This is a genomic window from Candidatus Blochmanniella pennsylvanica str. BPEN (genome assembly GCF_000011745.1).
Lineage (GTDB): Bacteria > Pseudomonadota > Gammaproteobacteria > Enterobacterales > Enterobacteriaceae > Blochmanniella > Blochmanniella pennsylvanica.
In genome coordinates, this window is record NC_007292.1 from 115,343 (window position 1) to 173,013 (window position 57,671).

The 57,671-nt window shown below is 30.9% G+C and carries 42 protein-coding genes and 2 tRNA genes (1 of these 44 cut by a window edge); 34 read left to right on the plus strand and 10 right to left on the minus strand.

Annotation, left to right across the window (positions count from 1 at the left end):
- Positions 1–193: 193 nt before the first annotated feature.
- The 22 genes from obgE (at position 194) to dnaJ (ending at position 29,205) form a co-directional block, all read left to right on the plus strand.
- Positions 194–1,216, plus strand: a complete 1,023-nt coding sequence (obgE, locus tag BPEN_RS00475; RefSeq protein WP_011282647.1) for a GTPase ObgE — start codon at positions 194–196, stop codon at positions 1,214–1,216.
- A gap of 330 nt (positions 1,217–1,546) precedes the next feature.
- A complete protein-coding gene (greA, locus tag BPEN_RS00480) occupies positions 1,547–2,023 on the plus strand; it encodes a transcription elongation factor GreA (RefSeq protein WP_011282648.1) in 477 nt (158 codons plus the stop codon).
- A gap of 376 nt (positions 2,024–2,399) precedes the next feature.
- Positions 2,400–3,026: a 23S rRNA (uridine(2552)-2'-O)-methyltransferase RlmE gene (gene rlmE / locus BPEN_RS00485; RefSeq protein WP_011282649.1), complete on the plus strand. Its 627-nt coding sequence runs from the start codon at positions 2,400–2,402 to the stop codon at positions 3,024–3,026.
- 73 nt (positions 3,027–3,099) lie between these two features.
- Entirely contained in the window at positions 3,100–5,028 is a 1,929-nt protein-coding gene (gene ftsH / locus BPEN_RS00490; protein ID WP_011282650.1) for an ATP-dependent zinc metalloprotease FtsH, read from the plus strand.
- A 130-nt stretch (positions 5,029–5,158) separates the two neighbouring features.
- The gene (gene folP / locus BPEN_RS00495; protein WP_011282651.1) at positions 5,159–5,998 is read left to right on the plus strand and encodes a dihydropteroate synthase; all 840 of its coding nucleotides are present in this window, start codon (positions 5,159–5,161) and stop codon (positions 5,996–5,998) included.
- A 13-nt stretch (positions 5,999–6,011) separates the two neighbouring features.
- Positions 6,012–7,373: a phosphoglucosamine mutase gene (glmM, locus tag BPEN_RS00500; protein ID WP_011282652.1), complete on the plus strand. Its 1,362-nt coding sequence runs from the start codon at positions 6,012–6,014 to the stop codon at positions 7,371–7,373.
- A 146-nt stretch (positions 7,374–7,519) separates the two neighbouring features.
- A complete protein-coding gene (gene secG, locus BPEN_RS00505; RefSeq protein WP_011282653.1) occupies positions 7,520–7,801 on the plus strand; it encodes a preprotein translocase subunit SecG in 282 nt (93 codons plus the stop codon).
- Between the two features lie 158 nt (positions 7,802–7,959).
- Positions 7,960–8,045 (plus strand) — tRNA-Leu (locus tag BPEN_RS00510).
- Positions 8,046–8,116: 71 nt separating this feature from the next.
- Positions 8,117–8,190, plus strand: a tRNA-Met gene (locus BPEN_RS00515).
- Between the two features lie 514 nt (positions 8,191–8,704).
- Positions 8,705–10,222, plus strand: coding sequence for a transcription termination factor NusA (nusA, locus tag BPEN_RS00520; protein WP_011282654.1), 1,518 nt, complete (start codon positions 8,705–8,707; stop codon positions 10,220–10,222).
- A gap of 30 nt (positions 10,223–10,252) precedes the next feature.
- Complete coding sequence (infB, locus tag BPEN_RS00525; RefSeq protein WP_011282655.1) at positions 10,253–12,928, plus strand: translation initiation factor IF-2; 2,676 nt, start codon at positions 10,253–10,255, stop codon at positions 12,926–12,928.
- Positions 12,929–13,018: 90 nt separating this feature from the next.
- Complete coding sequence (gene rbfA / locus BPEN_RS00530; RefSeq protein WP_011282656.1) at positions 13,019–13,378, plus strand: 30S ribosome-binding factor RbfA; 360 nt, start codon at positions 13,019–13,021, stop codon at positions 13,376–13,378.
- Positions 13,379–13,414: 36 nt separating this feature from the next.
- Complete coding sequence (gene truB, locus BPEN_RS00535; RefSeq protein WP_011282657.1) at positions 13,415–14,197, plus strand: tRNA pseudouridine(55) synthase TruB; 783 nt, start codon at positions 13,415–13,417, stop codon at positions 14,195–14,197.
- A gap of 329 nt (positions 14,198–14,526) precedes the next feature.
- Positions 14,527–14,796 (plus strand): 30S ribosomal protein S15, encoded by a 270-nt coding sequence (gene rpsO, locus BPEN_RS00540; protein WP_011282658.1) that lies wholly within the window; start codon positions 14,527–14,529, stop codon positions 14,794–14,796.
- A gap of 177 nt (positions 14,797–14,973) precedes the next feature.
- Entirely contained in the window at positions 14,974–17,073 is a 2,100-nt protein-coding gene (gene pnp, locus BPEN_RS00545) for a polyribonucleotide nucleotidyltransferase (RefSeq protein WP_011282659.1), read from the plus strand.
- Positions 17,074–17,698: 625 nt separating this feature from the next.
- Positions 17,699–19,408: a DEAD/DEAH box helicase gene (locus BPEN_RS00550; RefSeq protein ID WP_011282660.1), complete on the plus strand. Its 1,710-nt coding sequence runs from the start codon at positions 17,699–17,701 to the stop codon at positions 19,406–19,408.
- A 155-nt stretch (positions 19,409–19,563) separates the two neighbouring features.
- Positions 19,564–19,992 (plus strand): DNA polymerase III subunit psi, encoded by a 429-nt coding sequence (locus BPEN_RS00555; protein WP_238374065.1) that lies wholly within the window; start codon positions 19,564–19,566, stop codon positions 19,990–19,992.
- 965 nt (positions 19,993–20,957) lie between these two features.
- The gene (gene thrA, locus BPEN_RS00560; RefSeq protein ID WP_011282662.1) at positions 20,958–23,408 is read left to right on the plus strand and encodes a bifunctional aspartate kinase/homoserine dehydrogenase I; all 2,451 of its coding nucleotides are present in this window, start codon (positions 20,958–20,960) and stop codon (positions 23,406–23,408) included.
- A gap of 23 nt (positions 23,409–23,431) precedes the next feature.
- Positions 23,432–24,370: a homoserine kinase gene (thrB, locus tag BPEN_RS00565; protein WP_011282663.1), complete on the plus strand. Its 939-nt coding sequence runs from the start codon at positions 23,432–23,434 to the stop codon at positions 24,368–24,370.
- The gene (gene thrC / locus BPEN_RS00570) at positions 24,370–25,671 is read left to right on the plus strand and encodes a threonine synthase (RefSeq protein ID WP_011282664.1); all 1,302 of its coding nucleotides are present in this window, start codon (positions 24,370–24,372) and stop codon (positions 25,669–25,671) included. Before thrB ends, thrC begins: the two co-directional genes overlap by 1 nt.
- Before the next feature lie 369 nt (positions 25,672–26,040).
- On the plus strand, positions 26,041–27,954 hold the full coding sequence (gene dnaK / locus BPEN_RS00575) for a molecular chaperone DnaK (protein ID WP_011282665.1): 1,914 nt from the start codon (positions 26,041–26,043) through the stop codon (positions 27,952–27,954).
- 123 nt (positions 27,955–28,077) lie between these two features.
- Positions 28,078–29,205 carry a molecular chaperone DnaJ gene (dnaJ, locus tag BPEN_RS00580; RefSeq protein WP_011282666.1) on the plus strand — a complete coding sequence of 376 codons (1,128 nt, stop codon included), beginning with the start codon at positions 28,078–28,080 and terminating at the stop codon, positions 29,203–29,205.
- Between the two features lie 69 nt (positions 29,206–29,274).
- Here the strand turns inward: dnaJ and rpsT are convergent, their stop codons facing one another.
- Positions 29,275–29,541 (minus strand): 30S ribosomal protein S20, encoded by a 267-nt coding sequence (gene rpsT / locus BPEN_RS00585; RefSeq protein WP_011282667.1) that lies wholly within the window; start codon positions 29,539–29,541, stop codon positions 29,275–29,277.
- A gap of 252 nt (positions 29,542–29,793) precedes the next feature.
- Here rpsT and ribF point away from each other — a divergent pair, with 252 nt between their 5' ends.
- From ribF to folA, 8 genes are all read left to right on the plus strand, one after another.
- Positions 29,794–30,768 carry a bifunctional riboflavin kinase/FAD synthetase gene (gene ribF / locus BPEN_RS00590; RefSeq protein ID WP_011282668.1) on the plus strand — a complete coding sequence of 325 codons (975 nt, stop codon included), beginning with the start codon at positions 29,794–29,796 and terminating at the stop codon, positions 30,766–30,768.
- Positions 30,765–33,593: an isoleucine--tRNA ligase gene (ileS, locus tag BPEN_RS00595; protein ID WP_011282669.1), complete on the plus strand. Its 2,829-nt coding sequence runs from the start codon at positions 30,765–30,767 to the stop codon at positions 33,591–33,593. Before ribF ends, ileS begins: the two co-directional genes overlap by 4 nt.
- Positions 33,593–34,090 carry a signal peptidase II gene (gene lspA / locus BPEN_RS00600; protein ID WP_011282670.1) on the plus strand — a complete coding sequence of 166 codons (498 nt, stop codon included), beginning with the start codon at positions 33,593–33,595 and terminating at the stop codon, positions 34,088–34,090. Before ileS ends, lspA begins: the two co-directional genes overlap by 1 nt.
- A 154-nt stretch (positions 34,091–34,244) precedes the next feature.
- Complete coding sequence (gene ispH, locus BPEN_RS00605; RefSeq protein WP_011282671.1) at positions 34,245–35,180, plus strand: 4-hydroxy-3-methylbut-2-enyl diphosphate reductase; 936 nt, start codon at positions 34,245–34,247, stop codon at positions 35,178–35,180.
- Positions 35,181–35,383: 203 nt separating this feature from the next.
- A complete protein-coding gene (gene dapB / locus BPEN_RS00610; protein ID WP_011282672.1) occupies positions 35,384–36,232 on the plus strand; it encodes a 4-hydroxy-tetrahydrodipicolinate reductase in 849 nt (282 codons plus the stop codon).
- 247 nt (positions 36,233–36,479) lie between these two features.
- On the plus strand, positions 36,480–37,619 hold the full coding sequence (gene carA, locus BPEN_RS00615; protein WP_011282673.1) for a glutamine-hydrolyzing carbamoyl-phosphate synthase small subunit: 1,140 nt from the start codon (positions 36,480–36,482) through the stop codon (positions 37,617–37,619).
- Positions 37,620–37,640: 21 nt separating this feature from the next.
- Positions 37,641–40,868 carry a carbamoyl-phosphate synthase large subunit gene (carB, locus tag BPEN_RS00620; protein ID WP_011282674.1) on the plus strand — a complete coding sequence of 1,076 codons (3,228 nt, stop codon included), beginning with the start codon at positions 37,641–37,643 and terminating at the stop codon, positions 40,866–40,868.
- Positions 40,869–40,977: 109 nt separating this feature from the next.
- The gene (folA, locus tag BPEN_RS00625) at positions 40,978–41,472 is read left to right on the plus strand and encodes a type 3 dihydrofolate reductase (RefSeq protein WP_011282675.1); all 495 of its coding nucleotides are present in this window, start codon (positions 40,978–40,980) and stop codon (positions 41,470–41,472) included.
- Positions 41,473–41,631: 159 nt separating this feature from the next.
- Here folA and apaH read toward each other — a convergent pair whose 3' ends face one another.
- The 9 genes from apaH to leuA form a co-directional block, all read right to left on the minus strand.
- Positions 41,632–42,453: a bis(5'-nucleosyl)-tetraphosphatase (symmetrical) ApaH gene (gene apaH / locus BPEN_RS00630; RefSeq protein ID WP_011282676.1), complete on the minus strand. Its 822-nt coding sequence runs from the start codon at positions 42,451–42,453 to the stop codon at positions 41,632–41,634.
- Between the two features lie 392 nt (positions 42,454–42,845).
- A complete protein-coding gene (gene rsmA, locus BPEN_RS00635; RefSeq protein ID WP_011282677.1) occupies positions 42,846–43,649 on the minus strand; it encodes a 16S rRNA (adenine(1518)-N(6)/adenine(1519)-N(6))-dimethyltransferase RsmA in 804 nt (267 codons plus the stop codon).
- The gene (gene pdxA / locus BPEN_RS00640) at positions 43,630–44,649 is read right to left on the minus strand and encodes a 4-hydroxythreonine-4-phosphate dehydrogenase PdxA (protein ID WP_011282678.1); all 1,020 of its coding nucleotides are present in this window, start codon (positions 44,647–44,649) and stop codon (positions 43,630–43,632) included. Before pdxA ends, rsmA begins: the two co-directional genes overlap by 20 nt.
- A 1-nt stretch (position 44,650) precedes the next feature.
- Entirely contained in the window at positions 44,651–45,928 is a 1,278-nt protein-coding gene (locus tag BPEN_RS00645) for a peptidylprolyl isomerase (RefSeq protein WP_011282679.1), read from the minus strand.
- Positions 45,929–45,978: 50 nt separating this feature from the next.
- Entirely contained in the window at positions 45,979–48,252 is a 2,274-nt protein-coding gene (gene lptD, locus BPEN_RS00650) for an LPS assembly protein LptD (protein ID WP_238374066.1), read from the minus strand.
- Positions 48,253–48,916: 664 nt separating this feature from the next.
- Positions 48,917–49,525, minus strand: coding sequence for a 3-isopropylmalate dehydratase small subunit (gene leuD / locus BPEN_RS00655; protein ID WP_011282681.1), 609 nt, complete (start codon positions 49,523–49,525; stop codon positions 48,917–48,919).
- 24 nt (positions 49,526–49,549) lie between these two features.
- Positions 49,550–50,950 (minus strand): 3-isopropylmalate dehydratase large subunit, encoded by a 1,401-nt coding sequence (gene leuC, locus BPEN_RS00660; protein ID WP_011282682.1) that lies wholly within the window; start codon positions 50,948–50,950, stop codon positions 49,550–49,552.
- A gap of 1 nt (position 50,951) precedes the next feature.
- Complete coding sequence (leuB, locus tag BPEN_RS00665) at positions 50,952–52,052, minus strand: 3-isopropylmalate dehydrogenase (protein WP_011282683.1); 1,101 nt, start codon at positions 52,050–52,052, stop codon at positions 50,952–50,954.
- 23 nt (positions 52,053–52,075) lie between these two features.
- Positions 52,076–53,629, minus strand: coding sequence for a 2-isopropylmalate synthase (gene leuA / locus BPEN_RS00670; RefSeq protein WP_011282684.1), 1,554 nt, complete (start codon positions 53,627–53,629; stop codon positions 52,076–52,078).
- A 439-nt stretch (positions 53,630–54,068) separates the two neighbouring features.
- Between leuA and rsmH the strand changes: the two genes are divergently transcribed.
- The 4 genes from rsmH to murE form a co-directional block, all read left to right on the plus strand.
- A complete protein-coding gene (rsmH, locus tag BPEN_RS00675) occupies positions 54,069–55,025 on the plus strand; it encodes a 16S rRNA (cytosine(1402)-N(4))-methyltransferase RsmH (RefSeq protein WP_041567531.1) in 957 nt (318 codons plus the stop codon).
- Positions 55,026–55,027: 2 nt separating this feature from the next.
- Positions 55,028–55,342 (plus strand): cell division protein FtsL, encoded by a 315-nt coding sequence (gene ftsL, locus BPEN_RS00680; RefSeq protein ID WP_011282686.1) that lies wholly within the window; start codon positions 55,028–55,030, stop codon positions 55,340–55,342.
- An 84-nt stretch (positions 55,343–55,426) separates the two neighbouring features.
- Positions 55,427–57,121 (plus strand): peptidoglycan glycosyltransferase FtsI, encoded by a 1,695-nt coding sequence (gene ftsI, locus BPEN_RS00685; protein ID WP_011282687.1) that lies wholly within the window; start codon positions 55,427–55,429, stop codon positions 57,119–57,121.
- Between the two features lie 35 nt (positions 57,122–57,156).
- Positions 57,157–57,671 carry the 5' portion of a UDP-N-acetylmuramoyl-L-alanyl-D-glutamate--2,6-diaminopimelate ligase gene (gene murE, locus BPEN_RS00690; protein ID WP_011282688.1) on the plus strand. It continues 997 nt past the right edge of the window, so only the first 515 of its 1,512 coding nucleotides appear in the window; the start codon lies at positions 57,157–57,159; its stop codon lies off the right edge, out of view.

Sequence of the window (57,671 nt, forward strand, 5' to 3'; positions counted from 1 at the left end):
TAAAAACGTTCATGTGTTCATACGGATTTGAAAGGTAAGTAACTATGTATATTGATAACGATAGAAGGAACAAAAATACTAAAAACATTATTTAACAATATGGAATAAATTTTATTATTACAAAATTTACACTAACTTATTAAGTGACAAGTTATTTATACTATAAATATAGACGATATGTTAGAGATATATTATGAAATTTGTTGATATGACCAACATTACGGTTATTGCTGGTAACGGAGGGAATGGGTGTGTTAGTTTTCAAAAATCGGGAAGAAGAGCTTCTTTTTTGAAGAAACCTAATGGTAGTAATGGAGGAAATGGAGGGGATGTTTGGTTATTAGCAGATCCTAATATTAATACTTTAAATTATTTTCATTCTAATTGTGTTTTTAGAGCCGGTCATGGACAAAGTGGCCGTAGCCGTGGTTGTACTGGTAAAAGAGGCAAAGATGTTATTGTGAAAGTACCGTGGGGAACTAGAGTAAGTTATAAAAAAACAAATAAATTATTGGGAGATATGGGTATTCATCACAAACGGTTGATGGTGGCTAAAGGAGGGCGTCATGGTTTGGGAAATGGACATTTTAAATCTTCTTTGCATTATTGTAAGGTACTTAATACAAATGGGTCAACAGGAGAGTTCCAACATTTGCTATTAGAATTGCTTCTAATAGCAAATGTTGGAATATTTGGATTACCTAATTCTGGAAAATCTAGTTTTATTCGTATAATATCGTCAGCGAAACCAAAAGTAGCAGATTATCCATTTACTACATTAGTACCGTATTTAGGTGTGGTACAAATTAATAACTATGATAGATTTATTATTGCGGATATTCCTGGTATTATTAAAGGCGCTTCTCATGGTTTGGGATTAGGAATGCGATTTTTGAAGCATCTAGAACACTGTCAAATTTTACTGCATTTTATTGATATTGCGCCTGTGGATAATTCCGATCCATTAGAAAATATTATTACTATTCAGCATGAATTAAGTAATTACAATGAAAATTTAGTTAGAAAACCTTGTTGGTTAATATTCAATAAAATAGACTTGTTGGAACAACAAGTGGCGGAAAAAAGGATTAACCATGTTATTAGTTCTTTAAAATGGAAAGGGCGCTATTACTCAATATCTTCTATACATAATACTAATGTATTATCGCTATGTAACAGTATTATGAAGTTTATTATGCATCATACTCACAGTTAAGAACCAACTCTTATGTATACACAAGACAATGAGTAGGAATCAGGATTAGCTAATTCTATTGTTATTTTAAAACAATACACATAATATACCTTTAAGTTTAAAAAATTTTAATATCATGATATCGTAATTGATGATGTTTTATACACATAGATATTTATAAAATAGTTTATACATATTAAGAGAGATGTTTTTTGAAAAAGTTTTTAAAAGTTAGGTAATGACAATTTTTGTTTTTAAGAAGATAAAATTATAATGTTTAATTAAATCATGCTTTTGTATGTAGCGTGATTGTTTATTGTTTACATGTATGCAATATAATAAAGGTATAACATGAAGCGCATACCAATGACTTTACGTGGAGCTGAAAAGTTAAGAGAGGAACTAGATTATTTAAGAAATGTTCTTCGTCCAGAAATTATAAAGAATATTTCCGAAGCGCGGGAGCATGGCGATTTAAAAGAAAATGCTGAGTATCATGCTGCTCGAGAACAACAAGGATTTTGTGAGGGTCGTATTCAAGAAATAGAGTCTAAACTTTTTAATGCACATATTATAGATATTACCAAATTAACTACTGACGATAAAGTAGTTTTTGGCGCTACGGTTGGTGTTGAAAATTTGGATACAACATATAGACAAACGTATAGTATTGTAGGGGATGATGAGGCAAATCTTAAGGAACATATGATTTCTATCAATTCTCCTATTGCTAGAGGTTTGATTGGTCATAAAGAAGGAGATATTGTTCGAATTAATACTCCAAAAGGAAAAGTAAGATATAAAATACTCCAGGTTAAATATTGTTAAACATATTTTTATTTTCGTTTTTATTTTAAATTTTTTACAAAATGATGATTATGAAAGTAAAAAATAAAATTTTATTCGTAATCGTTATATTAATTAATATTAATAATACAAATATATGATGCTATTAACATTATTATTAAATTTATATTTTTTACTTTCATCTATTTTGAAATATTTATTATTTGCAATTAGATATATGTTTATGCGCGCTATTTGTAATAATTAGAAAAATATATAAAAATTGGATATACACAAAAAATTTATTTATTTTTATGGAATTTTTATTTTTTTGTTTAAGTAAGATTGAAAGAAATAGAAATTATCGCCATTTTATCAATGTTGTTTATTCAAGAAAATATTTGAGAAGTAACCCGATATGGTAAATAGCAAATATTCTATGTGTTCTTCAGGATGGTTACAAAAACATTTCAAAGACCAGTATGTGAAAGCAGCACAAAGACAGAAACTGCGGTCACGGTCTTGGTTTAAGCTTGATGCAATAAATCGCATAGATGCATTGTTTTCTACTGGTATGACAGTAATAGATTTGGGATCAGCGCCTGGCGGGTGGGCGCTGTATGTAAAAAGTAAAATAGGAAAGACAGGGCGTATTGTAGCGTGTGACATATTATCTATGCGTAATATTTCTGGGGTGAATTTTTTGAAAGGAGATTGTTCTAATCCTAATATTTCTAAAATATTATATAAATGGGTAGGACAGAAACAGGTTAATGTGGTTTTATCTGATATGGCTCCTAATACAACCGGTATATCAATAATCGATGTAAGTCGATCTATACATCTTGGGAATTTGGCGTTAAATATATGTCGTAACGTATTAATGCATAGAGGTGCTTTTTTAGTGAAAGTTTTTCAGGGAAAGGGTTTGGATAAATACTTGTGTGATGTGCATTCCTTATTTAACATAGTAAGGATCCGTAAGCCAGATGCCTCTAGGTCTCATTCTCGTGAGGTTTATATTGTAGCGAAAGAACGTAAGTAAGCATAATTTATATGTAGATATGTTAAAATTATTTAAAATTTTGTTGTAATGCGAGGTTAATCTTTTGAGTGACATGGCGAAAAATCTGGGTATCTGGTTAGTCATTGCAGTAGTCTTGATGTCTTTATTCCAGAATTTTGGGCCTAGCGACTCGAACAGTCGCAAATTGGATTATTCCACTTTTATGTATGATTTAAACCAAGATCAAGTTAAAGAAGCTCGCATTAACGGTCGTGAAATTGTGGTTATTAAAAAGGATAGTAATCGTTATATTACTTATATTCCAGTAAATGACCCGAAATTACTTGACATTCTTTTAACTAAAAAAGTTAAGGTTGTTGGGGAGCCTCCAGAAGAACCTAGTTTAATTACATCTATTTTTATTTCTTGGTTTCCAATGTTATTATTGATTGGGGTTTGGGTTTTCTTTATGCGTCAAATGCAAGGAGGCGGCAAGGGAGCTATGTCTTTTGGTAAAAGTAAAGCACGTATGCTAACTGAAGATCAAATAAAAACTACTTTTGCAGATGTGGCAGGATGTGATGAAGCAAAAGAAGAAGTGAAAGAATTAGTAGATTATTTACGTGAACCCAGCAGATTTCAAAAACTAGGAGGAAAAATTCCAAAAGGAGTCTTAATGGTAGGACCTCCTGGAACTGGAAAAACACTTTTAGCCAAAGCTATTGCGGGAGAAGCAAAAGTTCCATTTTTTACCATTTCGGGTTCTGACTTTGTAGAGATGTTTGTCGGTGTCGGAGCATCTCGTGTTCGGGATATGTTTGAACAGGCTAAGAAAGCTGCTCCATGTATTATTTTCATTGATGAAATTGATGCGGTTGGTCGTCAGAGAGGCGCAGGTTTAGGAGGGGGGCATGATGAACGTGAACAGACTTTAAATCAGATGTTAGTAGAAATGGATGGATTTGAAGGAAAAGAAGGTATTATTGTCATAGCTGCCACTAATCGTCCAGATGTATTGGATCCAGCTTTATTAAGACCAGGACGATTTGACCGTCAAGTAGTTGTAGGATTACCGGATATTAGGGGGCGAGAACAAATATTAAAAGTACACATTAGTCATGTACCGTTGTCATCAGATGTAGATATATTAGTAATTGCGCGAGGTACACCAGGATTTTCAGGAGCGGATTTAGCTAATCTAGTGAATGAAGCGGCATTATTTGCTGCTCGTGATAGCAAACATATGGTATCGATGGTAGAGTTTGAAAAAGCTAAAGATAAGATTGTAATGGGTGCAGAGCGTCGTTCCATGGTGATGACAGAAGCTCAAAAAGAATCCACAGCCTATCATGAAGCTGGTCATGTTATAATTGGTAGATTAGTCCCGGAGCATGATCCGGTTCATAAAGTAACTATAATCCCTAGGGGACGCGCTTTAGGTGTAACGTTTTTTTTACCAGAAGGTGATGCAATTAGCACTAGTCGACAGAAATTAGAGAGTCAAATTTCTACATTATATGGGGGTAGGCTTGCTGAAGAAATAATTTATGGCCCTAATAAAGTATCTACTGGCGCCTCTAACGATATTAAAGTAGCTACTTCTATTGCTCGAAATATGGTAACCCAATGGGGGTTTTCGGAAAAACTTGGTCCGTTATTATACGCAGAAGAAGAAGGAGAAATATTTCTTGGGCGTTCAGTGGCGAAAGAAAAGCATATGTCTGATGAAACTGCTCGTATTATTGATCAGGAAATTAAATTTCTGATTGAAAAAAACTATATACGTGCTCGTGAGCTTTTGATAAAAAATGTGGATATTCTTCATTCTATGAAAGATGCGTTAATAAAATACGAGACGATTAATGCATCTCAGATAAATGATTTGATGGATCGAAAATCAATTAAGCCTCCATCTGGATGGGAAAATAGCGTGTCTGATACTAATGATAGCAATAAGGAGGCTTGTGTTTCTTCTATAAAAGAATCAAAATCAGTAGACAGCGAATCTTACAATGATAATCCTGATGCTGCATCACAATAATATGTAAATAATTTTGATATAAAAACAAAAATTGAATTATTGTCAGATTTAAATAGTATTTTACGTTTTTAATATGAATTAAATCACCTAAATTAATTTTTAAATACTGTTTGGAGATGTCTTTAAATTTATGACATTGATTACAAATAAACGTATTTTAGATTTTTCTGAAATTCAGATTATGGGGATTTTAAATATTACTCCTGATTCCTTTTTTGATGGAGGTAATTATTGTACTCTTCCTAAAGCAATTGATCATGTGTTTAATATGATTACTTATGGCGCTACTTGCATTGATGTCGGAGGAGAATCAACGCGACCTGGATCCGATGTTGTCAGTGATGAAGAAGAAGCGGATCGGGTTATACCCGTAGTACGTGCTATAGCACAGCGTTTTGATACTTATATTTCAATAAATACATCATCAGCGTTAATCATACGCGAGAGCGCAGCTATCGGTGCTCATATGATTAATGATGTCCGCTCTCTTACTGCTGCAGGAGCACTGAAAGCTGCATTATATTGTAAATTGCCGGTATGTTTAGTACATATGCAAGGAGAACCTAATACAATGCAAAATTCTCCCATATATTCTAATGTTACACATTCAGTAAACGAGTATTTTACTAAACAAATCACTCGTTTTGAATCAGCGGGTATTAGCAGAAATAAATTATTACTTGATCCTGGTTTTGGTTTTGGGAAAAGTTTATCACATAATTATCAGCTATTAGCTAATTTGAAATATTTTCATCATTTTGGTTTACCTTTATTAGTAGGTATATCACGCAAGTCAATGCTTAATCTTAGTTCTAATTCATATAATCCTAAACAAAGATTAATAGGCAGCATTGCTTGCGCAGTGATTGCAGCTATACAAGGCGTACAAATTATTCGCGTGCATGATGTTAAGGAAACAGCAGAAGCATTAAAAGTGGTGCGTATGATGTTGAAACAGCAGACAAAGTAAGGACAAAATTAATATGAAGCGCCGCAAATACTTTGGTACTGATGGAATTAGAGGCAAAGTTGGGAGCATGCCCATTACTCCAGATTTTATTCTGAAGCTTGGTTGGGCTGCAGGAAAAGTATTAAGTCGTTTTAGTGGCGGTAGGTCTAATTACATTATTATTGGAAAAGATACTCGCATTTCTGGGTATATGTTAGAATCGGCATTAGAGTCAGGATTAGCTGCTGCTGGTTTGTCTGCTGCATTAACTGGTCCTATGCCTACTCCGGCTATTGCGTATTTAACTCGTACTTTTAGAGCTGAGGCTGGCATTGTAATTTCTGCTTCACATAATCCTTTTTATGATAATGGTATTAAGTTTTTTTCTATTAAGGGTACTAAATTAGATAATGAAGTAGAGCATTCTATAGAAATAGAATTAGAAAAATGTTTAACGTGTGTTGATCCAAAAGAGTTAGGAAAAGCTAGTCGTATTGTTGATGCAGCTGGTCGTTATATAGAATTTTGCAAAGGAACTTTCCCTGCTCATCTCAGTTTAAGAAAATTAAAAATAATTGTAGATTGTGCTAATGGCGCTACTTATCATATAGCTCCAAGTGTGTTCCGTGAATTGGGCGCTAATGTGACTACTATTGCGTGTCGTCCAAATGGAGTTAATATTAATAAAGAATGTGGTACTACAGATATTCGGCAATTACGTGCCCATGTATTAGCAAAAAAAGCAGATTTAGGTATTGCTTATGACGGGGATGGAGACAGGGTCATTATGGTTGATCATTTTGGAAATAAAGTAGATGGTGATCAAATGCTATATATTATTGCTCGAGAAAAATTACATTGCAAGCAATTAACAGGCGGTATTGTAGGGACTCTTATGAGTAATATGGGGCTTGTATTGGCATTAAAACAGTTGAATATTCCTTTTATACGTTCTAATGTTGGCGATCGCTGTGTACTTGCAATGTTAAAAAAACAGGGTTGGAATATTGGAGGTGAAAATTCCGGGCATATTGTACTTTTAGATAAAACTACCACGGGAGATGGTATTATTGTTGCTCTTCAAGTATTATCCGCAATGGTAAATAATTGCGTAAGTTTACATGAATTATGCAACGATGTGTCTTTATTGCCTCAAATTTTAGTTAATGTATATTGTTCTAGTATTAAAAGCCCTTTAGAGTCTGATTTGGTTAGAAAAGAAACTAAAGCAGTAGAACAGGAGTTATCTGAACAAGGCCGCGTGTTACTGCGTCAGTCTGGTACTGAACCATATATTCGTATTATGGTGGAGGGAAATTGTTGTTATGGTAAAATATTATATTTAGCAAATAGGATCGCTTCTGTAATAAGATCGGAAATAAAATCAATACAATAGTCATTTACTTTAAATATTATGCGTATATTGAATAATTATAATATAAGTGAGTTATGTAGTATTTTTATATAAAAAGAAATATTAGTAGTTTCGGAAATTATTTATTTTTTTAAACATAAAATGTTTGTATAAGGCGATATAATATCATGTATCATTTTTTTTTGGTTATATTTTTAATTATAGCAATAGCTCTAATCACGTTGATTATGTTGCAACAAAACAAAAGTAATGATTCAGGAGGCATGTTTAGTAGTCGTTCTTTAGGAGATATGTTAGGTTCAGGAGGTATCAATAATGGTATAACGTGTTTAATAGTAATTTTAGCTATATTATTTTTTTTATTTAGTTTGTTATTGGGAAATATAAATAGCAAACAAAATCAAAAGTATATTCAAAATAATATACAAAATAGTCAATTGCAAGATTGATAAAATTATATAAATTTTAAGCGTAAGTTTTTCAACAACAAATTAATTAAGATATCTTTTTATATGTAATAAAAAGATATAAAATATGTGTAACCGGAAATGTATATATAAATTAAAGTATTACTATGAGATATCGATATTATCGATGGTTGTTAATAACCGAGGTGGTGGAATTGGTAGACACGCTACTTTGAGGTGGTAGTTCTCTTATTTGAGATTACGGGTTCAAGTCCCGTCCTCGGTATTGTTTTGTAATATAAATAATTTGCTTTTTCGGAGTTATATGGTATACAATTCCTATTGTTTTAGTACAGGCGCGGGGTGGAGCAGTATGGCAGCTCGTCGGGCTCATAACCCGAAGGTCGTTGGTTCAAATCCGACCCCCGCAACCGTATCAAGTAGGTTACTTTGTTTGTACTTATAGGAAATATAATACGTGTTGTGTGTTATACCAAGCCTGATTAAGGCTGGTATTGTAGTTTAAGAATAATGGAAAATATGTTGATATTATTAGGAACTACATAAATAGTATCAATTATATTAAATTAGTTATGGTTAAATGTTTAGTTAATATTCAGAGAATATTAATAGATTTCTTTTCATGTTGATAACATACCTATCAAATAAGTAGATCACTGATTATTTTCTATGGAAATTTCTCAAGGTTTATTAATTTCATAATATCGAATAGAATTCTGTTATATGTTACAAGGTTGTCTGATATGAATAGGACGATTAAATTAATTTGTATCAATTATAATCATAGTTTTTGTAATTGAATCGATAAATTACAAATACATCATGTTTTCAATACGATGTAGGGGTGAATTGTTTTTTAAAATTTAATTACACAATGATATACACATAATAGCTATTAAGGAAATAGCATTTTGAGAAACTGGGATGAATAAAGAGATTTTGGCTGTTATAGAAGCAGTTTCTAATGAAAAAGCTGTACCTCAAGAAAAAATTTTTGAAGCATTAGAAACAGCATTGGCTGCCGCTACAAAAAAGAAATATGAACAAGATGTTGAAGTTCGTGTTGTAATTGATCGTAAATCAGGTCAGATTAATACATTTCGGAGGTGGGTTGTAGTGGAACAAGTAACTCAACCTACTAAAGAAATTACATTAGATGCAGCTCGATTTGAGAATCCAAAAGTACAAATTTGTGATTACGTTGAAGATGTCATTGAATCTATTAGTTTCGATCGTATTACAACTCAAACCGCAAAACAAGTTATTGTTCAAAAGGTGCGTGAAGCTGAACGTGCAATTATTATAGAACAGTTTTTAAATCGACAGGGTGATATTGTTACAGGTATAGTAAAAAAAATTAATAGAGATAGTATAAGTATAGATTTAGGAAATAATGCTGAAGGTATGATTAATAGAGAAGAAATGTTACCGCGTGAAAATTTTAGATTAGGAGATAGAATTCGTGGTATTCTTTATTTGGTGCGACCGGATTTTAAAGGTCCTCAATTACTTATCAGTCGTACTAGGACTGAAATGTTGATTGAATTATTTCGTATTGAGGTACCTGAAATTGGAGAAGAATTAATCACAATTAAAGCCGCAGCGCGAGATCCTGGTTCACGGGCAAAAATTGCCGTCAAAACAAATGATAAGCGTATTGATCCAGTAGGAGCATGTGTAGGAATGAGAGGAGCACGTGTTCAGGCTGTGTCTGGTGAATTAGGAGGAGAACGAGTAGATGTTATATTATGGGATGATAATCCTGTTCAATTTGTTATCAATGCTATGTCTCCTGCTGATGTTGCGTCTATTGTGATAGATGAAGATAAACATACAATGGATATTTCAGTAGAGGAAACTAATTTACCTCAGGCTATTGGAAGGAATGGACAAAACATTCGTTTAGTATCTCAATTAAGCGGCTGGGAACTCAATATTATGACTGTAGATGAGTTGGAAAAGAAACGTCAAGTTGAAATATGTACTATCACAAACATTTTTATTCATTCCTTAAATATCAGTGAGCAATTTGCTAAAATTTTAATTGATTCAGGGTTTTCTTCTCTTGAGGAGTTAGCTTATGTACCTATGACAGAATTATTATCAATAAAAGAATTTGATAGAAAAACAGTAGAAATAATTAGGGATCGCGCAAAAAGTGCTTTAAAGAATTTTTCTGTGATTCATAATGAAAAAAATATTAAGGAAGATAATTATACTGCGGCGGTTATTCATCCCGTTACAGGATTATTGAGATTGCCTAATATTGAATATAAATTAGCACTAACATTAGTTGAACGTGGTATTTCTACATTAGAAGAGTTAGCTGAACAAGATATTTCGGATCTTTCCGATATTGAAGGATTAACTAAAGAAAAAATTGGAGAATTAATTATGGAAGCCCGCAATATTTGTTGGTTTAATAATGATAACAAACATTAATATTATTATTAGTAATAATTAAGGAAAGCCATGACAGATACCACCATACAATCGTTTGCTGCGGAAATGAAAATGTCAGTAGATCAATTAATACAATGGTTTTCATATATTGGCATTTTAAAAACAGAAATAGGTATTGTAACTCAAAGAGAAAAAGAAATTTTATTTAAGTATATGAATGATAATAAAAGCGACATATCTAAAAAATTAATATTACAACGAAAAACACGTAGTATTTTAAGTGTATCTAGTGTCGGTGGTAAAAATAAAAAAGTACAAATAGAGATACGAAAGAAGCTTACATATGTACAATCTACTTTACAAGAGACAGAGTTTATTGATGTAAAAAACAAAATGGTTTTAGATGCTAATCGCGAAGCATCTAGTCTAATTGTAAGGAATAATAGATTGGTCAACAAAAAAATAAGTAATACTCTCGGTCCGTCATCATTAACAAAAATTTCCAAAAAAAATCATCGTTATTCTGAATTAATAGAGCACAAAGAGAAAGTCATAGGAAAAATCTCCCGTAAATTTGAAGATAAGTCTTTACAAGACTCAGATGAAACACAGTTGCTTAAAAAAAAGACTAAAAATTGTTGGGACATTGAATTAAATAATACAAATGCAATTTCTTCTAATTTAGGAGATAGCTCCAGTAATAGTAAATTGTATTGTATGCCTGAATTGTTAGAGAAGAATAATAACCAAAAATTAGAAAATGAAAGAAGAAATCGCTCTCGTGTGCGTACACGATATCGAAATGGCGGGAAATTGACTAAACAACATAAAAGGGGTAATCATCATCGTTTATATGAGGCAACATCTGATGAATTCGGTATGGAAGAAGAGTTATATATTCCGAATCGTGTTAATAAAAGTAAGCGTAAACAAAGTGCATTAGTGCAAGTTTTTAATAAACCTGTTCAAACAATTACTCGTGATATTATTATTGGACAAACTATAAGTGTAGCTGAATTAGCGAATAAGATGTCCATAAAAAGCTCTCGTGTCATTAAAACGATGATGCAATTGGGTATAATCGCAACGATTAATCAAATTATCGATCAAGATACTGCTCAACTGGTGGCAGAAGAAATGGGCCATAATGTTATTTTACGTCGTGAAAACGAACTAGAAGAGTTAATTATGAATGATCGTGATATTGATATAACAAGTTCTGATACTACTCTCGCAAATAGAGCGCCAATAGTTACTATTATGGGTCACGTAGATCACGGAAAAACATCCCTTCTTGACAGAATTCGTTCAACTAAAATAGCTTCTTCTGAGGTAGGAGGTATTACTCAAAGTATAGGCGCATATCATGTGAGTACTGATAATGGTATGATTACTTTTCTTGATACTCCAGGACATGCAGCATTTACTGCTATGCGTGCTCGTGGGGTTCAGATAACGGATATCGTTGTTTTAGTAGTAGCCGCTGATGATGGAGTTATGCCTCAGACTATTGAAGCAATAGAGCATATTAAGGCTGCCAATGTTCCCGTGGTTGTAGCAATAAACAAGATTGACAAATCAGAAGCCAATCCTGAAAGAATAAAAAATGATCTTAATAACCATGGTCTTATTCCAGAAGAATGGGGTGGCGATACACAATTTATACATGTTTCTGCTACTTCAGGAAATGGAATAGACAATTTATTAGATGCTATTTTATTGCAATCAGATATGTTGGAGTTGAAAGTTGTGCATCATGGTATGGCAAGGGCCATAGTCATTGAATCTTTTTTAGATAAAGGACGTGGTCCTGTAGTTGCTGTTCTGGTGCGTGAAGGTACATTAAAATGTGGTGATATAATTTTATGCGGAACAGAATATGGACGTGTTCGCGCCATGCGTAATGAATTCGGACATGAGATTACTTCAGCTGGTCCGTCAATCCCGGTTGAATTATTGGGTTTATCGGGATCACCTGCTTCTGGGGAGAGTGTAATTGTAGTTCGTAACGAAAAAAAAGCTCGGGAGGTAGCTTTGTATCGTCAAGGAAAATCTCGTGAAATAAAATTGGCTCGTCAAAAAGAACCTAACATAGAAAATATATTTTCCAGTATTAAGAATACTAGTGTGGTTTCTGAATTAAATTTAATTGTTAAATCTGACACGAAAGGTTCTTCTGAAGCTATTCGTGAATCCTTAGAAAATTTATCAACTGGTGGTGATGTAACAATAAAAATTTTGTCTTCGTCTATTGGTGGTATTACTGAAACTGATGTTGCATTAGCAGCAGCTTCTAATGCGGTTATTGTAGGATTTAATGTTCGAGCAGACCCCACTGCTCGGCGTATAATTGAAGCGGATCAGTTAGATGTGCGCTATTATTCGGTAATTTATGATTTGATAGATGAAGTAAAACAAGCAGTACATGGTATGCTAGCGCCACGCTATAAACATGAAATTATTGGTTTAGCAAAAGTACGTAATGTATTTCGTTCTCCAAAATATGGAAACGTTGCTGGTTGCATGGTTGTTGAGGGAATGATAAAACGTTATAAAAAAATTAGAGTTATACGAGATAATATAGTAGTGCATGAAGGCGAGTTAGAGTCGCTTCGTCGTTTTAAAGATGATGTTAATGAAGTACGCAGTGGAATAGAATGTGGTATTGGTATAAAAAATTATAAGAATATTCATTCTGGAGATATGATTGAAGTGTTTGATATGGTAAAAATATCTCATGTATAACTGAGATTAGGTATGTTCATTATTAGATTATTCAATTGGGTGTTTATTTGTATGTGATATACATGTTTATTTTTTACGGAAGGTAGACAGATGTACTTTCAACATAGTTATCGTACTCAGCGTATTGCTAATGAAATACATAAAAAAGTTTCTATTATCTTGCAACATAAGATCGATGATATTCGAATAGGTATACCTACTATTTCAGGAGTGCAAGTATCTAAAGATTTAAAAAATGCTAATATTTTTGTGACTTTTATTAATAAAGAAGGTCCCGAGGAAATAGATACTGCTGTTATGATATTACAACGTGCTTCACGGTTTATTCGTTTTTTATTAGCTAATACTATGTGTATACGTGTAGCGCCTATATTATTCTTTAAGTATGATTCTTCATTAATTGAAGGAGCAAAAGTATGTAGTTTAATTTCTACTACAGAGAAATTATGATATAAAAGTTAAATTAATAATGCATTAAGGTTTCTAGTGAAGCGATATAAGAATGTAAGAAATAGAGATATTAATGGCATTTTATTATTAGATAAACCTAAAGGAATATCTTCTGGTTTATTCTTAAATAAGATCAAAAAATTGTTTAATGCTAAAAAAATAGGACATACTGGTACTTTGGATCCTTTAGCCACAGGAATGCTGCCTGTTTGTTTTGGTAAAGCGACTAAGCTTGCTAAATACTTGTTACATTCTGATAAACGATATAAAGTCAGCGCTCAGCTGGGAGTAAGTACTGATACTTTTGATTCAGATGGGACGATTATTAGTGTGTCGCCTGTACAGTCAAATGATTATATATTAGAACAATGTTTGGAATCATTTATAGGAATAAGAAATCAAATTCCTCCTATGTTTTCATCATTAAAATATCGTGGAGTACCTTTATATAAATACGCCAGAAAAGGAATCTATTTTCCTAGAAAACCCAGGTCGATTCATATATACAATCTGAGTCTTATTAAAAAAACAGAAAATATTATCGAGTTAGATGTCCATTGTTCTACGGGTACTTATATTCGTAGTATAGTGAATGATATTGGAGAGTATTTAGGTTGCGGAGCACATGTCATAGAATTACGTCGTTTATCAGTAGGACAGTACATTTCTTCTTCTATGATAAATCCAGCAACTTTAGAAGCTATTTTTTACAATGATTCTTTTGATGATGTACAAGTGTTTTGCAAATTGGATGCATTCTTGACACCAATGAATATGATCATGCTTGAGCTTGCGAATATATCCAATGAAAAATGTTGACATTTTCTATATATGTTATTCTTGCGTCAAGAATATAAAATGGATGCATTTTGATAATTGATACAGTCAAATTACGTGAACGTATGAGTGTTGATTATATGTGTTATTTGTGGTGTTTATAAGGGTTAGACAGTTTTTATTGTATTTTTATGATAGATACAGATAATATATAAAATCAAAGAAGTATATTCTCTATTTTTATCTAATGTATTTTTTAATTAAATAGAGGAATACAATAAAAAATTGAATATTGATTTCAATTTTATTTAATTTATTAAATATCATTTACCTTCAAATTAAATATAGTTTTTACATAAAAGGTGTTGTCCATGTCTTGGAGTGTTGAAAAAAAAAGAGAAATAATTTCTACATTTGGTCGTAACGTTAAAGATACTGGTTCTACTGAGGTACAAGTTGCTCTGTTAACTGAACGCATTGATCATTTGAAGCATCATTTTTTAAAACACAAAAAAGATCATCATAGTCGTCGAGGATTACTTAAGATGGTCGCTCATCGGAGAAGATTATTGAAATATTTAAAAGAAAATAACATGTTACATTATACTAATTTAATACGAAATTTAGGATTACGTCATTAATATAATTTGGTTTGTGAAGAATATACATGTTTTGATGATATTTTTTATTTATTCAGGAGTTTTTAAAATAAATTAGAAAATGAAATTTTTTTAATTTTATATTTAAGATCATGATGTTCTTATGATTGTTTAGACATATTAAAAAATTATATATTAAATTATAAAAAGGATATTATTTTGTTAGATCCGATTATTCATAAATTTAAATATGGACAGCATACTGTAATTTTAGATATTGGAACCATAGCTCGTCAAGCAAATGCTGCAGTCATGGTGAGTATGAGTGATACTACAGTATTAGTTACAGTAGTTAGTTCTAATCAAGTCAGATTAGAACAAGATTTTTTTCCTCTTGTTGTAAATTATCAAGAACGCACTTATGCTGCTGGAAAATTTCCAGGAGGTTTTTTTCGTCGAGAAGGTCGACCAAGTGAAAACGAAACATTAACGTCTCGCTTGATTGATCGCCCTATTCGGCCGTTATTCCCTAAGGGATTTATTAATGATGTACAAGTAGTTGCTACGGTAGTATCAGTAAATCCGCAAGTAAATCCAGATATTGTAGCAATAATAGGAGTATCTGCTGCATTGAGTTTGTCTGATATTCCATTTTTTGGACCCATTGGAGCAGCTAGAGTTGGTTATATTAAAAATCAATATGTATTAAATCCAACAACAACAGAGTTATCTAATAGTAAGTTAGATTTGGTGATTTCAGGGACTGAATCTAATATCTTGATGGTGGAATCAGAATCGTGTTTACTAAGTGAAAAAGAAATTTTAGACGCTATTATATTTGGTCACGAACAACAACAAATAGTGATTCATAATATTAATAAATTAGTTAAAAAAGTTGGAAAAACTAAGTATTCTTGGAACGAAAAGGAAGTGAACATATCTTTAAAAACGTATTTATCTGAATTGTATGAGTCTCGTGCGCAAGATATATATTGTTTTTTTGATAAAAAAGAGCGTCATGCTCAAGTTGATAGTATTAAGAAAGATATAGTAAAAACCGTTCTTAATAGCTACCAGCATGCTGCTGTAGATGAAAAAGAAATAATGTATCTTTTAAATTATTTAGAAGCGCAATCAATTCGTTATCGTATTTTAACGAACAAATTACGTATTGATGGACGTTCACAAGATACAATTCGGAAAATAGATATAAAAACAGGCATATTACCACGTACTCATGGATCAGCATTATTTACTAGAGGAGATACTCAAGCGCTGGTTGCTGTTACGCTTGGCACAGAACGTGATGCACAGAATATTGATGGATTAACTGGTATTCGTGTGGATAGATTTTTATTACATTATAATTTTCCACCATATTGTGTAGGTGAAATAGGTGTCATAGGAGCTCCAAAAAGGAGAGAAATAGGACATGGACGTTTAGCCAAACGGGGTATGTTAGCAGTTATGCCTAATGCTAATGAGTTTCCGTATACAATACGTGTAGTATCAGAAATTACTGAATCTAATGGATCGTCCTCCATGGCATCTATTTGTGGTACATCATTAGCGTTGATGGATGCTGGAGTACCGATTAAAGCAGCAGTTGCTGGTGTTGCTATGGGTCTGATTAAGGAAGGAAACGATTTCGTGGTATTATCTGATATTGTTAGCGATGAAGATCATATTGGAGATATGGATTTTAAAGTATCTGGTAGTCGTCAAGGCATAACAGCATTGCAAATGGATATTAAAACGGACGGGATTACGTATGATATAATAAATATTGCGTTAAAAAAAGCAAAAAATGCTCGACTGCAAATATTAGATGTTATGGAACAAATTATTAAGTTTCCTAATCAGGAAATCTCTAAATTTGCTCCCAGGATATATAGCATTAAAGTTAATCCAGATAAAATTAAAGATGTTATAGGAAAGGGAGGGTCAGTTATTCGCTCATTGACTGAAGAAACTAATACTATTATTGATATTGAAGATAATGGTATCATAAAAATAGTTGCTTTAGATTATGATAAAGCAAAACAAGCTATTCGTAGAATTAATGATATCACTGCAAACGTTGAAATAGGAGCCGTTTATACTGGAAAAGTTAGTCACATTGTGGAATTTGGGGCATTCGTTACTATCCTTTCTGGAAAAGAAGGGTTAGTTCATATTTCCCAGATTTCTGAAAGAAGAATAAATAAAGTAACTGATTATTTGAAATTAGGGCAAAAAGTATTAGTAAAAGTGTTAGAAATAGATCGTCAGGGACGAATTCGTTTGAGTATGAAAGGAGTACATCAAGTGAGTGCATAGCACATAGTATTTTACTGTGATAAAATTTTATATGTTTGCGTATGTGAGATAATTGTAGTTGCACGGAGGATTACATAAAAAAGATTGGTGACAATTCAAGGTAGTTAGGTTGGGCGTTGAAATGTATAACAATAAAAATCATTAATAATATTAAGCATATATTCGGGTAAATATAAGGCAACAATACAATTATGTAAGATAATTCATATTATAATTTTAGAATAAAGCAAATTAAATCATTTGATACTTAATAGAATAAATTATAATACAAGATAAATGTGGGTACTCAGGAAATAAATTAATTGAATTAGTGATACACTATTATTATAACTTATAAAAAGTATATATATGGTTAATATTTCATAGTATTTCAAGAATTAGTTTTTTCTTCTTTATGAAAAGGAATTTATACTCGTATTCATGAAGTTATAATCAATATTGTTAATTTTGTTTTTAATTGTAGTTATTGCAAACGCAGTATATGTATGACGAGAGCGTTGTTATTGAAATAACTTTAATCCCTCTGTATGCATTCATTGTATGCATGTGTATTTTTTGTGTTTTTAAAAGGGTTTTGATATGTATTTTATACAGTTAATTGTTTATTAAAATGAGGTAATCACAAATGTCGAAAACTGTAGACTCTTTTATAGATTTAGGATTAAATCGTTATATTGTCAATGTTTTACATGATGTTGGGTATACAAAACCTCTACCTATTCAAATTCAATGCATTCCATATTTATTAGCTGGATATGATGTGTTAGGAATGGCGCATACAGGTAGCGGAAAAACTGCGGCATTTGTCTTACCATTATTACATAATGTTGATATTAACAATTCTTGTTCTCAAGGTTTAATTATAACGCCTACTCGAGAGTTGGCGATACAAATTGGGAGAGTGTGTTCTAATTTTGCAAAATATATGAAAAAAATAAATGTTGTTACTTTATATGGAGGGCAAAGTTATGGCATTCAATTAAGTGCTTTAAATAAGAGACCTCATATTATAGTAAGTACTCCAGGTAGACTAATAGATCATTTAAACCGTGGAACTGCTAATTTATCTCAATTAAAAACTTTAGTAATAGATGAAGCTGATGAAATGTTGCGCATGGGATTTCTTGAAGATGTAGAGCGTATCATTAAAAATATTCCAGTTAAACGTCAAACAGCATTATTTTCTGCTACTTTACCTATGGGTATTCGTCGTATAAGTTATCGATTTATGAACAATCCAAAAGAAGTATTTATCCATTCTAATACTAGCATGTGTGCTAATATTAGACAAAGTTATTGGTTAGTACATTCAGGAATCGCTAAACATGAGGCTTTAATGCGTTTTTTAGAAACAGAAGATTTTGACGCAGCTATTGTTTTTGTTCGTACTAAATATGCAACGTTGGAGATTTCCGAAATATTAGAGAGATTTGGTTATAATAGTGCAGCTTTGAATGGAGATATGAATCAAACAGTACGACATCAGACATTAGATCGATTAAGGCATGGTAAGTTAGATATTCTTATAGCTACTGATGTTGCTGCACGTGGATTAGATGTTCATCGTATTAGTTTAGTAATAAATTATGATATACCAATAAATTCTGATGCTTATATACATCGTATAGGTAGAACTGGTAGAGCAGGATGCATGGGAAAATCCTTATTATTTGTAGAGCATAAAGAATATCGTTTGTTGCGTCATATTGAACGTAAAATAAAACTAAAAATTCCAGAGGTTCAGTATCCTACCTCTGAAACTTTATTTGATTGTCGATTATCGAGATTTACGAATAAAGTAGAATATCAATTAAGTACCGAGAATGATGATTTGGATGTATATCGATCTCTATTACCTCAAATAAAACCTAGAAGAGATTTGACAACGGAAAATTTAGCAGCTGTTTTGCTGAAAATAGCGCAAGGCAATCGTCCATTGGTATTCCCTCCAGATCCGATTATTAAAAATAAATCAGTTTCTAAAATACGTATAAATAGTAATCGTCAAAATTGTTTTCGTGTTGAAAATAGAGTTATTAAAACTAGGTTGCAATCTAAAATTTCTGATAATATGGATGCTTATCACATATCAGTAGGGCGTAATGATGGAGTTAAAATACGTCATATTATTAGAGTGCTTTCGAATAATATTGCTAATATTCGCTATCACGAAATAGGTAATATTAAATTATTTTCCTTTCATGCTATTATTGAGTTAGACAAAGGGTTATCTAGCAACAAAATATTAACGCAGTTGTCTCATGCACGTATTTTAAATAAACCAATAAATATGAAATTTTTAGGTAATATGTCCTCATGTAATGATGTACATTGACAACAAAACGTTTAATTGGAAATGTATATAATTCAGATGAAGTAACATCATTTTAAATTAATTATTTTTTAGTACATATGTTAAATGTATGAACATTATTATCAGAATAAATTATTTATATTATTTTCTACTAAATAATGATATGTGAAGTATGAATGACTATGCTTACTAATAATAGAAATAAACCACATACGTTTATTTTTCAGGAATTAGGTATTACACTTTGGAAATTACGATATCCTGTAGTTTTAGACAGCATAAACCCGATTAAGTTATGGCCATCTCTTCGTTTAGTATTAATATCACCGGATGTTCCGATATCATTAAATGATCCTTTTATTAAAGATGTTATACGTGCCATGCAGATTAACCCTAGAGAAGTATGCGCGTTGACCACTAACCAAATTAAAATTTTAATTATTCCATCAGAGTTTTCTTATTATTGTTGGTGGATTGGTACTAAAGTATCAAATAATTTGAATAGTATATGTCTAACTACTCCTGCGTTGTCAATATTAAAATGTGATATTCACGCAAAGCGTGATTTATGGCGACAAATTAGTGATATTAGACTGAATATTTAAGTTATTTAATCAATATTTTATCGGTGATAAAAAATATATAAAAAATAATACAGTGATATTATCTCGATTTTTTAATTTTTAAAATTATATGCATACAACTTATTCTACAACATACTGATGATTTGACGTAATGTAAATAAAAATTTATTAGATAAATAGAATTTATATCCTGATTCTATTGAATTATATCAATTTTAAAATTAACAATAGTTATTAACTGTTAGAGTATTTATAATATGAATGTAACTATATGCGTGGTTTTTACTAAAAACGTCGAAAATTATTTCCAATAAAAAAATTAATGTTAAATGTGGTTCAACAAACCACACGATGCTTAAACGTGAATTATAAAATATGTTATTTTAATTAATCTATTTACTCCTACTTTAATTTTTGATTTGATCAATATTAAGTATTTTGATATCAAAAAATATAAGAATATCTTTTTTATAGAATATAAATATCTCATTGAGAATGAGTAATTTTATTTTTTATTGCTATTTTTATTAAAATAAATTGGTGTATTTTATGGGCAAACATAAGAATATTTAAGTATATAAATATATTAATATTACTGAAACCGTTCTATTATGAATAGATGATCTATTTTTAATTAAATGTATATGATATGTATTGTATGTATATATAAAAAAGTATTTGCGTATATGTAGGTATATATATTTTGATAATTTTTTTCAAAACAGATATTACTACATTAGTACAGCTTTTATATACTCAAATAATAATTGATTATTTTTAAAAATTTTTATTGTAGATAGTACTACATTAATTAATATAATGATATAATTAGATATAATGTGTGTTTGTTATAATTTTTAACTATTTATTATAATTATTTATCTAATAAAACATAGTAGTAAGATGGATAAATATTACGTGATCTTTGCTGTTTATTTTTATTAATGAAAATTCAGGATATTAGAGTCATATTTAGGAGATAAAATATGCGAGTATTGAAATTTGGCGGCACTGCACTTTCTAATGCAAATCAGTTTATCCATGTCGCCAATATTCTTGAAAAAAACGCGCAAGAAGAACAAATAGCAGCGGTGTTATCGGCGCCTGCAATGATTACTAATTATCTAGTATCAGTTATTGATTGCACATTAAGTGGTAGTTCTGTATGTGAACATATTCACAATATAGAAACTATTTTTAATACTTTGTTGGAAGATATAGCACAAATTCAACCAGGATTTAATCATATAACTTTGCGTCTTATATTAGAACAAGAGTTTATTCATTTAAAAAATTTACTGCATGGAATTTCATTGTTAAAATTTTGTCCAGATAATATAAATGCTAATATTATTTGTTTGGGGGAAAAGTTGTCCATTATTTTAATGGAAAGGCTTTTAAATGCGAGGAATCTCCAAATAACTGTTATTAATCCAGTAGATAATATTATAGCACAAGGAAGAGAAGAATATCTGACCTCCATGGTAAATATTGAAGAATCTGCTCGGCGTATTAAAAATATACCTATTTCTCATTTAGATATTATATTAATGGCCGGATTTACTGCGGGAAATGAGCAGGGTGAATTAGTTGCTTTAGGTCGAAATGGTTCTGATTATTCAGCTGCGATTTTAGCGGCTTGTTTAGGTGCTAGTCGTTGTGAAATTTGGACAGATGTAGACGGGATTTATACGTGTGATCCGCGTCAAGTACCTAATGCAAAATTATTAAATTCATTATCTTATCAAGAGGCTATGGAGCTGTCTTATTTTGGAGCTAAAATTTTACATCCACGTACTATTGTGCCGATTGCTCAATTTCATATACCTTGTTTAATAAAAAATGTTTTCAAACCTGATGCTCCTGGAACATTAATTGGATCAATTAATAATGATGCTACTAATATAGTTAAAGGAATTACATATTTAAATGATATGGTAATGTTAAATATTTCTGGACCGGGAATGAAAGGCATGATTGGAATGGCCGCTCGTGTGTTTTCTGCAATGTCTCAAGCCATATGTTCAGTAGTGTTAATCACTCAATCATCTTCTGAGTATAGCATAAGTTTTTGCGTGCCTTATCAAGAGTTATCAAAAGCTTGCACTGCATTAAATGAAGAATTTAATTTAGAATTAAAAAATGGACTTTTGGAACCAATAGATGTCATACGAGATCTCGCAATTATTTCAGTTGTGGGCGATGGCATGCGTACGCAACTTGGTTTGTCTAGCAAATTGTTTGAGTCATTAGCTCGTGCTAATATTAATATTATTGCAATTGCTCAAGGATCTTCAGAGCGTTCTATTTCGGTGGTGGTAAAAAACAATGTTACTGCTATTGGAATTAGAGTAGCTCATCAAATGTTATTTAGTACTGATCAATTAATAGAAGTATTTATTATTGGATCTGGCGGCGTTGGTACTGCTTTAATAGAACAAATTCGACGTCAAAGACATTGGTTAAAAAATAAACATGTTGACTTACGAGTATGTGGTATTATTAATTCCCGAATGATGTGTATCGACATAAATGGGATTGATTTAAATAACTGGGAATCTTCTCTAAAGAAAACTCATGAACCTTGTAATTTAAAAAAATTAATGGAAATTATACAAGAAAATCATTTATTAAATCCAGTTATCGCTGATTGCACTAGTAGTATTGACGTAGTTAATTATTATGTAGATTTTTTGTCAAATGGTTGTCATGTGATTACACCAAATAAAAAAGCTAATACCGGATCTATGGAGCAGTATAGAAGACTTAGGGATATCGTGATAAAATCACGAAGGAAATTTTTATATGATACTAATGTCGGAGCTGGATTACCAGTTATAGAAAATTTGCAAAATTTATTAAATGCTGGAGATGAATTAATTAGTTTTTCAGGTATTTTATCTGGATCTTTATCATTTATTTTTGGAAAATTAGATGAAGGATTATCATTATCTGCTGCAACTTTATTAGCTCAGCAGAAAGGCTATACTGAACCGGATCCCCGAGATGATCTTTCTGGTATAGACGTAGCTAGAAAATTATTAATTTTAGCACGAGAAGTTGGGTATGAATTAGAATTGAATGATATTCAAGTCGATCCAGTAATACCACATAATTTTATAAATAAAAATGATACGGATAGTTTTTTTAAAAAATTGTCTTTATTAGATGATATTATTTATGATAAAGCTCAAAGGGCGTATAAATTAGGACATGTATTGCGTTATGTTGGGAATATACAGGAAGGACAGTGTCGCGTGAAAATCGAATCTATAAATAATAATCATCCATTATTTAAAGTAAAAGATGGAGAAAATGCTCTTGCATTTTTTACTCGGTATTATCAACCATTACCATTGGTATTACGTGGCTATGGAGCAGGTAATGATGTTACAGCAGCCGGAGTATTTGCAGATTTATTACGCACTTTATCATAATAAAAGTAAGGATGTGTGTGGATATGGTCAGAGTTTATGCGCCAGCGTCTATCGCTAATATTGGAGTGGGGTTTGATACGTTAGGTATGGCAATTGCTCCAATAAATGGTAGCTTACTTGGAGATTGCATTAGCATCGAGCATGCTAATGCATTTAGTTTAAGAAGTACAGGATTTTTTCATAGTCAATTACCAATACAATTAGAAGAAAATATCGTATTCCAATGTTGGAGAAAGTTTTGTGAAATTTTAGGACAAACATATTTTTTAAGTATTAAATTGGAAAAAAATATTCCTGTTGCTTCTGGTTTGGGTTCTAGCGCTTGTTCCATAGTAGCTGTATTGGTAGCAATGAATTATCATTGTGGATGTCCACTTAATACAGATCAATTGCTCATGTTAATGGGGGAAATGGAAGGTAAAATTTCTGGTTCAATTCATTTTGATAATGTGTCTCCTTGCTTTTTAGGAGGTATGCGTTTAATATTGCAGAATTGTAATATTGTTAACCAGGTAATACCTAGCTTTGATGATTGGTTGTGGATTGTAGCGTATCCAGGTATTAAAATATCTACAGCAGTATCTCGATCAGTATTACCAAATAAATATGATCGTGAAGATTGTATTAATCATAGTCAATATCTATCCGGATTTGTACATGCTTGCCATACTAAACAAGAATATTTAGCAATTAGATGTATGAAGGACATCATTGCAGAACCTTATCGATCACGATTGTTTCCGATTGAATTATCTTGTATACGGCATAATATTATGAAGAGAGGTGCTATATCTTGCGGTATTTCAGGATCTGGTCCAACAGTTTTTGTATTATGTAACAATCACGATGTAATAGGAGATATTTCTGATTGGTTATCACGTTTTTATTTACAAAATAATTCAGGTTTTATTCGAATCTGTTCTTTAGATAATCTTGGAGCGCGTATTATGGTGAATAATTAATGAAACTATATAATATTAAGCAACCTAGTGAACAAGTCACGTTTACTCAAGCTCTCTTACAAGGATTAGGAAAAAATCAGGGGTTATTTTTCCCAAAAGATCTTCCAAAATTCTCTATATTTGAAATAAATTCTCTCTTAGAAATGAGTTTTATAGAACGTAGTACGCATATTTTGTCTACATATATTGGCTCTGAATTATCAAAAAATAGTATATTAACTTGTGTTAAAAATGCTTTTAATTTTCCAGTCCCATTAGTGTGTATAAATAATAATGTTGCAATTTTAGAACTTTTTCATGGCCCAACTTTGGCTTTTAAAGATTTTGGAAGCCGATTAATGGCGCAAATGTTAAATCAGACTAACCATTGTTCTGATAAACCAATGGTTATTCTGACTGCTACTTCTGGAGATACAGGTGCTGCTGTAGCCCATGCTTTTTTTAATTTAAGCAATATACATGTTATAATTCTTTACCCTAGAGGCAAGATTAGTGCATTACAAGAAAAATTATTTTGCACTTTAGGAGGCAATATTTCTACAATATCAGTAAATGGAGATTTTGATTCATGTCAACGTTTAGTTAAGAAAGCTTTTGATGACAGTGTACTGCGACAGAAATTAAATTTAAATTCTGCGAATTCCATTAACATTGGCCGATTATTAGCTCAAATTTGTTACTATTTTGAAGGGGTATCACAATTACCGCATCAAATGCGTAATAAATTAGTTATTGCGGTTCCTAGCGGTAATTTTGGAAATTTAACAGCAGGACTATTAGCTCAATCTTGTGGATTACCAGTAAAGAAGTTTATTGCTGCTACTAATATTAATGATACTGTGCCTAGATTTTTAGAGTTTGGTTATTGGGAACCTCGCCCTACTCTTTCAACGTTTTCTAATGCTATGGATGTAAGCTCTCCAAATAATTGGTCTAGAATAGAAGAATTGTTTCGTCGAGAAAATAAATCTATTAAAGAATTGGAATATGGTTGTGTTAATGATTTTCTCACCGAGAAAACAGTCCAAGAAATTGCAGATTTGGGATATCTTTCCGAACCTCATACCGCTGTAGCATATCGATTACTGTGTGATAAATTACATTCTGATGAATTTGGTATATGTCTTGGTACTGCTCATCCTGTTAAATTTAAAGAGTTAGTAGAGGATTTTTTAAAAAAAAAGATACAATTAATATTACCAATTGTATTAAAAGAACGTATGAAATTACCTGTTTTATCGTTTAAAATACCTAAATGTTTCTCTTCATTACGTAACCTAATTTTAAGCATAATGTCTTAAAATATTATGCATATCATATACTACAAACATATATGTGTTATATTAAAATCTAGTATTTTTTATATTTTGCGTTCGTTAATGCATTTAATAAGATTATAAATAATTATATAAAATATATATAACAAGGTGATGTTTTGTGAAGAGTAGTGATGAATAAAATTAAATAATTATATGAATAATCCGTTTGCTATATATGGGTATTTTATAATTTTATTAGTGATCTTTACAAAATAATTAATTATCTTAAATTCATATAATGTTTTTTGAAAAGTTTTGAAAACAAATTTGTTTTAAGGTTGAAAAGTACAGTTTCGACCGCATATCAGGTGCATGGTGTGGTTAAATTGATTTTTCAGTGGAGATGTATAGATGGGAAAAATTATTGGCATAGATTTGGGGACAACCAATTCTTGTGTTGCAATTATTGAAGGGAATAAACCTCGTGTATTAGAAAATAGTGAAGGTGATCGTACAACTCCTTCCATTATTGCTTATACACAAGATGGAGAAATTTTAGTTGGTCAACCAGCTAAGCGGCAGTCTGTTACTAATCCTAAAAATACTTTATTTGCTATTAAGCGATTGATTGGTCGTCGCTTCCAAGATACAGAAGTGCAGCGTGATGTGAATATCATGCCGTATAAAATAATTTCTGCTGACAACGGAGATGCTTGGTTAGATGTTAAAGGTCAAAAGATGGCGCCGCCTCAGGTTTCCGCTGAAATTTTAAAAAAGATGAAGAAGACCGCAGAAGATTATCTTGGAGAACAAATTTCTGAAGCAGTTATTACAGTTCCGGCTTATTTTAATGATGCTCAACGTCAAGCTACTAAAGATTCTGGGCGTATTGCTGGTTTAGAGGTTAAAAGAATTATAAATGAACCGACTGCTGCAGCATTAGCTTATGGTTTAGATAAAGAAACTAGAGGGAATCGCACAATTGCAGTATATGATTTAGGCGGGGGAACTTTTGATATTTCAATTATTGAAATTGATGATGTTGATGGGGAAAAAACTTTTGAAGTGCTGTCTACTAATGGAGATACTCATTTAGGGGGCGAAGATTTTGATAGCCTTTTAATAAATTATTTAGCAGATGAATTCAAAAAAGATCAACGTATTAATTTGTATAATGATCCGTTAGCAATGCAACGACTGAAAGAAGCAGCAGAGAAAGCAAAAATAGAATTATCTGCTTCACATCAAACTGATGTGAATTTACCGTATATTACAGCAGATAATACTGGACCGAAGCATATGAATATTAGAGTAACCCGTGCTAAATTAGAATCCTTAGTAGAAGATTTAGTTAATCGTACTATGGAGCCTCTAAAAGTAGCGCTCAAAGATGCTAACTTGTCTGTGTCTAATATAAATGATGTTATTTTAGTAGGCGGGCAGACTCGCATGCCTCTTGTTCAAAAAAAAGTATCTGAATTTTTTCGAAAAGAGCCTCGCAGAGATGTCAATCCTGATGAAGCTGTTGCTATCGGAGCGGCAGTGCAAGGAGGGGTATTGTCTGGAGATGTAAAAGACGTGTTGTTGTTGGATGTGACCCCATTATCTTTAGGGATTGAAACGATGGGGGGAGTTATGACTTCATTAATCGCTAAAAATACCACTATTCCTACTAAACATAGTCAGATTTTCTCTACCGCTGAAGATAATCAATCTGCTGTCACTATTCATGTCTTACAAGGAGAAAGAAAGAGAGCAAGTGATAATAAATCGTTGGGACAATTTAATTTAGATGGAATAGCAGCGGCGATGCGTGGTATACCTCAGATTGAAGTGACTTTTGATATTGATGCCGATGGTATTTTACATGTATCTGCTAAAGATAAAAATAGCGGACGTGAACAAAAAATTACTATTAAAGCTTCTTCTGGTTTAAATGAAGAAGAAATTAATAAAATGGTTCAAGAAGCAGAGGCTAATGCTGAATCAGATCGTAAATTTGAAGAGTTAGTACAAATTCGAAATCAAGCTGATCATTTGTTGCATAGCACCAAGAAACAATTAACGGAAGTTGGTGATAATATATCATTAGATGATAAATCTGCTATAGAAGGAGCATTAAAAGAATTGGAATCAGTCATAAAAAAAGAAGATAAAAATGAAATTGAATCCAAAATTCAGTCTTTAATTAAAGTTTCTGGAAAATTATTAGAAGCCAGTCAAAAACATCAAGAACAATCTAAGTCTCAGTCTTCTAATAGTACTTCTGATCCGAATGGAGAAGTAGTAGACGCAGAATTTGAAGAAATAAAGAACAAAAAATAATATTTTTAAAAAAATAAATTTAGAGCAGGAGAAGAGTAATTATTAAAATTATAAACAAGAAAATATTGAATCTATAAATGTATTACTAAATTAATAGGTATACAAAGGGACATAAAGAAAACCATGGCTAAATCAGACTATTATGAGATTTTGGGCATTTCCAAAAATGCGGATGAGCGTGAAATCAAAAAGTCCTATAAACGCCTGGCAATGAAATTTCATCCAGATCGTAATCCAGGGAATACTACAGCTGAAACAAAATTTAAAGAAATTAAAGAAGCATATGAAGTGTTAAGTAATTCAGAAAAACGTGCAGCTTATGATCAGTATGGTCATGCAGCGTTTGAATCAGGAAGTATGGGGGCAACATCAAATTCAGGAGGAGCGGATTTTAGCGATATTTTTGGTGATGTGTTCGGAGATATATTTGGAGGAAATAGAAGGAGTCGTGCAGGTAGAGGATCGGACTTGCGTTATAATATAGAGTTAAGTTTAGAAGATGCAGTGCGTGGGATTATTAAAGAAATATGCATACCAACTTTATCGACATGCGAGAAATGTCGTGGAACTGGCGCGAGATCAAATGCAGCTATAATTACTTGTATGACATGTCATGGTCAAGGGCAAGTTCAAATACGCCAAGGTTTTTTTTCTGTACAACAATCCTGCCCTACATGCCATGGACATGGCAAAATTATTAAAGAGGCTTGTAATAAGTGTCATGGAAATGGACGAGTAGAACGGTCCAAGACTCTTTCTGTTAAAATTCCATCTGGTGTAAACACAGGAGATCGTATACGTTTATCAGGTGAAGGTGAATCTGGGAAAAATGGTGCACCTTCAGGAGATTTATATGTTCAAATTCAAATTAGAAAACATCCAATTTTTGATAGAGAAGAAAAAAATCTTTATTGTGAGGTACCAATTAGTTTTTCTATGGCAGCCTTGGGAGGAGAAATTGAGGTGCCAACCTTAGATGGAAGGGTAAAATTAAAAATTCCTCCTGAAACCCAAACTGGAAAACTATTTCGTATGAGAGGAAAAGGAGTAAAATCAGTTCGAAGCGGTGGTAATGGTGATTTGTTATGTAGAGTAGTGGTAGAAACTCCAGTGAAGTTAAATGATATACAAAAAAGATTACTTCAAGATTTGTCAGATAGTTTTGAGGGACCTCATGGAAACCGAAACAGCCCTAGATCTAAAAGTTTTTTTGATGGTGTAAAAAAATTCTTCGATGATCTTACTCGTTAATTGCTTACAATGATGTTATCAACAACAGTATATGATTTTTAAATGTTGTTATATTTCCTTTTGCTTCAGTCAAAAACCCATGGATCTAATACGCGCAAATGTTCTAGATTTACATCTAGCGGCTTTATTTTTATGAATTAAACCTTTACAAGCCTGATGATCTATTTTTTTCTGCATAAAAACGAACGCAGTCATTGCAGCTGTCTTATCTTTAGTTTCGATTGCTGTATATACCTTTTTTATAAAGGTACGCAACATGGATCTCCGGCTTGCATTACACTTACGTTGCTGTTTTGATTTTATAAGAGACTTTCGAGCTGATTTAGTGTTAGCCAATATGAAGTACCTTTAAAAAATTTAAAATTTTAATTACACATATGTCTTATGTTATATTTTTATATTATAAATTACAATTATTATTTGTTATTTTCAACATGATTACTATCATGTTTGTAAATTTTTTTATAAATCTATTTTAATAATTATATTATTTGTATGATTTTTGAATTAATTTTATAAAATAAGTTAGCACTTTTAAAAATATATGAATAAATATAAATATCTTTTAAGAATTTATTTGAATTTAAGATGGAATTTGTTAGAGGATTACATAACATAAAATCCCGTCATAAAGGTTGCATACTTACTATCGGTAATTTTGATGGGTTTCATCGCGGGCATCAGGCATTACTTGAAAAGTTACAAAAAAAACGAAACATTTTGAAATTACCTGTTGTAGTCATGATCTTTGAGCCACAACCTAAAGAATATCTATCTAATATAATAGCAATACGATTAACTAGATTGAGAGATAAAGTGAATTATTTATGTACAGCAGGAGTAGATGTTATTCTATGTATTACTTTTAATAAAAAATTTGCTGCTATTGAAGCATACAATTTTATTAAAAATATATTAATATCTAAATTAGACGTTCGGTTTGTTTATATCGGAGATGATTTTAAGTTTGGTGCTTTTAGAAAAGGGGATTTTGTTTTATTGAAAAAAATAGGTAAAAATGCAGGTTTTAAAGTAATACGCATCGCCACTTATTTTGATGAAAATAATCGAAGAATAAGTAGTACTGCAATACGTGTTGCTTTAGTAGAAAATAGAATATTGGATGCTGAGTTATTACTTGGGCATTCTTATTGTATTTCTGGTCGTGTAGTGCACGGAGATGAATTAGGTCGTAGGATTGGATTTCCTACGGCAAACGTATCATTACAGGGAAAACGATTACCCATACATGGTGTATACGCGGTGGAAGTGTATGGTATTTCTAATTATCCATTACCGGGCATAGCCAATGTGGGAATTTGCCCGACAGTTACTGGAAAAAATCAACAAAAATTAGAAGTACATTTGTTAAATGTATCTACAAATTTATATACTTATCATATTAAAGTAGTTTTTTTAGCTAAAATACGTGATGAACAATATTTTAGTTCCGTGAAAAAATTACAGCGTCAAATTAAAAGAGATATAATAAAAGTACGTAGTTATTTTAATAAAACTAATAATATCAACAAAATTTATAAAAACGGAATAATTTATAAATGATTAACTATAAAAATACTTTGAATTTACCATACACATTATTTCCAATGCGTGCTAATTTACCTGTATGCGAGCCTACTATCTTAGAGCGTTGGTATAAAGATAATTTATACGAAGCAATTCGTCATAAAAAAAGTAAAAAAAAATTGTTTATACTACATGATGGCCCGCCTTATGTAAACGGCAGTATTCATTTAGGTCATGCAGTAAATAAAGTACTTAAAGATATTATTCTGAAATATAAAACCTTAACGGGGTATAATGCTCCTTATATTCCCGGTTGGGATTGCCATGGGTTGCCTATCGAATTACAAGTGGAACGATTAATAGGGCAACTAGGAGTTAATGTTGATCCAAATGAATTTCGAAGTATTTGTCGTAATTATGTTTTAGATCAAATAGAAATACAAAAAAAAGATTTTGTAAGGTTAGGTGTCTTAGGAGATTGGTCCCGACCTTATTTGACAATGGATTTTAAGACTGAAGCGAATATTATTCGTACCTTAAGCAAAGTTATATCTAATGGTTATTTCTATAAAGGAACGAAACCTGTACATTGGTGTTTTCAATGTTGTTCTGTATTAGCTGAATCAGAAGTGGAATACAATAATCATTGTTCTCCGGCTATTGATGTTGCTTTTTTTGCAGTAGATAATATTCGTATTTCTAAAATATTCAATATTGATTTATGTCAACGTGTTATTGAATTAGTAATTTGGACTACTACTCCTTGGACATTACCTTCTAATCAAGCTATTTCTGTACATCCAGATTATAGTTATCAATTAATTGCGATAAATAATAGTAAATATATAATTATTGCAGCTAATTTAGTGAATACTGTGATGCAACGCATACAATGTTTTTCTTGGAGAATTTTAGGTGAAACTTCAGGTAATTCCTTAGAATCGTTAAAATTTCGTCATCCGTTTATGTCGTTTGATGTCCCTGTTGTCTTAAGCGGTCATGTGGCACTAGATTCTGGAACAGGAGTAGTACATATCGCGCCAAATCATGGCGTTGATGATTATATTATAGCTCGAAAATATAATTTTAAAATAGTTAATATAATAAATGAAACAGGTCATTATGTATCTAATGTGCACCCTATGTTAGATGGCGTACAAGTATTTCAATCCAATGAAATCATAATAAAGTTATTAAATCAATCCGGTTCTTTATTACACGTAAATCATAACTATAAACATAATTATCCATATTGTTGGCGTCATGCAGTTCCAGTCATTTTCAAAGCTACTGCACAGTGGTTTTTAAGTATGGATAAATATAATTTAAGAAATAAATTGTTGCAAACAATACACCAGGTAGATTGGATTCCAAATAAAGGAGAATATAGTATTGAAACAATGATTGTTAATAGACCTGATTGGTGTCTTTCAAGGCAACGTGTTTGGGGTGTACCAATACCTCTTTTCATTCATAAAAAAACTTCAATTTTACATCCGCGTACAATTGCATTAATGGAAGTAATTGCCCAACATGTAGAACAGAACGGAATACAGGCGTGGTGGGATTTAAAAACTGAAGATATCATAGACAATGAAGAAGCAGATCAATATGAAAAAGTGTTAGATACGCTGGATGTATGGTTTGACTCTGGTTCTACTCATTATTCAGTGATACCAGAAAGATTAGAATATAGAAAGCAGTCACCAGATTTATATTTAGAAGGTTCAGATCAATATCGAGGTTGGTTTATGTCGTCTTTAATTATATCAACTGTAATTACAGGTCAAGCGCCTTATAGAGAAGTATTAACTCATGGATTTACTGTAGATGCTCAGGGGCGTAAGATGTCTAAATCTCTTGGTAATGTCATCAGTCCTCAGGAGATAATAAAAGATTTCGGAGCAGATATCTTACGATTATGGATAGCTTCTTCTGATTATTCTAAAGAAATGGCAATTTCAAATGCTATTTTAAAGCATACAATTGATGTGTATCGACGTATTCGGAATACTGCCCGGTTTTGTTTAGCTAATATTAGTGATTTTGATCCAGAAAAAGATTCTGTACATCCAGAAAATATGATTGAATTGGATTGTTGGGCAATAGATCGCGCTTTATCTGTACAGTTAGAAGTAATATCAGATTACAATAAATATAATTTTCATAATGTAATACAACGGATTATGCAGTTTTGTTCAGTAGAAATGGGTTCGTTTTATTTGGATGTTATTAAAGATCGACAATATACTACAAAAAAAAATAGCAAAGAACGTCGTAGCTGTCAGACTGCATTGTATCATATTATTGAATCTATGGTGCGTTGGATTGCTCCAGTTTTATCTTTTACTGCTGATGAAATTTGGAGGCATATTCCAGGAAATAGATCAAAATATGTATTTACTGAAGAATGGTATAATGGCTTATTTAGCATAAGTTCAAAACAAATCATGAATAGTCATGATTGGAATACTTTTTTAAATGTTAGAAGTGAAGTCAATAAAATAGTTGAACAAACTCGTCTTAATGGTATTATTGGCGGATCCTTAGATGCCAGTGTAGTTTTGTACGCTACTCCAGAACTGGCAAATACATTACGTATCTTAGGCAATGAACTTTCTTTTGGATTAATAACATCATCAGCTATAGTTTCCGATTATTGCAATGGATTTAATGTCACCCAATATACACAAGAGGGCATTCCTGGACTGAAAATCTTTTTAGAAAAAGCTAAGGGTAAGAAGTGTTTGCGTTGTTGGCATTATAGATTAGATATTGGTCAATATAAAAATTATTCAAATATTTGTGCACGTTGTGTCAACAACATAGTTGGACCAGGGGAAAAACGTAGGTTTTTTTAATGAATAATAAATATAATTATAAAAATTTAAAATGGTTATGGTTGTCTATATTAATAATGTTATTAGACATAGGAACAAAGTATTGGGTAAAGACTCATTTTTGGATTGGTGAGGTATTATCAGTATTACCTGGAATTAATTGTTATTATGTTTGTAATCCAGGATTAGCTTTTGGGTTATTTACTAATGCTAGTTTATATTATCGTTGGCTATTTGTGTGGATAATAACATTAGTAATTGTAGCGTTTATCATAGCTTTATATAAATTGATTGAACGCCCAAAATGTTATAGTATATCCTACTCTATGGTTATTGGAGGGGCATTAGGAAATTTATTGGATCGAATATTATACGGAGCAGTAGTTGATTTTATTGATGTTCACATTAAAAATTGGCATTGGCCAACTTTTAATGTTGCAGATATAGCAATTTGTATAGGAATTACTATTGTAACAATAAGATTCTATTATGATTTTATTAAAAATAATTTATATTAGAATCGTGATATGTATAATGATTATTATCAATATAATATGCACTATTATGTTTATTAATCTAATTACAAAATTACTAAAAATTAATTGTCACATTTTATGTGAGCAATAAATATAGCAATTTTGTTTACCATGAAAATACAAAAGGGTATAAATAATTAAAGTTGTATTAGCTAGTCCGCGTGGGTTCTGCGCAGGGGTAAATCGAGCGATTAATATTGTAGAGAAAACGATACAAGTATATGGTACTCCAATTTATGTGCGACATGAGTTAGTACATAACGATTATGTGGTAACTCAGTTATCTAAGAAAGGTGTTATTTTTATTGAGCGGCTAAATGAAGTACCAAATGGATCGGTTCTGATTTTTTCTGCTCACGGAGTGTCAAAAAAGATACAGGAGCAATCAAAAATTAAAAATTTAATAATAATTGATGCTACTTGCCCATTGGTAACTAAAGTACATAAGGAAGTCTCCCGAGCTAATCGTAATGACATGGAAGTAATCTTAATAGGTCATTCTGGTCATCCAGAAGTAGAAGGAACTATGGGACAATATATTTCTGTGAATTCTAGACAAAAAATATATTTAGTTGAGTCGCAAGCAGACGCTTGGTCCGTTCAGGTTAATCAGCCAAATCATTTATTTTTTGTAACACAAACAACTTTATCTATAGATGATACTGCAGAGATTATAGCAATTTTAAATAAAAGATTTCCTAACATTATGGGTCCTAGAAAAAATGATATTTGTTACGCAACATTTAATAGACAAAATGCCCTTAAAAATTTAGCTCCAATGGTAGAGATGATATTTGTTGTAGGGTCAATAACATCATCTAATTCGGTAAGATTAATGGAGCTAGGACGTCGTATTGGGAAAATTACGTATTTAATTAGTCATGCTAATGATATTCAAAAAAATTGGTTGCGCGGGGTAAATAACATTGGTATTACTGCCGGTGCGTCAGCCCCAGACATTTTAGTACTTCAAGTTATTGAAAAATTACGTGTATTAAGCACAGATCATGTTGTTGTTGAAGAAATGATCGGAGAGGAAGAAAATATATTTTTTGATACACCTAAAATTTAGCGTATTTATAATAATGGATTTGTTGATTTTATTGTAACAGTAACATTACGTATTAAATACAAAGAAGCTGATTATAAAAAATTAAAAACGATATGTAACATTACTTATTATACTTTATTGTACTTAGTATTATATAGGAACAAATTAGAGTCATAAATTTTTTGTATGTAAAGAATAAACATTATTAATAAGGTTATAAAATTATGAGTGATACACCTCTCCGTATTGCCGTTACGGGAGTAACTGGTCGCATGGGAAAAGAAATAGTAACGTGTATTGTTAAAGAAGAAAAACAATTTAGTCAAGAAATTGTTTTAGGAGCTGCTATAACACGTTTAAATACTAACATTTGTGGAATGGATGCTGGAATATTAATAAACACTGATGCTTTAGGTATAGAAATTACTGATAATTTGGAATCAATTAAAGATAATTTTGATGTTTTGGTTGATTTCACTGCCCCTGATATATCTATAGAATATTTAAAATTTTGTGTTAATAATAATAAAAATATAGTTATTGGTACTACTGGATTTAATCAGATACATAAGAATATTATTCTAAATGCGTCTCATAAAATAGGAATTGTTTTTTCCTCCAATTTTAGTATAGGTGTAGCGTTAATATCTAAATTATTGCATAAGATTACACAAGTTATAGGTAATACTTCAGATATCAGTATTATTGAAACTCATCATAACAGGAAACGTGATATACCGTCTGGAACTTCTTTAACAATGCAAAATATTATTGTAAATGCATTGCGATCTATTCATTCTAATAGAATTATAGATTCTAATCTTGATTCTACAACGTATTCACCAGCGTCTTCTTATAAAGATATATTAATTCATTCGATACGTGCTGGAGATGTCGTTGGAGAACATACTGTTTTATTTGCAGGACCAGGAGAACGTTTAGAAATCACGCATAAAGCATCGGATCGTTTAATATTTGCTCATGGGGCATTACGTGCCGCTTTTTGGGTAGGGCGCGATAAAATAGGATTATTTGATATAAGCGATATTTTAGAAATGGATACATTATTATGATAGCTAAATGCAAGTAAATAATTATATAGTTATATAATCATATATATGATATATAATTTATGTTATTTAAAGAATTTTGAGACTAATAATAAATAAAACATGTATAAATTTTATTTACACATGTTTTATTTTAATCTAAAATAATAGTATTATTAATTTAATATTTGACTTATCAATTTCTTCTAATAAATTAAATGTAAGTTATATACTTAATGATTTATTTATCTATTAAGATAGAGTTATTTTAATGAAATCAGCATTGTTAGTACTAGAAGATGGTAATCAATTTTATGGTTATGCAATAGGCGCAGAAGGAGAAACAGTAGGAGAAGTAGTGTTTAACACATCAATGACTGGATATCAAGAAATAATTACTGACCCTTCTTATGCTTATCAAATAGTCATATTAACTTGTCCTCATATTGGAAATGTGGGTACTAATGAATTTGATAATGAATCTTCTTGTATTCAGGTAAGAGGACTAATTATTCGTGACCTAGCAATGGTTGTTAGTAATTTTCGTTATACATTGAGCCTTTCAGATTATTTAGTGCAACAAAATATTGTTGGAATTGCTGGAGTAGATACTCGTAAGTTAACTCGTTTAATACGAGAAAAAGGAATACAACACGGCTGTATCATTGCTTGTGATATGCCTGATGCTACATTAGCATTGCGTAAGGCTCGTGAATTTACTGGATTGAGTGGACTTAATCTTGTTCATGAAGTAAGTACTTCTCAACGGTATATTTGGAATCAAGGTACTTGGAATATTAAATCTGGAGTATTCTGCACTCCATTGTACTTACCTTATCGTGTTGTAGTATATGATTTTGGTGTTAAACGAAATATAATGCGTATATTAGTAGATTATGGTTGTTTATTAACTGTGGTTCCGGCACATACTACAGCGCAAGAAATAATTGATATGCAACCAGATGGTATCTTTCTGGCCAATGGGCCCGGAGATCCAAATGCATATGAATACGCCATTAATTCTATACAAACTTTTTTAAATACAACTACAATCCCATTGTTTGGAATTTGTTTAGGACATCAGTTACTTGCGTTAGCTAGCGGAGCTAAAACGGTAAAAATGAAATTTGGACATCATGGTTCCAATCATCCAGTTAAAGATATAGAAACAAACAAGGTTATAATTACCGCGCAAAATCATAATTTTGTAGTAGACAAACAAACTTTACCTGATACGTTGAAAATAACGCATATTTCATTATTTGATGGTACTCTCCAAGGTATTCATCATACTAATAAACCTGCTTTTAGTTTTCAAGGACATCCAGAGGCTAGTCCTGGCCCTCATGATGCTGCATCATCGTTATTTGGTCATTTCATTAAATTAATTAAAAATTACCGTAATAAATAATAAGTTTGAGAGTATAATAATATGCCAAAAAGAACCGATATACACAGCATCTTACTATTGGGAGCTGGACCAATAGTTATTGGTCAAGCCTGTGAATTTGATTATTCTGGCGCACAAGCTTGTAAAGCGTTACGTGAAGAAGGATATCGTATTATTTTAGTAAATTCTAATCCTGCTACAATTATGACGGATCCTGATATGGCTGATGTCACTTATATCGAAGCGATTCAATGGAAAATAATACATAAGATTATTGAAAAAGAACATCCGGATGCACTGCTCTCAACTATGGGCGGACAAACTGCTTTGAATTGCACTTTAGATTTAGAACGTCACGGAATTTTAAAAAAATTTAATATAATAACAATTGGAGCAACGATAGATTCTATTTGTAAGGCAGAAGATCGTCAAAAATTTAGAGAATCTATGAAAAAAATTAGCTTAGAAACAGCACGATCTGGTGTTGCACGCGATATAGATGAAGCTATGATGGTTTTGGAAAAAATCGGTCTACCCTGCATTATTCGTCCTTCTTTTACTTTAGGAGGAACCGGAGGCGGTGTTGCTTATACTCAAGAAGAATTTGAAAAACTTTGTAGATATAGATTAGATTCATATCCCCATCATGAACTTTTAATTGATGAATCTTTAATTGGTTGGAAGGAGTATGAAATGGAAGTAATACGTGATATTAAAGACAATTGTATAATTGTGTGTTCTATAGAAAACGTTGATCCCATGGGTATTCATACTGGTGATTCCATTACCGTGGCGCCAGCTCAAACTTTGACCGATAAGGAATATCAAATAATGAGAAATGCTTCAATAATGGTATTACGTGAAATTGGAGTAGAGACTGGAGGAGCTAATGTACAATTTGCGGTCAATCCAAATAATGGAAGACTTATCGTTGTTGAAATGAATCCGAGAGTATCGAGGTCATCGGCGTTAGCTTCGAAAGCAACTGGATTTCCTATAGCAAAAATAGCTTCTAAGTTAGCAGTGGGGTATGCTCTGGATGAATTATCAAATGATATTACCAATGGTTGTATTCCTGCATCTTTTGAACCATCAATCGATTATGTAGTAACTAAAATTCCGCGTTTTAATTTTGAAAAATTTCCAGAGCGACACAATAAATTGACAACTCAAATGAAATCAGTGGGTGAAGTGATGGCAATCGGTCGTAGTCAACAAGAATCTTTACAGAAAGCAATACGCGGATTAGAAATAGGAGTAATGGGACTAGATTCTCAAATTGATTTAAATCACCCTAAAGCATTTAGTATTATTGTATATGAATTAAAAAATGCTAGCAGTAATCGAATATGGTATATTGCCGATGCTTTTCGCTACGGCATATCTTTGGAACAAGTTTTTTATTTAACTAATATCGACCGTTGGTTTTTAGTTCAAATTCAAGAATTAGTACAATTAGAGAATGATATAATGTTGGAAGGTATATCATGTCTTGACAAGAATCGGTTATATTGTCTTAAAAAGAAAGGGTTTTCTGATGCAAGATTGGGGAAATTGACAGGAGTATCAGAAAATAAGATTCGTACATTAAGATTTATATATGATATACATCCTGTGTATAAACATGTAGATGCATGCGCGGCAGAATTTTCTACTAATACTTCTTATATGTATTCTACTTACGATGGTGAATGTGAATTTCAATTTAATCACACAAATAAAACTATAATGATATTAGGAGGGGGACCCAATCGCATTGGTCAGGGTATTGAATTTGATTATTGTTGCGTTCATGCAGCAATAACGTTACGTGAAAGCGGATATCATGTAATTATGGTGAATTGCAATCCTGAAACTGTATCCACTGATTATGATATATCGGATATTCTTTATTTTGAACCAATTACATTAGAAGATATCTTAGAAATTATACGTATAAATAAACCAACAGGCGTGATTGTTCAATATGGAGGTCAAACTCCATTAAAATTGGTGAAAGAAATGGAAGCATCTGGGATATCTATTATAGGCACGAGTCCGGACGCAATTGACCAAGCTGAAAACAGGGAACGATTTCAACGATCAATAAAATGTTTAGGTTTACAGCAACCAGATAATGCTACTGTTATATCTATACAATCAGCTTTAAAAAAAGCTAAAAATATAGGGTACCCCATAGTAGTCAGGCCTTCTTATGTTTTGGGAGGTAGGGCCATGGAAATAGTATACAATGAAAAAGAATTATTATTCTATTTTAAAAATGCCATATTAGTATCTAATAATGCACCAGTTTTGTTAGATAGTTTTTTAGAAAATGCGATAGAAGTAGATGTAGATGCAATTTGTGATGGAAAACAGGTGTTTATCGGGGGAATTATGGAGCATATCGAATACGCAGGAATACATTCCGGGGACTCAGCGTGTTCTTTGCCAGCTCATACGTTAAGTAAAAATATTCAGGATAGAATACGTTGTCAAGTAAAAGAACTAGCATTTAAATTTAATATAAAAGGTTTGGTAAATATACAATTTGCAATACAAAAAGATGAAATTTATATAATTGAGATTAATCCAAGAGCATCACGTACAATTCCTTTTGTATCTAAAGCCACTGGTATGGAGTTAGCAAAAATTGGAACCCGAGTAATGATTGGACAATCTTTGTTGGATCAAGGTATTTTAAAAGAAGTAATTCCTCCTTATTTTTCAGTGAAGGAGGTAGTATTACCATTTAACAAATTTATCGGCATGAACCCAAAGTTAGGCCCAGAAATGAGATCTACAGGAGAAGTAATGGGTATTGGACGTACTTTTGAAGAAGCATTTGCTAAAGCAACATTAAGTAGTCAGTTGTATATGAAAAAACATGGCGATGTATTATTGTCATTATCTAATAAAGATACGGATAAAGCAGTGGATTTAGTTACTAAATTTATTAAAAATGGTTTTATGTTGGATGTTACATGTGAAACAGCGAATATACTAAAAAGTGTTGGTCTTGTTTCTCAGATGATTAGACCAGTGCATGTAACTCATCCATATATTCATAAAAAAATTAAGAATGGTGGATATAGTTATATTGTGGATACTACTTTAACAGACAATATTAGTAATGATTATGCGGCATTATTATGCCGAATTGCATTGCGACATAACGTCTATTATATTACTACAATAAATGGAAGTTTTGCTGCAGCTATGTCATTAGCTGTTGATACTACAGAACATGTGGTATCACTTCAAGATATGCATTCTAAAATAGTACATTAAAACTATAATTAGTATATATTGCAGAATTACACTTGGTATGTTTCTGTCATTATAGATTTTATTAAAAAGTATTTTATAATTTTACATACACGTTGAACGTTATGCCATAATGATTATTAGCTTAATTGCTGCGTTGACTACCAATCATATAATTGGAAAAAAAAATGTTATTCCTTGGTATTTACCTATAGATATTAAGTGGTTTAAGTATCATACTTTATATAAGCCAATTATTATGGGACGCAAAACATTCGAGTCTATAGGTAAGAAACCATTATTAAATAGATTGAATATTGTGTTAAGTCGTAATTTATTAAATAATTATAATGGTGTTTTTATAGCGGAAAATATAGATGAAGCTTTATCTTTAATACAGGACGCATATGAAGTTATGGTAATTGGAGGCAGTGAAATATACAATGTTTTTTTACCTCGTGCGCAACGCTTATATTTAACATATATTCATAACATGGTTGAAATTGATGGTGACATTTTGTTTCCTGATTATGATATAAGAGAATGGAAATCTATTTTCAATAGTTTCTATAAAGTTAGAGAGGATTGTTTTTGTTATTTGCATTTTTCTATTTTAGAACGCTACTAATAAAAATTAGTATGATTAATAATAAACATTATGTTAATGAAACCAATCTTGCATATTAATAAATTATTTTTAAAAGAGTGATAATTACAATATGGTACTAATTTATTTCTATTTGTATAGAATATGTATAAATAATCATCAAATTTAATTATTTTTAAGTTAAGTAGATGGGTCACAAGGTATGCATACAATCTTTTTGTCTTCCCATCGCAATAAGGTCAGCGCCCCTCCCCAACAACAACCAGAATCTAATCCATAAATACCATCTGGTATTTCTATTTCTCCTAAAGATGCCCAATGACCAAAAATTATATTATATGTGGGATCAACTAATTTGTTTAAAGAAAACCATGGATATATATTTTTTGGGGCATCCTTAGGAGCTCCTTTGTATTTTAAATCTAATTGACCATTTAGATAAATATAACGCATTCGTGTGAATACATTTATGTTTTCTTGTATTTGTTTTAATTTATTATTATGTATCTGATATGTATCAGATACATTGTCATGTATGCTTTTTTTAAAAAGCAGAAAATAATGGTCGCTAACTAAAATTTCTTCTATTTCTTGGGCATATTTTTTAGTATTGTTAATATTCCAATTAGGACTAATGCCTGCATGGGTCATTAATATCTTTTTATTTTCATCTATGAATAACATAGGTTGATGACGTAACCAATTAATTAATTCTTCTAGATCTGGAGCATTGAATATCGCATCAAAATAATCTTTACGTTTTCTACTATTTATTCCAAAATATGTTTTTAATAAATGTAGCTCATGATTACCTAACACTATGGAAGCACTTTTTTTAAATGCATAGACTAAACGCAATACCTCTAATGAATTTGGTCCTCTGGCGATTAAATCTCCGGTAAAATGCAGAGTATCAACTTTAGGATTAAAGCATACATGATCTAGTATAGTTTGTAAGTGTTTGTAACATCCGTGGACATCTCCAATAAAATAAGTAGACATTTGGGTGATTATAGATTTTTTTTACAATAAAAATTAATCAAATACATAATATATCATAATATTTTTAATATTTTGTATTAAGATAAACTTTCCTTTTTTAGAAAAAGATTGTTTGTATAATAAAAATATATTTTATAAAAATATGAAAATATGCGACTGTTAGTAAACAATTTTTTCATTATAATAGAAACTGATTTTATTTTAAATATTTTTTGTGTTAAAAAAAAGAGTTTTATGCTATTGCGGTATTGATTTACAGTACTGTTTAAATAAACATATCATAATTCAATGGTATATGATTTTTTAATAAAAATAGATTTATAACATTTTTTTAGTTGAAATACAATTATAAAATAATGATACCAGTTATGATAACACATCATATAGCAAGTTTATTTGTTATTTAACATATTTGCTAATGTACAGTATTGATTAATAGTAATGTTTTCTGCTCGCAGTGCCGGATTTATTCCTTTTTGTGTTATTTCTGTTTCGTTAAAAAATGTAGATAAGCTGTTTCGAAGAGTTTTTCGTCTTTGTCTAAAAGCTAATTTTGTTAGCGAAGATAATTTTCCAATATTAACTATTGGATAGGGAGTGTTTGTGTGGGGGAGGAGACGCATTACCATAGATTCTACTTTTGGGATAGGAAAAAAAGAAGTTGCTGGTATAGTTAACAATGGAACAACTTTACAATGATATTGTGTTATTATGCTTAGTCTTCCATATTCTTTTTTATTAGGATTTGCGTAAAGTCGTGTAGCTACTTCTTTTTGAAACATGAAATGCATATCGTAAATTACATTAGTGTATTGGAATAAATACACAATTAATTCTGTGGCTATGTTATAGGGTAAATTTCCTATTAATCGTAGTTTTTGACCAACTTTATGTGATAAATCAAAAAAATTTGTTGTCATTATATCTTGGTGCAGAATATTAATTTTTTTGTTGAACATTTGAACTAGTCGATTGACTAAGTTTGAATCACGTTCTATTAATATTAAAGAATCGAGATCTGCAATATTTAGAATTTGTTTAGTTAACGCACCTAATCCGGGTCCAATTTCTAGTATTTTTTGATGTTTTTTAGGATTAATAGTTTTAACAATAGTATCAATAACATTTTGATCTTTAAGGAATACTTGGCTCCATTTTTTTTTTATAAGATGATTTTTATAGTATATTTTTTTCATAATGATGACTCAACATTTTAATTGCAACTGTAATAGCCATAATCATACTATCAGGTAGCGCTGTTCCTGTTCCAGATAGTTCAAGAGCAGTACCGTGATCTACAGAGGTTCTAATAAAAGGTAATCCTAAAGTAATATTTACTGATTGACCAAATCCAGAATATTTTAAAACAGGTAAACCTTGATCATGATACATAGCTAATATTACGTCTGCATGTTGAATATATTTTTTCTGAAATATTGTATCAGCTGACAAAGGACCTATTAGTTCACAATTAATTTTTTTCTTTAAAATATTTAAAGCAGGTATAATGATATTAATCTCTTCTTTTCCTATATAGCCGGATTCTCCGGAATGTGGATTTAAGCCGCATATATAAATTTTAGGGTGTGGAACACCAAAGTATTTTTTTAATCCTTTCGCGAGAGTGGAAATAGTGTCGCAAAGAGATTTTTGAGTAATCATTTTTGGAACAGATAATATAGGTATATGGGTAGTGGCTAAAGCAACACGTAATTTTCTATTACTTAGCATCATTACAGTTGTTTTACATTTGTTGATTTGAGATAAAAATTCAGTGTGCCCACTGAATGCTATGTTTCCTTTATTAAGAATAGCTTTATGTATAGGACCGGTCACTAATGCTGAAAATTCTCCATTTAAACATCCTTGTGATGCTCTTGTTAGAGTATGAACAACATAATTATTGTTATTAACATTTAATTGACCAGGTATAGTTTTTTGTGGAAGTAACATTTTTAATACAGATAATTCTCCGGGCATACAAGGAGATGCTATTTTTTTAGAATGATAAGAACGTAATCTTAGAGGCAGATTTATTTGCTTTGCTCTATCTAATAGTAAATTAGGGTCTGCACACACAACCAACTCTACAGGCCATTTCTTTTGTGCGCTCATAATAATTATGTCAGGACCGATCCCAGCCGGTTCTCCCGTAGTAAGCACAATGCGTTGAAATTGTTTATTTTTTTTTATCATTTTAGTTAATGATCTTAATATATGATTCGGATCGTAATTCTTGAATCCAATTTTTCATAATTTCATCAAATTTGTTATTTAATAAATATAAATAAGCACGTTCATACATTATTTCATTATATTCTAATATAGATATATCTATTAATTGAATTAAACGCCATCCGCAAGAGGTGTGTACTGGTATGCTAATTTCATTGCTTTTTAAAGAACTCAAAGCTTTTCGGATTGATGGCTCGAAATCATCTAAATCCTTGCATATTGTATTTTCTTCGTAATGATTAAAACATATATCTTTGGATTTTTCTTTAATCATCATGTTAAAAGCAGTATTACTTTTTTCCATGTTTTCTTTAATTTGTAACAATTGTTCCACTATGCTTATATTTTCACATGAATTTTGTATACCAAATATTTTTGCTGTAACTTTAGTTACAGGTAGCATAATTTGTTTATAACGTATATCTTGTATTTCTACAATATGTATTCCGTCGCAAGATATAATTGGACCGATAACATCGCCTTTGTTTATTGTTTGTAAATATTTATCAAAAATAATTGGTATGTCTTTCCATGAAACCCATTCTGTTTCGTGTACTTTAATTATTTGAATAATATTTTTATTAGAATATGTGCGTATAAGTTCCTTAATATTATTGTTAAATTCTTTTTTTTTAATTAATAATCTTGCAAAATATTCTATTCTATCTATTTGGCTTGGAGTGGGTTGTATTGGTAATGAAAATGTAATATGCCTTAATTTAAATTGCTTATTAATATCGATAATATTTGATTTTTTGACAATTTTATTTATTTCATTTGTTAATATATGAGCACGATCATGCATAACATGATCACATATCTGCTTTTTAAGCATATGCTGATATTGTTGGAAATAAAATTTTTCGTAATTTAAGCCAATATCATATAGGTATGCACGAAACTTATCGAATGTCATATCATATAAATTTAAAATACAATTAATCATTTGATTAAGTTGAGTGTGGTCAATATTGATTTTTTGTTGATCAGAAATTTGGAAAATGAGGTTATCTATGATTAATTGATCTAATATTTTTTGATAATGTGAAATATCTTGTAATATATTGTCATTGCCATTTAAGATATTATCTTGAATCATATAAATATTATGTCTGATATCACTATCTAATATGATATTGTGATTCACTAATGCTACAATTTTGTCTACCGTTTTTAATGCCCCAAGAACAATATTTGTTTTTAACGTAAATATTAGAATGAATATTTTCCAAAATTTCATATTATTAACAATATTATAAGCACGAATTTGACTTCATGTGATATTTAAGGTTAAAATGTACGTTGGTAAGGAAATATGCCTATGTCCAACATTTTATATGGGTTTGCTTTAAAATCTGATGTAGAGCTATATATTTTGATATCTAATCGTATTTTATTATCATATGTATTACGGTTCAATTGTTTGTTCCAATCAATTATTTTTCGCTCACAAGATACATTAATCCCCCAACATGGCGTATAATACTCTATTCCTATTGCTTGATCAATGAGTTGATTAGTTTTTATGTTATGGTAATATGCGCAACTTATTTTCCAATTATTAATTAAAGGATAACAAGCGAGTGCGCCTAATTGAGCAATTGTGTTGTGGTATATTGGTGCTTTAATATCTGGTAGTATTTTTTCAAGATATCGTTCGTTGGTATATCTATAATGTGTTTGTAAAACTTGATTGTTTTTACCTGTGTATTCTAATATTATAGTTCCAAATGATAATGTATGACGTTGCATATCATATTGCGTTTCGGTGTTCATATGCCAATAATCGTTAATATTCCAATGACTTATTCCTGAAAATAACAGAATATTAGGAGTGTTTTGTGTGCATTTAGATATTTTTATATATTCGGAATTAAGTTTTCTTAAATTCAAAATTTGACCTATAGATGCATAAAATAATTCTTTTTTTTTCTTAAAACATCGTATGGTTATATCTCCTGTAATTTGATTAACAGGTAAAATACGATCCAATCCACTATATGTAGTGTCACGAAATAAATTTTTATGATCTATATGAATCATATCAGTATCATAGATACCAATGTTTTCTTGAAAACGATATGGTACATATAAATATTGTAATTTTGGTTCTAAAAAACGTTTATATTTTTTTGAAATATGCGCGTTTTTTTTTAAAATCATTTTTCCGTTGATTTTTAATTGCGGGACGATACGATTAACTATATTTTCTAAATGATAGTTTGGATATTGTGTTCTGTTATAATGATTTATATTTTTTTGTCGATAATGTGTTATTTTTAATTTGGCTTCAGTATTAAAACGGCCATAATAATTATTTATTGAGAAATTTAAAGTTGGTTCCGTGTGTATTCTGATTGTTTTTGGATAATGATGATTTACAGGTATAAATTGGGTTATTTGACTAAATAACTTTAAATTTAATGGTTTATGCTTGATGTTATCATAATATGAATTTAATTCTAGTTGGAACGATTCGTTGTAATTATAATAGTCTTTAATTGTCGTAATATTAATATTTGTGATACCAAAATAAGATAAATTAGCGTTCCAATTTTTATCAGTATAATTGCACAGTATTTTTTGGTTCATACAATTATTATTAGAGTGTGTATATGTTGGTATATTGATATTTTCAATATAATTATTGGAACCTATAGTTGAGATATAATTCGAATTAAAATGCCATTTTTTATTCATAATACCATTATGTTTCCAGTATAATTGCCAATATCTGTTATGGTAATTGTTGGAAAATTTTTTATTACACATTTTATTATTTTCTACGAGATCTAAAATTAATAATCCAGTTCCTGGTTTAATTGAGTAACGTATTTCTGTTTCTAATTTTGTTCCTAGGTTAGATGTATAACATGGAGAGATGCTGCCTGAGTAGTGTTTTGAGAAATTAATAGGACAAGGTATTTTAAAAATCAACCCATGCTTGCTACTGTATTTAATATTAGGTATGTAGTGTCTTAAGACATTATTTTGATGTAAAGATAGTGATAAATAAGGGCTATAGAATATTGGTATTTTTTTTATTTTAAGACAAGCATTCCATACATCTATGTTATGTTTATGATGATCATAAAGCATTTCTGATCCTGTTATGTTCCAATAATTTTTGTTTGAAACACAAGAAGTACACTTTCCTTGCTTGACAATAGTATAACGATTTTTCCCTCTCTGCATTATAGAATTTGCTGTTCCATGAATAGGAGGTTCCGAGAAATGATATGTACCTTCATGAATATCTATATTTTTATTATAAAAATTAATCCAAGCATGGGATCCAGTTAATATAATATAGTTGTTGTTATAGCTAACATGGCCACATGCATACAGCGTATTGTATAATAATTCATTTTTTTCATTAAGTGATATTATTAATTTGTCGGACATGAAAATGTTATTATCTTGTTTCATATTGACATCTCCAGAAAATTGAATTTTATTAGGATAATAAATATCTATTTCATCAGATGACACATAGATGGGTTGATCAATAGAAAAGAGATTATTGGCTACAGGAATTTGCAGACAATTAGATGCATGAGCCAAAAAATAAAATTGAGTATAAAATATTATAAAAATTGAATTAATGATAGTGTTTTTAAAAAAAAACTTAATAATCATTGGTTAAACTATTTTGATACATGTTATTCAAAAAAGAATATGAACTCTTTATTCTTGGATAAATAAGTATATTATATAGTATATTTATTACTGAATATTATCTTATTAATTAATTATCATGATTTTTAAATATTTTTTTATAGATTAATGAGTAGTGAATTTTATGTTTTGTATCTATGTAGGTATTGGTTTATTTAGATGTGAAAAAACATACTAATACGTTTTTCTTGGGGTAACATTAAATTCGAGTTATTTTGTAATTTTTACTGGTTTACATACGCCATGTTTTTAGTATTTAATATTAATTTCCAATAATAGACTTCATTTATTGAAATATTTATATGAATCATTTTTTAATTAAGTGATATAAAAATAAAAGCAGATAATAGTCAATGTCTATTATTTTATATTATGTTTATATTTTTGCATTTACATATAATATAAGAGTATTTCAATATTTGATTCGTATTATTTTAATATATATTTCCTGGTCATTTTGATACAAATTTTTAATTATTTTAATCCATACTATTGTGAAATTTTTTCATATATATGCGTTCCAATGCGTTCGTATTTTTATTATTGCAATTTATTTTAAATATGATGGTTGGTTATTTTCATATTTTTTAATAGCAACATCGTATTGCAAAGTTAAGCTAATATTGTCTATATTATTAAGCATACAACGTTTATGGAAGTCATTTATTTCAAAAAAACACTTTTTTTTATTATGTACATAAATAATTTGTTCGTGTAAATTTACAGTAAAAGATATACCTTTTTTTTGTGTTGCAATTTCTTTAAATAAATCATTTATTTTTAATTCTGATAAAGTTATAAGCAATAAGCGATTATTAAAACTATTTTTATGAAAAATATCTGCAAAACTTGGAGCTATGATAACTTTGAATCCATAATCCATGAGTGCCCATACTGCATGTTCGCGAGATGATCCACATCCAAAATTTCTTTGGGTTAGCAAAATGCTAGCATGTTTATAATACGGATCATTTAATACGAAATTTGGATTTAAGATTTTAGGTGTATTTTCAAGAAAGCGCCAATTAAAAAACAAGTATAACCCAAAATTAGAGCGAGTAGTAGCTTTTAAAAATTGTTTTGGGATTATAGTATCAGTATCAATATCAGAAATATCAAGTGGTAAAACTATACCAGTATGTTGAATAAATTGAATCATATGTACGCATATGTCCTATATATATCATTTAAATTTTCGAATATCTACAAAGCGTCCAGCAATGGCGGCGGCGGCCGCCATTGCTGGACTAACTAAATGAGTACGACTCCCACGCCCTTGGCGACCTTCAAAGTTTCGGTTACTAGTAGAAGCACATCGCTCACCTGGTTCGAGTCTGTCATTATTCATAGCTAGACACATAGAACAACCAGGTAAACGCCACTCGAATCCTGCTTGTATGAAGATCTTATTTAATCCTTCTTTTTCTGCTTGATTTTTTACTAACTTAGATCCGGGTACTACAATTGCTTGTGTATTTTTGGAAATATGATGTCCTTTAATTGTTTGTGCCGCTACACGTAAATCTTCAATACGTGAGTTAGTGCATGACCCTATGAATACTTTATCGATAGAAACATCTGTTAAATAAGTATTGGATTGAAGTTTCATGTAAATTAAAGCACGTTCAGCAGAATTGCGTTCTATAGGATCTATAAAAGATTCTAGAGATGGGATTGGTTGGTCAATAGAGATAACTTGACTAGGATTAGTTCCCCAGGTTACTTGTGGATTAACATTAGACACGTCAAAATCAAATTTTTTATCGAAGTGAGCATCATGGTCGGAATATAAAGTTTTCCAATATAATAATGCTTGTTCCCAATTCTTTCCGGTTGGAGAAAATTTACGGTTTTTTAAATAATCGTAAGTAGTTCTATCTGGCGCTATTAAAGCAGAAGTTGCTCCCATTTCAATAGCCATATTACACAGGGTCATGCGTTCTTCCATGCTTAAGAGAGTGATAATAGGTCCACAAAACTCTACTACATGACCGGATCCTCCTCCATGTCCAATTTTTCCAATAATTGCTAAAATTATATCTTTGGCTGTAATTTGAGGAGCGATAATACCGGAAAGGTTAATTTGCATTGATTTATATCGAATTTGTTGTAAAGTTTGTGTTGCTAATACATGTTCTATCTCTGATGTTCCTATTCCAAAAGCTAAAGCACCAAAAGCTCCATGAGTAGCAGTATGAGAATCTCCGCACACGATAGTCATACCGGGTAATGTGATACCTTGTTCTGGCGCTAAAACATGAACTATTCCTTGATAAGGATGATTTAAACCAAATAACGTAATTCCAAAATCTTTACAATTTTTTGTTAATCTATCTAATTGTTCTTTAGCCATACTTCCAGAATGATTAATATTTTTTGTTGTAGTAGGGACGTTATGATCCATAGTGGCAAATGTTTTATTTGGTTGTCTAACTATACGTTTTCTTAGACGTAGTGCTTCAAAAGCTTGGGGTGATGTAACCTCATGCAACAAATGTCTATCAATATATAATATTGGAACATCATCTTTATTCTTATGAACTATATGTGCATCGTATAACTTCTGGTATAAGGATTTTCCCATATTATTTTTCTCTTTCGTTTTTAATTAACGCAGCTATAATATCACCCATTTCATTAGTGCTTATGCTTTTTTCGTGTTTTTTTGCTATATCAATAGTTCGATATCCTAACATTAATGCTTGAGAAACTGCTTTTTCAATTTTAATTGCAATATGATCTAATTTTAAACTATATCTAAATAATAACGCAATAGAGAGAATATGTGCGATAGGATTAGCGATATTTTTTTCTGCAATATCCGGAGCTGATCCTCCGGCAGGTTCATACAAACCAAAATTGTGTTCATTAATACTAGCAGAAGGTAACATTCCAATGGATCCACTTATCATAGCACATTCATCAGATAGAATGTCCCCAAATAAATTTGGACATAGAATAATATCGAATTTAGAAGGATTGTTTATTAATTGCATGCTAGCATTGTCAATGTATAAGTGTTCTAATTCAACATCTGGATAATTTTTTGCAAGATGTGATACCACTTCTCTCCATAACATAGAAGTATGTAGCACGTTAGCTTTGTCTATAGAAGACACACGTTTACGTCTTTTTTGAGCTAATTTAAAAGCAATGTTGGCAATACGTTCTATTTCAAAGCGATGATAAACTGCAGTATCAAAAGCATATTCGTTTAAACCTGTCCCTGAACGTCCTTTTGGTTGGCCAAAATAAATACCTCCGGTTAATTCACGTACGAATATAATGTCAATTCCATTTGGAATCATATTTATATTTAAAGGAGATAATTCTTTTAATTCATCAGCAAGGTATATAGGTCTTAAATTAGCGAATAAATTAAAGTGTTTGCGTAAAGCTAATAAAGCTCCTTGTTCCGGGCTTTCTGATCCTTTTAAATGTGTCCACTGTGGTCCTCCTACTGCTCCAAATAATATAGCATTTGATTGTTCGCAATATTTTAAAGTACTTTTCGGAAAAGGAGTGCCTTCACTATTAATTGCATCTCCTCCTATTTTATGTTCTGTGGTGACAATATTGATTTGAAATTGTTTTTTTATTACATTTAATATTTTATAAACTTGTCTTGTAGTTTCCGGTCCGATACCATCCCCTGGTAATACTGCAATATGATAATTATTATTCATAAGTATTTAGATTTTCCAAATTACTAGTTATTATTTTTTTTTATATATTTGCGTTGAATTATCACTTGTTTCGCGCGCCAAATATTATTTAAAACATGAATCATGGCTTTTACTGAAGATTTTATTACATCTGTATCTAATCCAACTCCATGAAAATTGCGTCCTTCATACGATACAACAATATCCACTTGTCCTAACGCGTTACGACCATGTCCTTTTGCATTCAGTTGATATCTTTCTAAATTTATAGATAACTTAGAAATGTGAGTTAACGCTTCATAAATTGCATCTATTGGCCCATTACCACTCGACGAATGAGTGTATGTGTTGTTTCCACAATATAATTTTACTGAGGCGTGAGCAACTTCAGAAGAGCTAGAATCTACATGAAAACATTTTAATCTGAAGAATTCTGATTGTTCTTGTTGATTGTTAATGAATGCTAATGCTTCTAGATCATAATCAAATACCTGTCCTTTTTTATCTGCTAATTCTAAAAAAACATCATATAATTTATCCATGTCATAATCACTTTCTTGATAACCCATTGTTTTCATATGATGTTTTACTGCCGCTCTTCCAGATCGAGATGTGAGATTTAATTTAACATCTTTTAAACCAATAGTTTCAGGAGTCATAATTTCATAATTTTTTCTATTTTTCAATATACCATCTTGATGAATACCTGCAGAATGAGAGAAAGCATTGGAGCCAACTATTGCTTTATTAGCCGGGATAGGGATATTACATAATTGACTAACTACTTGACTGGCTCTATAAATCTCTTGACAACGAACATTAGTATGTACGTTCAGTAAATCTTCTCGTACTTTGATGGCCATAATTATTTCTTCTAGAGCAGTATTTCCTGCTCGTTCACCAATACCATTTATAGTACCTTCAATTTGACGAGCTCCTGCCTGTATAGCTGAAATAGAATTACCAACTGCCATTCCTAAATCATCATGACAATGAACAGAAATGATAGCTTTATCAATAATAGGGACACGATTATATAAAGAAGTAATAATTTGCCCAAACTGATATGGAGTGGTGTAGCCCACTGTGTCAGGAATATTAATTGTGCTTGCTCCGGATTGAATAGCAATTTCAACAATACGACATAAATTATCGATATTGGTGCGTCCAGCATCTTCGCAAGAAAACTCTATGTCATCAGTGTATTTTCTTGCATAACGTATCGCATGAACGGTCATGTCTATAATCTGATCAAAGTTTTTTTTCAATTTAGATTGAATATGTACATTTGAAGTGGGTAAGAATATATGAATACGAAAATTTTTTGCAACTTTTAACGCTTCAGCTGCAACATCAATATCGTTATCAATACATCTAGCCAAGGCGCATACTAAACTATTTTTTATTTTTTGAGCTATTGTATGAACCGATTCAAAATCTCCTGGAGAGGATATTGGAAATCCAACTTCCATAATATCTACCCCTAATCGTTCTAAAGCAAAAGCAATCTGCAATTTTTCCTTTACGTTTAAACTCGCTTGTAAAGCCTGTTCACCGTCCCGTAAAGTTGTATCGAAAATAATGACTTGTTGACTCATGATTATCTACATCTCATGAATGTTAGGATGGATATGTATATAATATTTTAATTAATAACATACTAATTGTGAACCAATAATATCAGATTTTAAATAATAATTTATTACATTAAATCTATTTTAAGTCTATTAAATATCGTTTGTCAACTATTAATACTATTGAAAGTAAAATGTTAATATAATAGCGTTATAATATTTTTAAGATTGATTTTTTGTGTTATCATCATCGATGATAATAAAATTTTTTATGAGTTGTTAGATTGTAACCATACAAATTCTATTTTTTGAATATAAGGTATGAAATATATTTCAATTGCAGTTCATATAAACACTTAGTAGTATGAAACATAGAAAGTTGCGTGTCTGATATTTTTTATTATTAAGTATTTTGTTCATAAAATAACAAATGTGTGCATCTGTATTTTTTATTATTATATACATGTTCTATATTCACTACAGTCATAAAAGTGTATTGCTAAATGAAGCGATACAATCATTGAATATTAAAGCAACAGGAATGTATATTGACGGAACGTTTGGTTCAGGAGGTCATTCTAAATTAATTTTATCTCAATTAAATAAACGAGGTCGTTTGTTAGCAATAGATAAAGATTTATTGGCTGTCAAAATTGGAAAGCACATTGCTGAACAAGATGATAGATTTACTATAATACATAGTTCATTTTCCAAAATGATCAACCATGTTAAAAATATAGGATTAATTGGATCAGTGGATGGTATTTTACTAGATTTAGGGATCAGTACATTTCAGATAAATGATTGTAGCAGAGGATTTTCGTTTATGCAAGATGGTCTACTAGATATGCGGATGGACATTAGTAGCGGAATATCTGCTGCTGAATGGTTATCGAAGGCATCTCAAGAAAATATTACTTGGGTTTTAAAAAATTTTGGAGAAGAACGATTTGCAAAAAATATCGCTAAGATTTTAGTGTCTAAAAGACGATACACGCCTATTATACGCTCGATTGTTTTATCGAAATTAATCTGCGATGCTATTCCGCATCGCAATATGAATAAACATCCTGCAACTAAAAGTTTTCTGGCAATTAGAATGTTCATTAATAATGAACTAGAAGAAATAATGCAAGTATTAAAAGATGCATTGATTATATTGTCTCCACGAGGCAGATTGGTGGTAATTAGTTTTAATTCTCTAGAAGATCGATTGGTAAAATACTTCATTCGTGAACATAGTTGTGCTTTATCTATTCCTCCCAAGCTTCCATTAACAAATAATCAAATATTTAGTAAATATAAAAATAAGTGTCAATTAAAAAATATAGGAAAATTAACACCTTCAAAACAAGAAATTAAAAGAAATATACGTGCTCGTAGCGCGATATTACGTTGCGCTGAAAAATTGGCTATCTAAATATGACGGAAAAGAAACAATATAACCTTGTTAGTATTATTTATGATGATTTGTGCTTATATGGTAAGTGGCAGTTGCTTTTATTGTTGTTAGTGTTAATAACAGCAATGTTAGTTGTTCTCGTAACTTATCAAACTAGATCTATGATTATAGATCGCGAAAAACTTGTGTTAGAGAAAAATAATTTGGATACTGAATGGAGAAGTTTAATTCTTGAAGAAAAAATATTATCTCATCATAATCGTATTGAACGTATCGCAATGGATAAATTACAAATGCACTACACGGAACTAACTCAAGATAATACATTGTACTAATCTATAAAATTTATTTATGTGATAAATAAAAATATTATTTGAAAATAGTTATAGCTCCTCCTGTGATGATACAATTTATGTTATATGAAGTTTGAACCTTACAATTTTAAAATAATTTTAAATAACAAACGTTTTAATTTATTGTATAGCGGTATTTTTTTTGTATTAATTATTTTGCTATTGAGATTAGCTTTTTTGCAGATTATTTATTCTGACCAGCTAATTAATGAAGGTAACATGCGTTCGTTACGCGTGCAAAGCACACTCTCTACTCGGGGTATTATTACTGATAGAATGGGTCAACTATTGGCAATTAGTATACCGGCTGATTCGGTTTGGATTGATCCTCAAGAAATTAGCAAGAGTGGCGGTATTACTGCTGATATACGTCGTTGGACAGAATTATCTGAGGTATTATCTATATCATCAGATAAACTATCATCTCTCATCAATAATCATACTACAGATCATTTTTTGTATTTAGCACGACAGATTGATCCTACTATTTCTAAATACATTAGTCAACTTAAATTACCAGGAGTATATTTGCAACAAGGATCAAAAAGATATTACCCTGCTGGGTGTGCAACTGCACATTTGATAGGAGTAACAGATGTAGATAGCCAAGGGATTGAAGGTATAGAAAAAAGTTTTGATTCTTGGTTGACTGGTCAACCCAAAACAAGAGTAATACGCAAAGATAGATTTGGTCGAACAATTGAAGAAATTACTTTGAATAACGGTCAATCTTCTCAGAATATTATTCTCAGTATCGACGAACGCCTGCAAGATTTAGCATACCGTGAATTAAATAATGCTGTACATATGAATAAAGCAGAATCCGGTAGTATAGTATTGATAGATATCAATACTGGAGAAATTCTAGCTATGACAAACAGTCCATCATATAATCCAAACAATTTTTTGTCCATTGTTAATAAATCTGTTATGCGTAACCGTGCTATTACTGATGCATTTGAACCAGGTTCTACCGTGAAACCTATTGTGATTATGGCTGCATTAAAACATAAGATAATCACAAAAGACACTATTATGAATACATCACCCTATATACTTAATGGGCATCAAATTAAGGATGTACTATATCGTAGAAAATTGACTATTAGAGAAATATTACAAAAGTCTAGTAATGTTGGTGTTTCTAAATTAGCATTAGCTATGCCTGCAGCAGTTTTAGTCAATACATATTCAAATTTTGGAATGGGTAAATCAACAAATATAGGCTTAGTGGGAGAAAGTAACGGGATATATCCATATAATAGATGTTGGTCAGACATAGAACGCGCCACCTTTTCTTATGGATATGGTTTGATGATTACTCCGTTACAATTAGCTAAAGTTTATGCTACTATTGGTGGAATGGGAATATCTCGACCACTTTCTATTATACGAGTTGATTCTTCCTCGGTATTAGGAAATCAAGTTTTTCCAAGATCTTTAGTGCGAACTGTTTTAGACATGATGGAAAATGTGTCATTGCCGAGTGGTGGTTGTCAATCTGCAATTAAAGGATATAGGGTTGCTGTAAAAACTGGGACTGTTAAGATAGTTGGATCACATGGGAAATATATTAATAAGTATATTGCATGTACTGCTGGAGTAGCTCCAGCGAGTAATCCCAGATTTGCTTTAGCAGTAGTAATAAATGATCCTAAAAATGGTCATTATTATGGAAGTATGGTATCAGCGCCAGTTTTTAGCGCAGTGATGGGCAATGCATTAAAAATCATGAATGTAGTGCCAGATTTTTTGCAGTAATTTTATAAGCAATCAGGTCTCTTTGAGAAAATTATATGTATGATTCACGTAATTTATATAAATTATTTATTCCATATGTTTTTAATAATCCTACTAGTCCTGCATTGACGGGGATGGAATTGGATAGTCGTAACATTGTATTGGGAAATTTATTTGTAGCAGTTAAAGGTTCTAAGACTGATGGAAGATTATATATTGACTATGCGATCAAAAAGGGAGCTTCGGCAGTTTTATTAGAATCTTGGAGCGATATAACAATATCTAAAAAATATAGTTATCATTTAAATAAAATACCTGTGGTCCATGTTAACTATTTACCACGGTATTTGTCCGATATAGCAGGTAGTTTTTATAATCATCCGTCACGTTTTTTGGATTTAATTGGTGTTACTGGCACCAATGGGAAAACTACTATAACGCATTTGTTAGCTCGTTGGGTCCAATTATTAGGAAAAAAAAGCGCTGTGATGGGTACTTTAGGTAACGGAATGTTAAATAATATGTGTTTGTCTAATAATACAACATGCTCTTCCATTGATGCTCAAAAAAT

Coding starts and splice junctions, on each gene's coding strand:
- carB (WP_011282674.1), top strand. CDS start 37,641: ATGCCAAAAAGAACCGATATACACAGCATCTTACTATTGGGAGCTGGA.
- ribF (WP_011282668.1), top strand. CDS start 29,794: ATGGAATTTGTTAGAGGATTACATAACATAAAATCCCGTCATAAAGGT.
- infB (WP_011282655.1), top strand. CDS start 10,253: ATGACAGATACCACCATACAATCGTTTGCTGCGGAAATGAAAATGTCA.
- BPEN_RS00645 (WP_011282679.1), bottom strand. CDS start 45,928: ATGAAATTTTGGAAAATATTCATTCTAATATTTACGTTAAAAACAAAT.
- lspA (WP_011282670.1), top strand. CDS start 33,593: ATGAATAATAAATATAATTATAAAAATTTAAAATGGTTATGGTTGTCT.
- dapB (WP_011282672.1), top strand. CDS start 35,384: ATGAGTGATACACCTCTCCGTATTGCCGTTACGGGAGTAACTGGTCGC.
- nusA (WP_011282654.1), top strand. CDS start 8,705: ATGAATAAAGAGATTTTGGCTGTTATAGAAGCAGTTTCTAATGAAAAA.
- leuB (WP_011282683.1), bottom strand. CDS start 52,052: ATGAATAATAATTATCATATTGCAGTATTACCAGGGGATGGTATCGGA.
- folA (WP_011282675.1), top strand. CDS start 40,978: ATGATTATTAGCTTAATTGCTGCGTTGACTACCAATCATATAATTGGA.
- thrC (WP_011282664.1), top strand. CDS start 24,370: ATGAAACTATATAATATTAAGCAACCTAGTGAACAAGTCACGTTTACT.
- leuC (WP_011282682.1), bottom strand. CDS start 50,950: ATGGGAAAATCCTTATACCAGAAGTTATACGATGCACATATAGTTCAT.
- BPEN_RS00550 (WP_011282660.1), top strand. CDS start 17,699: ATGTCGAAAACTGTAGACTCTTTTATAGATTTAGGATTAAATCGTTAT.
- rpsO (WP_011282658.1), top strand. CDS start 14,527: ATGTCTTGGAGTGTTGAAAAAAAAAGAGAAATAATTTCTACATTTGGT.
- leuD (WP_011282681.1), bottom strand. CDS start 49,525: ATGATTCAATTTATTCAACATACTGGTATAGTTTTACCACTTGATATT.
- pdxA (WP_011282678.1), bottom strand. CDS start 44,649: ATGATAAAAAAAAATAAACAATTTCAACGCATTGTGCTTACTACGGGA.
- rbfA (WP_011282656.1), top strand. CDS start 13,019: ATGTACTTTCAACATAGTTATCGTACTCAGCGTATTGCTAATGAAATA.
- thrB (WP_011282663.1), top strand. CDS start 23,432: ATGGTCAGAGTTTATGCGCCAGCGTCTATCGCTAATATTGGAGTGGGG.
- obgE (WP_011282647.1), top strand. CDS start 194: ATGAAATTTGTTGATATGACCAACATTACGGTTATTGCTGGTAACGGA.
- ftsI (WP_011282687.1), top strand. CDS start 55,427: ATGAAGTTTGAACCTTACAATTTTAAAATAATTTTAAATAACAAACGT.
- ftsL (WP_011282686.1), top strand. CDS start 55,028: ATGACGGAAAAGAAACAATATAACCTTGTTAGTATTATTTATGATGAT.
- dnaJ (WP_011282666.1), top strand. CDS start 28,078: ATGGCTAAATCAGACTATTATGAGATTTTGGGCATTTCCAAAAATGCG.
- dnaK (WP_011282665.1), top strand. CDS start 26,041: ATGGGAAAAATTATTGGCATAGATTTGGGGACAACCAATTCTTGTGTT.
- apaH (WP_011282676.1), bottom strand. CDS start 42,453: ATGTCTACTTATTTTATTGGAGATGTCCACGGATGTTACAAACACTTA.
- rsmA (WP_011282677.1), bottom strand. CDS start 43,649: ATGAAAAAAATATACTATAAAAATCATCTTATAAAAAAAAAATGGAGC.
- folP (WP_011282651.1), top strand. CDS start 5,159: ATGACATTGATTACAAATAAACGTATTTTAGATTTTTCTGAAATTCAG.
- BPEN_RS00555 (WP_238374065.1), top strand. CDS start 19,564: ATGACTATGCTTACTAATAATAGAAATAAACCACATACGTTTATTTTT.
- leuA (WP_011282684.1), bottom strand. CDS start 53,629: ATGAGTCAACAAGTCATTATTTTCGATACAACTTTACGGGACGGTGAA.
- greA (WP_011282648.1), top strand. CDS start 1,547: ATGAAGCGCATACCAATGACTTTACGTGGAGCTGAAAAGTTAAGAGAG.
- rlmE (WP_011282649.1), top strand. CDS start 2,400: ATGGTAAATAGCAAATATTCTATGTGTTCTTCAGGATGGTTACAAAAA.
- glmM (WP_011282652.1), top strand. CDS start 6,012: ATGAAGCGCCGCAAATACTTTGGTACTGATGGAATTAGAGGCAAAGTT.
- secG (WP_011282653.1), top strand. CDS start 7,520: ATGTATCATTTTTTTTTGGTTATATTTTTAATTATAGCAATAGCTCTA.
- ftsH (WP_011282650.1), top strand. CDS start 3,100: ATGGCGAAAAATCTGGGTATCTGGTTAGTCATTGCAGTAGTCTTGATG.
- rsmH (WP_041567531.1), top strand. CDS start 54,069: ATGTTCTATATTCACTACAGTCATAAAAGTGTATTGCTAAATGAAGCG.
- thrA (WP_011282662.1), top strand. CDS start 20,958: ATGCGAGTATTGAAATTTGGCGGCACTGCACTTTCTAATGCAAATCAG.
- ileS (WP_011282669.1), top strand. CDS start 30,765: ATGATTAACTATAAAAATACTTTGAATTTACCATACACATTATTTCCA.
- carA (WP_011282673.1), top strand. CDS start 36,480: ATGAAATCAGCATTGTTAGTACTAGAAGATGGTAATCAATTTTATGGT.